Source organism: Albidovulum sediminis, from assembly GCF_025380365.1.
In the GTDB taxonomy this organism is placed as follows: domain Bacteria; phylum Pseudomonadota; class Alphaproteobacteria; order Rhodobacterales; family Rhodobacteraceae; genus Albidovulum; species Albidovulum sediminis.
The window spans coordinates 1,220,567-1,274,555 of the sequence record NZ_JAOCQF010000001.1; the positions used below are offsets into that span (position 1 = coordinate 1,220,567).

General features: G+C 69.2%; 55 protein-coding genes and 2 tRNA genes (2 of these 57 cut by a window edge). 34 read left to right on the forward strand and 23 right to left on the reverse strand.

Going from position 1 to position 53,989, the window contains the following annotated elements; all coding sequences use genetic code 11:
* The 3 genes in view from N5I32_RS06090 to N5I32_RS06100 are tightly spaced (each overlapping or abutting the next) and all read right to left on the reverse strand, a layout consistent with a single transcriptional unit that may run on beyond the window.
* Positions 1-313 carry the 5' portion of an ABC transporter permease gene (locus N5I32_RS06090; protein ID WP_261494500.1) on the reverse strand. Its footprint begins 515 nt before the window's first position, so 313 of the gene's 828 nt are visible here — the first part of the coding sequence; its start codon is at positions 311-313; its stop codon lies off the left edge, out of view.
* Positions 310-1,167, reverse strand: a complete 858-nt coding sequence (locus N5I32_RS06095) for an ABC transporter permease (RefSeq protein ID WP_261494501.1) — start codon at positions 1,165-1,167, stop codon at positions 310-312. Before N5I32_RS06095 ends, N5I32_RS06090 begins: the two co-directional genes overlap by 4 nt.
* Positions 1,167-1,832 (reverse strand): GntR family transcriptional regulator, encoded by a 666-nt coding sequence (locus N5I32_RS06100; RefSeq protein ID WP_261494502.1) that lies wholly within the window; start codon positions 1,830-1,832, stop codon positions 1,167-1,169. The genes N5I32_RS06095 and N5I32_RS06100 overlap by 1 nt, the downstream gene beginning before the upstream one ends.
* A gap of 88 nt (positions 1,833-1,920) precedes the next feature.
* Here N5I32_RS06100 and N5I32_RS06105 point away from each other — a divergent pair, with 88 nt between their 5' ends.
* The gene (locus N5I32_RS06105) at positions 1,921-3,471 is read left to right on the forward strand and encodes a gamma-glutamyltransferase (RefSeq protein WP_261494503.1); all 1,551 of its coding nucleotides are present in this window, start codon (positions 1,921-1,923) and stop codon (positions 3,469-3,471) included.
* 219 nt (positions 3,472-3,690) lie between these two features.
* Here the strand turns inward: N5I32_RS06105 and N5I32_RS06110 are convergent, their stop codons facing one another.
* Positions 3,691-5,172: a LuxR C-terminal-related transcriptional regulator gene (locus tag N5I32_RS06110; RefSeq protein WP_261494504.1), complete on the reverse strand. Its 1,482-nt coding sequence runs from the start codon at positions 5,170-5,172 to the stop codon at positions 3,691-3,693.
* A gap of 118 nt (positions 5,173-5,290) precedes the next feature.
* Between N5I32_RS06110 and N5I32_RS06115 the strand changes: the two genes are divergently transcribed.
* The 3 genes from N5I32_RS06115 to N5I32_RS06125 all read left to right on the forward strand — a co-directional run bounded on the left by N5I32_RS06115 (position 5,291) and on the right by N5I32_RS06125 (position 7,289).
* Complete coding sequence (locus N5I32_RS06115) at positions 5,291-5,704, forward strand: nuclear transport factor 2 family protein (RefSeq protein ID WP_261494505.1); 414 nt, start codon at positions 5,291-5,293, stop codon at positions 5,702-5,704.
* Positions 5,704-6,879 carry an MFS transporter gene (locus N5I32_RS06120; RefSeq protein WP_261494506.1) on the forward strand — a complete coding sequence of 392 codons (1,176 nt, stop codon included), beginning with the start codon at positions 5,704-5,706 and terminating at the stop codon, positions 6,877-6,879. The genes N5I32_RS06115 and N5I32_RS06120 overlap by 1 nt, the downstream gene beginning before the upstream one ends.
* A 68-nt stretch (positions 6,880-6,947) precedes the next feature.
* The gene (locus N5I32_RS06125) at positions 6,948-7,289 is read left to right on the forward strand and encodes a zinc ribbon domain-containing protein YjdM (RefSeq protein ID WP_261494507.1); all 342 of its coding nucleotides are present in this window, start codon (positions 6,948-6,950) and stop codon (positions 7,287-7,289) included.
* Positions 7,290-7,541: 252 nt separating this feature from the next.
* On the opposite strand, the gene N5I32_RS06130 is transcribed toward N5I32_RS06125, so the two are convergent.
* The 4 genes from N5I32_RS06130 to N5I32_RS06145 all read right to left on the reverse strand — a co-directional run bounded on the left by N5I32_RS06130 (position 7,542) and on the right by N5I32_RS06145 (position 13,966).
* Entirely contained in the window at positions 7,542-9,341 is a 1,800-nt protein-coding gene (locus tag N5I32_RS06130; protein ID WP_261494508.1) for an NAD(P)/FAD-dependent oxidoreductase, read from the reverse strand.
* Positions 9,342-9,481: 140 nt separating this feature from the next.
* Positions 9,482-11,257, reverse strand: coding sequence for a sigma-54-dependent Fis family transcriptional regulator (locus N5I32_RS06135; protein ID WP_261494509.1), 1,776 nt, complete (start codon positions 11,255-11,257; stop codon positions 9,482-9,484).
* A gap of 139 nt (positions 11,258-11,396) precedes the next feature.
* Complete coding sequence (locus tag N5I32_RS06140; protein ID WP_261494510.1) at positions 11,397-11,999, reverse strand: response regulator transcription factor; 603 nt, start codon at positions 11,997-11,999, stop codon at positions 11,397-11,399.
* Entirely contained in the window at positions 11,996-13,966 is a 1,971-nt protein-coding gene (locus tag N5I32_RS06145) for a two-component system sensor histidine kinase NtrB (protein ID WP_261494511.1), read from the reverse strand. Before N5I32_RS06145 ends, N5I32_RS06140 begins: the two co-directional genes overlap by 4 nt.
* A gap of 244 nt (positions 13,967-14,210) precedes the next feature.
* Between N5I32_RS06145 and N5I32_RS06150 the strand changes: the two genes are divergently transcribed.
* The 3 genes from N5I32_RS06150 to N5I32_RS06160 all read left to right on the forward strand — a co-directional run bounded on the left by N5I32_RS06150 (position 14,211) and on the right by N5I32_RS06160 (position 17,235).
* On the forward strand, positions 14,211-15,215 hold the full coding sequence (locus N5I32_RS06150; protein ID WP_261494512.1) for a TRAP transporter substrate-binding protein: 1,005 nt from the start codon (positions 14,211-14,213) through the stop codon (positions 15,213-15,215).
* 71 nt (positions 15,216-15,286) lie between these two features.
* Positions 15,287-15,916, forward strand: a complete 630-nt coding sequence (locus tag N5I32_RS06155) for a TRAP transporter small permease (protein WP_261494513.1) — start codon at positions 15,287-15,289, stop codon at positions 15,914-15,916.
* On the forward strand, positions 15,913-17,235 hold the full coding sequence (locus N5I32_RS06160; protein ID WP_261494514.1) for a TRAP transporter large permease: 1,323 nt from the start codon (positions 15,913-15,915) through the stop codon (positions 17,233-17,235). The genes N5I32_RS06155 and N5I32_RS06160 overlap by 4 nt, the downstream gene beginning before the upstream one ends.
* 35 nt (positions 17,236-17,270) lie before the next feature.
* Here the strand turns inward: N5I32_RS06160 and N5I32_RS06165 are convergent, their stop codons facing one another.
* A complete protein-coding gene (locus N5I32_RS06165) occupies positions 17,271-17,666 on the reverse strand; it encodes a diacylglycerol kinase (protein ID WP_261494515.1) in 396 nt (131 codons plus the stop codon).
* Positions 17,666-19,309, reverse strand: coding sequence for a phosphoethanolamine transferase (locus tag N5I32_RS06170; RefSeq protein WP_261494516.1), 1,644 nt, complete (start codon positions 19,307-19,309; stop codon positions 17,666-17,668). Before N5I32_RS06170 ends, N5I32_RS06165 begins: the two co-directional genes overlap by 1 nt.
* Before the next feature lie 136 nt (positions 19,310-19,445).
* Between N5I32_RS06170 and N5I32_RS06175 the strand changes: the two genes are divergently transcribed.
* Together N5I32_RS06175 and N5I32_RS06180 are read left to right on the forward strand one after the other, a co-directional pair.
* Positions 19,446-20,099, forward strand: a complete 654-nt coding sequence (locus tag N5I32_RS06175; protein WP_261494517.1) for a response regulator — start codon at positions 19,446-19,448, stop codon at positions 20,097-20,099.
* Positions 20,096-21,346, forward strand: coding sequence for a sensor histidine kinase (locus N5I32_RS06180; RefSeq protein ID WP_261494518.1), 1,251 nt, complete (start codon positions 20,096-20,098; stop codon positions 21,344-21,346). Before N5I32_RS06175 ends, N5I32_RS06180 begins: the two co-directional genes overlap by 4 nt.
* A gap of 4 nt (positions 21,347-21,350) precedes the next feature.
* On the opposite strand, the gene N5I32_RS06185 is transcribed toward N5I32_RS06180, so the two are convergent.
* Positions 21,351-22,703, reverse strand: coding sequence for an ATP-binding protein (locus N5I32_RS06185; protein ID WP_261494519.1), 1,353 nt, complete (start codon positions 22,701-22,703; stop codon positions 21,351-21,353).
* Positions 22,704-22,745: 42 nt separating this feature from the next.
* Between N5I32_RS06185 and N5I32_RS06190 the strand changes: the two genes are divergently transcribed.
* The 3 genes from N5I32_RS06190 to N5I32_RS06200 all read left to right on the forward strand — a co-directional run bounded on the left by N5I32_RS06190 (position 22,746) and on the right by N5I32_RS06200 (position 25,333).
* Positions 22,746-23,639, forward strand: coding sequence for an MBL fold metallo-hydrolase (locus N5I32_RS06190; RefSeq protein WP_261494520.1), 894 nt, complete (start codon positions 22,746-22,748; stop codon positions 23,637-23,639).
* Positions 23,640-23,708: 69 nt separating this feature from the next.
* Positions 23,709-23,783 (forward strand) — tRNA-Asn (locus tag N5I32_RS06195).
* 1,040 nt (positions 23,784-24,823) lie between these two features.
* Positions 24,824-25,333, forward strand: a complete 510-nt coding sequence (locus N5I32_RS06200; RefSeq protein ID WP_261494521.1) for a Hint domain-containing protein — start codon at positions 24,824-24,826, stop codon at positions 25,331-25,333.
* Positions 25,334-25,336: 3 nt separating this feature from the next.
* On the opposite strand, the gene N5I32_RS06205 is transcribed toward N5I32_RS06200, so the two are convergent.
* Both N5I32_RS06205 and N5I32_RS06210 read right to left on the reverse strand, forming a co-directional pair.
* Positions 25,337-26,098: an RlmE family RNA methyltransferase gene (locus tag N5I32_RS06205; protein WP_261494522.1), complete on the reverse strand. Its 762-nt coding sequence runs from the start codon at positions 26,096-26,098 to the stop codon at positions 25,337-25,339.
* A gap of 78 nt (positions 26,099-26,176) precedes the next feature.
* Positions 26,177-27,289 (reverse strand): Ppx/GppA phosphatase family protein, encoded by a 1,113-nt coding sequence (locus N5I32_RS06210; RefSeq protein ID WP_261494523.1) that lies wholly within the window; start codon positions 27,287-27,289, stop codon positions 26,177-26,179.
* A gap of 288 nt (positions 27,290-27,577) precedes the next feature.
* Between N5I32_RS06210 and N5I32_RS06215 the strand changes: the two genes are divergently transcribed.
* The 4 genes from N5I32_RS06215 (at position 27,578) to N5I32_RS06230 (ending at position 30,706) form a co-directional block, all read left to right on the forward strand.
* Positions 27,578-28,261 (forward strand): outer membrane protein, encoded by a 684-nt coding sequence (locus tag N5I32_RS06215; RefSeq protein WP_261494524.1) that lies wholly within the window; start codon positions 27,578-27,580, stop codon positions 28,259-28,261.
* 218 nt (positions 28,262-28,479) lie between these two features.
* The gene (locus N5I32_RS06220) at positions 28,480-28,776 is read left to right on the forward strand and encodes a virulence factor (RefSeq protein WP_261494525.1); all 297 of its coding nucleotides are present in this window, start codon (positions 28,480-28,482) and stop codon (positions 28,774-28,776) included.
* Between the two features lie 31 nt (positions 28,777-28,807).
* The gene (locus N5I32_RS06225; protein ID WP_261494526.1) at positions 28,808-29,731 is read left to right on the forward strand and encodes a methylenetetrahydrofolate reductase; all 924 of its coding nucleotides are present in this window, start codon (positions 28,808-28,810) and stop codon (positions 29,729-29,731) included.
* Positions 29,732-29,746: 15 nt separating this feature from the next.
* Positions 29,747-30,706: a methyltetrahydrofolate cobalamin methyltransferase gene (locus tag N5I32_RS06230; RefSeq protein ID WP_261494527.1), complete on the forward strand. Its 960-nt coding sequence runs from the start codon at positions 29,747-29,749 to the stop codon at positions 30,704-30,706.
* Between the two features lie 79 nt (positions 30,707-30,785).
* Here the strand turns inward: N5I32_RS06230 and N5I32_RS06235 are convergent, their stop codons facing one another.
* On the reverse strand, positions 30,786-31,523 hold the full coding sequence (locus N5I32_RS06235; protein ID WP_261494528.1) for a GNAT family N-acetyltransferase: 738 nt from the start codon (positions 31,521-31,523) through the stop codon (positions 30,786-30,788).
* A gap of 96 nt (positions 31,524-31,619) precedes the next feature.
* On the opposite strand from N5I32_RS06235, the gene msrB reads away from it, so the two are divergent.
* Positions 31,620-32,012, forward strand: a complete 393-nt coding sequence (msrB, locus tag N5I32_RS06240; protein ID WP_261494529.1) for a peptide-methionine (R)-S-oxide reductase MsrB — start codon at positions 31,620-31,622, stop codon at positions 32,010-32,012.
* 45 nt (positions 32,013-32,057) lie between these two features.
* Here msrB and N5I32_RS06245 read toward each other — a convergent pair whose 3' ends face one another.
* Entirely contained in the window at positions 32,058-32,516 is a 459-nt protein-coding gene (locus N5I32_RS06245) for an outer membrane protein assembly factor BamE (protein ID WP_261494530.1), read from the reverse strand.
* Positions 32,517-32,663: 147 nt separating this feature from the next.
* On the opposite strand from N5I32_RS06245, the gene N5I32_RS06250 reads away from it, so the two are divergent.
* The 8 genes from N5I32_RS06250 to N5I32_RS06285 all read left to right on the forward strand — a co-directional run bounded on the left by N5I32_RS06250 (position 32,664) and on the right by N5I32_RS06285 (position 38,174).
* Positions 32,664-33,212: a YceD family protein gene (locus N5I32_RS06250; protein WP_261494531.1), complete on the forward strand. Its 549-nt coding sequence runs from the start codon at positions 32,664-32,666 to the stop codon at positions 33,210-33,212.
* A gap of 175 nt (positions 33,213-33,387) precedes the next feature.
* Positions 33,388-33,594: a 50S ribosomal protein L32 gene (rpmF, locus tag N5I32_RS06255; RefSeq protein WP_261494532.1), complete on the forward strand. Its 207-nt coding sequence runs from the start codon at positions 33,388-33,390 to the stop codon at positions 33,592-33,594.
* Between the two features lie 22 nt (positions 33,595-33,616).
* Positions 33,617-34,744, forward strand: a complete 1,128-nt coding sequence (gene plsX, locus N5I32_RS06260; protein ID WP_261494533.1) for a phosphate acyltransferase PlsX — start codon at positions 33,617-33,619, stop codon at positions 34,742-34,744.
* Positions 34,741-35,715, forward strand: a complete 975-nt coding sequence (locus N5I32_RS06265; RefSeq protein ID WP_261494534.1) for a beta-ketoacyl-ACP synthase III — start codon at positions 34,741-34,743, stop codon at positions 35,713-35,715. The genes plsX and N5I32_RS06265 overlap by 4 nt, the downstream gene beginning before the upstream one ends.
* A gap of 94 nt (positions 35,716-35,809) precedes the next feature.
* On the forward strand, positions 35,810-36,112 hold the full coding sequence (ihfA, locus tag N5I32_RS06270) for an integration host factor subunit alpha (RefSeq protein ID WP_261494535.1): 303 nt from the start codon (positions 35,810-35,812) through the stop codon (positions 36,110-36,112).
* Positions 36,113-36,123: 11 nt separating this feature from the next.
* Positions 36,124-36,882 (forward strand): MerR family transcriptional regulator, encoded by a 759-nt coding sequence (locus N5I32_RS06275; RefSeq protein WP_261494536.1) that lies wholly within the window; start codon positions 36,124-36,126, stop codon positions 36,880-36,882.
* A gap of 74 nt (positions 36,883-36,956) precedes the next feature.
* Positions 36,957-37,034 (forward strand) — tRNA-Pro (locus tag N5I32_RS06280).
* A gap of 57 nt (positions 37,035-37,091) precedes the next feature.
* Entirely contained in the window at positions 37,092-38,174 is a 1,083-nt protein-coding gene (locus tag N5I32_RS06285; RefSeq protein WP_261494537.1) for a 2'-deoxycytidine 5'-triphosphate deaminase, read from the forward strand.
* 28 nt (positions 38,175-38,202) lie between these two features.
* On the opposite strand, the gene scpB is transcribed toward N5I32_RS06285, so the two are convergent.
* The 6 genes from scpB to N5I32_RS06315 form a co-directional block, all read right to left on the reverse strand.
* The gene (gene scpB, locus N5I32_RS06290) at positions 38,203-38,778 is read right to left on the reverse strand and encodes an SMC-Scp complex subunit ScpB (protein ID WP_261495946.1); all 576 of its coding nucleotides are present in this window, start codon (positions 38,776-38,778) and stop codon (positions 38,203-38,205) included.
* A gap of 77 nt (positions 38,779-38,855) precedes the next feature.
* Entirely contained in the window at positions 38,856-39,644 is a 789-nt protein-coding gene (locus N5I32_RS06295) for a segregation and condensation protein A (RefSeq protein WP_261494538.1), read from the reverse strand.
* A gap of 3 nt (positions 39,645-39,647) precedes the next feature.
* Positions 39,648-40,679, reverse strand: a complete 1,032-nt coding sequence (gene nagZ, locus N5I32_RS06300; protein WP_261494539.1) for a beta-N-acetylhexosaminidase — start codon at positions 40,677-40,679, stop codon at positions 39,648-39,650.
* A complete protein-coding gene (locus N5I32_RS06305) occupies positions 40,655-41,641 on the reverse strand; it encodes an SPOR domain-containing protein (protein WP_261494540.1) in 987 nt (328 codons plus the stop codon). Before N5I32_RS06305 ends, nagZ begins: the two co-directional genes overlap by 25 nt.
* A 66-nt stretch (positions 41,642-41,707) precedes the next feature.
* Entirely contained in the window at positions 41,708-43,453 is a 1,746-nt protein-coding gene (argS, locus tag N5I32_RS06310) for an arginine--tRNA ligase (RefSeq protein ID WP_261494541.1), read from the reverse strand.
* A 161-nt stretch (positions 43,454-43,614) separates the two neighbouring features.
* A complete protein-coding gene (locus N5I32_RS06315) occupies positions 43,615-44,817 on the reverse strand; it encodes a deoxyguanosinetriphosphate triphosphohydrolase (RefSeq protein ID WP_261494542.1) in 1,203 nt (400 codons plus the stop codon).
* Positions 44,818-44,900: 83 nt separating this feature from the next.
* On the opposite strand from N5I32_RS06315, the gene N5I32_RS06320 reads away from it, so the two are divergent.
* From N5I32_RS06320 to N5I32_RS06330, 3 genes are all read left to right on the forward strand, one after another.
* Positions 44,901-45,233 (forward strand): HesB/IscA family protein, encoded by a 333-nt coding sequence (locus N5I32_RS06320; RefSeq protein ID WP_261494543.1) that lies wholly within the window; start codon positions 44,901-44,903, stop codon positions 45,231-45,233.
* A gap of 195 nt (positions 45,234-45,428) precedes the next feature.
* Complete coding sequence (xth, locus tag N5I32_RS06325) at positions 45,429-46,208, forward strand: exodeoxyribonuclease III (protein ID WP_261494544.1); 780 nt, start codon at positions 45,429-45,431, stop codon at positions 46,206-46,208.
* Positions 46,209-46,212: 4 nt separating this feature from the next.
* Positions 46,213-47,505 carry an NAD(P)/FAD-dependent oxidoreductase gene (locus N5I32_RS06330; protein WP_261494545.1) on the forward strand — a complete coding sequence of 431 codons (1,293 nt, stop codon included), beginning with the start codon at positions 46,213-46,215 and terminating at the stop codon, positions 47,503-47,505.
* Positions 47,506-47,522: 17 nt separating this feature from the next.
* Here N5I32_RS06330 and N5I32_RS06335 read toward each other — a convergent pair whose 3' ends face one another.
* Both N5I32_RS06335 and dksA read right to left on the reverse strand, forming a co-directional pair.
* Complete coding sequence (locus tag N5I32_RS06335; RefSeq protein ID WP_261494546.1) at positions 47,523-48,692, reverse strand: FAD-dependent oxidoreductase; 1,170 nt, start codon at positions 48,690-48,692, stop codon at positions 47,523-47,525.
* Between the two features lie 75 nt (positions 48,693-48,767).
* Positions 48,768-49,190, reverse strand: coding sequence for an RNA polymerase-binding protein DksA (gene dksA / locus N5I32_RS06340; RefSeq protein WP_261495948.1), 423 nt, complete (start codon positions 49,188-49,190; stop codon positions 48,768-48,770).
* 182 nt (positions 49,191-49,372) lie between these two features.
* On the opposite strand from dksA, the gene N5I32_RS06345 reads away from it, so the two are divergent.
* The 6 genes from N5I32_RS06345 to N5I32_RS06370 form a co-directional block, all read left to right on the forward strand.
* Complete coding sequence (locus tag N5I32_RS06345) at positions 49,373-50,209, forward strand: AAA family ATPase (protein WP_261494547.1); 837 nt, start codon at positions 49,373-49,375, stop codon at positions 50,207-50,209.
* Positions 50,210-50,304: 95 nt separating this feature from the next.
* Complete coding sequence (locus N5I32_RS06350; RefSeq protein WP_261494548.1) at positions 50,305-50,754, forward strand: GNAT family N-acetyltransferase; 450 nt, start codon at positions 50,305-50,307, stop codon at positions 50,752-50,754.
* Positions 50,754-52,127: a DUF2927 domain-containing protein gene (locus N5I32_RS06355; protein ID WP_261494549.1), complete on the forward strand. Its 1,374-nt coding sequence runs from the start codon at positions 50,754-50,756 to the stop codon at positions 52,125-52,127. Before N5I32_RS06350 ends, N5I32_RS06355 begins: the two co-directional genes overlap by 1 nt.
* Positions 52,124-52,288: a hypothetical protein gene (locus N5I32_RS06360; RefSeq protein WP_261494550.1), complete on the forward strand. Its 165-nt coding sequence runs from the start codon at positions 52,124-52,126 to the stop codon at positions 52,286-52,288. Before N5I32_RS06355 ends, N5I32_RS06360 begins: the two co-directional genes overlap by 4 nt.
* A 3-nt stretch (positions 52,289-52,291) precedes the next feature.
* Positions 52,292-53,473: a vWA domain-containing protein gene (locus tag N5I32_RS06365; protein ID WP_261494551.1), complete on the forward strand. Its 1,182-nt coding sequence runs from the start codon at positions 52,292-52,294 to the stop codon at positions 53,471-53,473.
* 71 nt (positions 53,474-53,544) lie between these two features.
* Positions 53,545-53,989, forward strand: partial view of a M48 family metallopeptidase gene (locus tag N5I32_RS06370; protein ID WP_261494552.1) — the 5' portion only. Its footprint extends 260 nt past the window's final position; the window shows 445 of its 705 coding nt (coding positions 1-445); the start codon lies at positions 53,545-53,547; its stop codon lies beyond the right edge, outside the window.

Genomic DNA, 53,989 nt, shown 5'->3' on the forward strand with positions numbered 1-53,989 from the left:
CGGGGAACGACCGGCGGGTGATCGCCACGGCCGCGACCGAACCGATGGCGGTCGATACCGCGGCGCTGGCCAGGGCGACGATCAGGCTGACCTGAAGCGCGTCAAGGATGTTGCGGTTGCTGACCACCTTCTCGAACCACTTGAACGAGAAGCCGGTCCAGACCACCGTCGACTTGCCCGCGTTGAAGGCAAAGGCGATCAGCACCACGATGGGCAGCAGCATGAAGAGGTAGGTCAGAAGCGTGACCCAGCCCGAGATGCCATGGACGACGCGACGGACAAACCAGCCCTGTCTCCCGGAGTGCGGGGTCATTTCATCGCCTCCACCCGCCGAAGGGCGCGCATGTAAAGCAGGATCCCAAGACCCGAGAAGCCGAGCAGCAGGATCGAGACGGCCGCACCGACCGGGATGTTGCGGAACTCGAGGAACAGCTGGACGATGAGGTTGCCGAGGATGATGTCCTTGCCGCCGCCCAGAAGCACCGGGATGGCGAAGACCCCCATGGACGGCACGAAGACGAAGAGCGCCGCCGCAAGGACGCCCGGCAGGGAAAGCGGCAGGGTGACGCGGGCGAAGGTTTCCGCCGGCCCCGCGCCCAGATCGGCGCCGGCCTCCATCAGCCTGCGGTCGATCGGCGTCAGCGCGGCGTAGATCGGGAAGACCGCCATCGGCAGGAAGGCATAGACCATGCCGACCAGCGTCGCGCCGACCGTGCCCAGCATCCCGATCGGCTCGTCGATCACCCCCGAGAAGACCAGGGCCTTGTTGATCAGGCCGCCGCGCCCCAGAAGGACCACCCAGGCCGAAATGCGGATCAGGAAGTTTATCCAGAACGGGATCAGCAGCAGCAGGAGCAGCGCCGGCGCCGCGCGCCCGGCCTTGAAGGCGATGAAATAGGCGACCGGATAGCCGATCAGCAGGCAAAGCCCCGTCGTCCAGGCGGCCAGCGAGAAGGAATTCATCAGCACCCTTAGGTAGACGCCCTGCACGAGCTCCCTGTAGTTGTCCAGCGTGAAGCCCGGCAGAACCGCTCCGTAGGGGTCGCGCAGGGCAAAGCTGTAGGCGAACACGACACAAAGCGGCAGCAGGATGAACAGCGCCAGCAGAAGCACCGAAGGGGCCAGCATCAGGCCCGTCTGAAGCTGCTCGCGCCGCTCTCTGCGCATCACGACACCCTGGCCTTGTCGCGAAGCCCCTTCTGCGCAATCGCCTTGATCGGGCTGACGGTCAGGTGCGCCGTCATCGCCGCGCGCGCGGCCGCGGAATCGCGCCTGCGGACGGCATCGATCAGCAGGCGGTAGGTATCGAATTCCTCGCGCACGAAGGTGATCGGCACCTGCGAGACGTAAAGGCTGCGCACCGACAGGCCGTAGAGGGAATCGAGATAGCGCTGGGCAAACTGGTTGCCCGAGGCGCGCGCGATCAGGCTGTGAAATTCCTCGTCGATGGCGAGTTCCCAGGCGACGTTGCCCTCGCACGATTCCATCTCGGCCTCGATCTTGGCCAGGAAGGCGTCGAGGCGATCCATGTCTTGCGGGGTGCGGCGTTCGGCGGCAAGGCCCGCGATGAAGCATTCCAGTTCGCGGCGCAGTTCGTAGCCGCGCTGAAGATCTTCGGGCGTCGCGCCGGCGACGGCATAGCCCCGCCGCCCCATGGACGTCACCAGGCCCTCCTGCGCCAGCCGCAGGATCGCCTCGCGCAGGGGCGTGCGGCCGCAATCGAGCGACTGTTGCAGCGTCTTTTCGTCGAGAAGGCTGTTGGGCGGCAGTTCGGCCAGCATGATCCGCCGGCGCAGTTCGCCATAGGCCTCGTCGCTCTTGCGCTTGCTCATCCGGGAGGATCCCTTTGCCGGCTTCAATATATTGTGAAATATACTGAGTAGGCACTGTCAGGCAACCGATTCGTGAAAGGGCAAGGAAATGGCGACAGCGGCAGATCAATGGTCGACAGCGAAACGGCCGGTCCGGGGCAGTGGCGGCGTGGTCGCGGCCCAGCACATCCGGGCCGCCGAGGCCGGGGCCGAGTTGCTGGCGCAGGGGGGCAATGCCGTCGATGCCGCCGTCGCCGCCGCCCTTGCCCTTGGCGCCGTCGAGCCCTGGATGTGCGGCATCGGCGGCAGCGGCTTCATGGTCGTCTGGCTTGCCGCGGAGAAGCGCGCGGTTGCGCTGGACTTTCAGGGCGTCCTGCCCCAGGCCCTGACGCCCGACGACTATCCGATCGATCCTGGCCTGCCCGCGACCTCGATGGGGTTCCCGGCGGTCGTGAACTTCGCCAACACGCAAGGCGCGCGCGCCGTCACCATTCCCGGCGCCGTGGCGGGATTTGACCACGCCCTGCGCCGCTTTGGCCGCAAGAGCCTGGCCGAGACGCTGCAACCCGCGATCCGTCTGGCCGAGACCGGCATCCCCGCAAGCTGGTTCTGCACGCTGATGATCGCCTCCGAAATGGCGATCCTCGCCAAGGACGCGACCGCCGCCGCGATCTATCTGCCCGGCGGCGCGCCGCTGCAGCCGGGCGCGCCTCTGAAGATCCCCGGCCTCGCCCGCACCCTGCGCCGCCTGGCCGAGACCGGCGCCGAAGGCTTCTATCGCGGCGATCTGGGCCGCGACCTCGTGCGCGAACTGCAGGCGCAGGGTAACCGCATGACCCTGGACGACCTCGCCGCCTATCAGGTGCAGGAATATGCCCCGATGGAGGCGCGGCATCGCGGCGCCACCCTCTACACGCCGGGCGAGCAGAGCGGCGGCCTGCGGCAGCGCGACTTCCTGGCCCAGGTTGCCGCCAGCCTGCCGGTCCCGCCGAAGGCGCCGGATGCCGCAAGCTGGTGCGTCTATGCCGAGGCGCTGGAAGTGGCCTGGCGCGCGCATCGCGCCCGCAACGGCACCCTGGCCGAGGTCGGCAGTTCGACCTCGTCGCTGTCTGCAGCCGATGCCGAGGGCAACATGGTCGCCCTGACCTACACGCTGCTGGATCATTTCGGCGCCGGGATCACGCTGCCGGAAACCGGCCTCGCGCTGAACAACGGCGTCAGCTACTTCGACCCGCGCCCCGGCCTGCGCACCTCGATGGCGGGCGGCAAGCGGATCAATTCGTCCAACATGGTGCCCACCGTCGCGGTCTGCGACGGGCAGGCCCGGTTCGCCATCGGGGCCTCGGGCGGGGATCTCATCATGCCTTGCGTGTCGCAGATCGCGGCGCTGATGCTGGACTTCGGCCTGTCGCTGGAGGCGGCGTTCCATTCGCCAAGGCTGGACGCGTCACACCGCGGCAGCCTGCGCGCCGACCCCCGGCTGGGGGCTGCCATCCTGGACGAACTGGCGCGCCACTACACTCTGGAAGTCTCCGGCAATGTCGTGATGCCCAAGCTCTATGCCTGCCCATCCGGGGTTGCCCGCGACGGCGAGGGGCTGATCGGCATCAACGATCCTGCCCTGCCCGATGGGGGCGCCGCCGGCACGGATCGCGATTGACCGAAGATGCGCGTCAGGAGCTTGCGAATGTGAGCACCCGGCAGGCGCGCAGGGCGGATGGCGCGAACACCCAGTGGCCATCGCCAGGCAGCTTCAGGCGGAAGCCAATCGAACCGCTCGACGGAGCGCGCCGCATTGCTGCGCGCCTCCCTGCATCCTCGCGCCCGATCCGCGTCCATCCGCATCGCATCTTGCCGCTCCATCCACTCTCGACGAGCGTCAGCCATACCCCGCGACTTCAAGCCGATCCCGGAATTCCTGCATCCTGGCCGCGTCCCGGATCGGTATCCGCTCGACATCCGCAAGAGAGAGGTCCGGCAAGACCTCCCGGCTGGCATCGGCCGCGGCACGGGCCCGATCGCCGCGTCCAAGGGCGACATGGCTTGCCGCGAGCAGGAAATGCGCCAGATACCAGCGCGGCATCCGGTGGATCGCGCGTTCGGCCCAACTGATCGCCATCTCGAAATCGCCGGCCATGTAATGGGCCAGCGCAAGGCCGGAGAAGCGGAAGAAGATGCTCGGGTCGCGCGGATTCATGCGGATGGCGATTTCCTGGTTCCTGATCGCTTCATCGGTCCGCCCGGCAATGGCCAGCGCGGTACCGAGGCTGCCGTAGGCGAGCGAGCAGTTCGGGTTCAGTTCGACCGCGCGCTCCAGCGCGGCGATCCCCTCGTCCAGCCGTTGCAGGCCCCAGCAACTGATGCCGAGCGCCCAGTGCGCATATTCGTTGCGGTCGTCCAGCTGGGTGGCGCGGCGGCCCAGGGCATAGGCGGCCTCCATCGCCGGCCGCGGATCCGGCGCGAAGCCCAGGATGGCGATGTGGTGATTGATGAGCGAGAGGACCATGTTCGCCTCGGCGCTTTCCGGGTCGATCGCCAGCGCCCGCTCCAGCAGCGTCTTGGCCGAGGCATAGGCCTCGGGGGCGAAATCGTAGAGCAGGTGCCAGGACCGCATCGTCAGTTCCCAGACGGTCAGGTCGGGGCGGCTCTGCCGTTCGACCGGCTGATCGATGGTGCTGCGGTGCACGATGGTCTGGATCGAGGCGACAACCTGCCGCGTGATCGCGTCCTGCAGGTCGAAGACGTCCCGCGTCTCGCCGTCGTAGCGGTCGGACCAGACATGCCCGCCGGTCAACCCGTCGATCAGTTCTGCGGTAACCCGGACCCGGTCGCCGGCCCGCCGCACGCTTCCCTCCAGGACGAAGCGCACGCCAAGCTCGGCGGCGACTCGGCGGACGTCGACGTTCTGTCCCTTGTAGGTGAAGGTCGTGTTGCGGGCGATGATGAACAGCCAGGGCGACCGCGACAGGGCCGTGATGATTTCGGTGGTGATCGCGTCCGAAAAGAACTCCTGCCCCGGATCGTCCGACATGTTCTCGAAGGCGAGAACGGCGATCGAGGGCTTGTCGGGCCGGGGCGGCAGGTCTGTCGCGGCCTCGGCGGAGGCGTCCGCACCGATCCGCCGGCGCAGGTCCAGCTTCGTGGATACCTCGAGCTTGCGGTAGATCGTCGCCAGATGCGTGCGCACCGTCGAGGGCGCGATGCCAAGCCGCGTGGCAATGCCCTGGTAGGTGTCGCCCTGCGCGTAGGCGCGGGCGATCTCGATCTCGCGCGGGCTGAGGATTTCGTCGGGCGACACCGGGGCAAGGTTTCCGTGGCTGGGTTGCCCGATGATCGTGTTGCACCGGAGTAGATCAGGCAATCCCCCAAATGCTGTAGCGGAATACTGCAGGCGCCGGGTGTGAATTACCGCAGTTGCCGGATACCCCGATGTTCGGCCGGCGCGCATCCTCGGGTCATCTGAAAACGGAGGATGGCAGATGAACATCGAACAGACGGCACGCGACTTTTTCGAGGCTTGCGAGACCGGCGGCGGCTGGGAGGCCTGCAAGGGCTATTGCCATGACGGCGCGAGCTTCGCCTGCCAGGCGGATGCGCTGGCCGGCGTCACGACTCTGGCCGGTTACGCCGAGTGGATGAAGGGCCTTCTGGGTCCGATCCCGGACGGTCGCTACGACCTGACAGCGTTCGCCACGGATGCAGGCCGGGGCACGGTGGTCGCCTCGGCGGTATTTCACGGCACCCAGACCGGCACGGGCGGGCCGGGCGCGCCGACAGGCAAGTCCGTTGCCTCGGACTATGTATATGTGATGCGGTTCGACGGCGGCCGCATCGCGCACATGACCAAGATCTGGAACGATTCTCAGGCACTTCGACAGCTCGGTTGGGCATGATGCGCTGGCGGATGCTGGCACTTCTCTTCGCCGCCCGCGTCAGTCTGGGATTCCAGTTCCAGACCATGGGCGCGGTCGGCGAAGACCTGTCGCGGGTCTTCGGCCTCGACAATGCCCGGATCGGCCTGATGATCGGCCTGTTCATGGCGCCGGGGCTGTTCCTGGCGCTGCCTGCGGGCGTCGCGGGGCGGTTCGCACCGGACCGGGTGCTGGCCGGGCTGGGGCTCATGGTGATGGCGCTTGGCGGCGCCCTCTCCGCGATTGCGGCAGAGCCGGGCGGCATCGGCATCGGCCGGCTGCTGGCCGGCGCGGGCTTCCTGTTCGCCACGCTCTATTTCACCAAGATGGTCGCGGACTGGTTCGAGGGCCGCGAGATCGCCACGGCGATGAGCGTTCTGGTGATGAGCTGGCCGTTTGGCATCGCCATGGGACAGGTCGGCCACACCTGGGCCGCCGGGGCGTTCGGCTGGCGGGTGCCCTTCGCCGTGGCGGCAGCCTGTTGCGCCCTGTCGGCGCTTGCGGTCCTGACGCTTTACCGGGCGCCGCACGACCTGCCGCCGGCATCGGCCGAGCCGATCCGGGGTCTGCTGCCGCGGGAATGGGCGCTGATCGGCTGTGCCGGGATCGCCTGGGGCGTATTCAACGCCGGCTATGTCGTCTACCTGAGCTTCGGCCCCGGCGTGCTGGTGGCTCAGGGGGTTGGCACGCTGGCCGCGGCTTCGGTCGTCAGCGCGGGCAGCTGGCTGATGATCCTGTCGGGTGCGGCCTGCGGACTGATCGCCGACCGCTTCGGGCGCCGCGAGGCGATCCTCGTCGTGTGCATGGCGGGCGCGGTCCTGGCAATGCTGCTCCTGGGCCGGCCCGGCGCGGGCCTTGCGGCCAGCCTGATCTTCGGCCTGGTCGGGATGGCACCGGCCGGGGTCATCGTCGCGCTCGCCGGCCAGGCGGTCGCCCCCGAGCGGCGGGCCTTCGGCATGGGCGTGTTCCTGACCATCTATTACGCGGTGGCGACGGCAAGCCCGCCGGCAGCCGGCTGGATCCTCGACCGCAGTGGGACGCCGGAAAGCGCCCTCCTCTTCGGCGCGGCGCTCTTCGCCCTCGTCGCGCCGGTAGCGATCCTGTTCCGGATGCTCAAGACCAGGGCCGCCGTTAGCCCGCTGCGGGAGGCGGCGTGAGCGAGGGCGCGGCGCCCTGCCGTCACGCGCCCTATCCGTCCCGCGATCTTCCCGGTATACGGGCGCGCATGACCGAGTCCCTGCCGCCGTGCCCCGAATGTCGCTCTGCCTACACCTACGAGGCGGATTCCCTGCTCGCCTGCCCGGAATGCGGGCACGAATGGTCACCCGATGCCGTGCTGGAGGCTGGTGCCGAGGTGCGCGACAGCCTGGGCAGTCTGATCGCAGACGGTGACACCGTCACCGTGATCAAGGATCTGAAGGTCAAGGGCTCGTCCAGCGTGATCAAAGTGGGGACAAAGGTGCGCGGGATCCGCCTTGTCGCCGGCGACCACGACATCGACTGCAAGATCCCCGGTTTCGGGCAGATCAGCCTCAAGTCGCAGTTCGTGAAGAAGGTCACGGACTGACGGACGGGCTGCACCGGGCGGACTTCCGTCATTCGCTTCGGCCGCCGGGTTCCAGCCTTATTGACCGTCAATGCCGGATCATGAGGGTGGCCGCGCGGGCGACGGCGGAGAGGAACGTCCTGGCGCACCTGTCATGGCGGTTGCGCCCCTGCGCCGGTCTTTCAGCCGGCCCTACATGACTGCAGCGCCGACCAAGGCGCGATGCACCCCGGCGCGGCCGGGGGCCGCACCGGGGTCGGGGGTCGGGGGCGCTCAGCCCAGATGCCAGGTCTCGGGCACGCCGTAGACGGGCGTGTCGATCCCTTCCATCCGCGCCTTGAGTTGCAGCGACAGGAACTGGCTGTAGTGGCGCGACTGGTGCAGGTTGCCGCCGTGGAACCAGAGCGCCGCCTGCCGCGTGGGCTTCCACATGTTGCGCTGTTCGCCGACCCAGGGGCCGGGGTCCTTGGGCGTGTCGGAGCCAAGCCCCCAGCATTTGCCCACCTTGTCGGCCACGTCGCGGCCGATCAGGTCCGCCGCCCAGCCGTTCATCGAGCCGTAGCCGGTCGCATAGACGATGAGGTCGGCCGCAAGCTTCGTGCCGTCCTCCAGCACCACGCCGTCGGGCACGATTTCCTTCACGTTGCCATGGGCCAGCTTGATCTGGCCGTCGATGATCAGCTGGCTGGCGCCGACGTCGATATAGTAGCCCGATCCGCGGCGCAGGTACTTCATGAACAGGCCCGACCCGTCGGCGCCCCAGTCGAGCCAGAACCCCGCCTTTTCCAGCCCGGCGTAGAAGTCGGCGTCGATCTCCTTCATCTTCTCGTAAAGCGGGATCTGGAAGGTGTGGAGGATCCTGTAGGGCAGGCTCGCGAAGATCAGGTCGGCCTTCTCGGTCGTCATCCCCGACCGCACCGCCTGTTCGGAGTAAAGCCCGCCCAGCCCCACGTCCATCAGCGTGTCGGAGCGCACGATATGGGTCGAGGACCGCTGCACCATGGTCACGTCGACGTCGTTTTCCCACAGCGCCGCGCAGATGTCGTGGGCCGAGTTGTTGGAGCCGATCACCACCGCCTTCCTGTCCTTGTAGGCATCCGGGCCGGTGTGTTGCGAGGAATGGTGCTGGTCGCCCCGGAACGTCTCCATCCCCGGATAGGACGGCATGTTCGCCTTGCCCGACATGCCGGTGGCGAGCACAAGCTGCTTCGGCCGCAGCACCACCTCCTCCCCGTCGCGGTCGACGACGACGGTCCATTCAGCGGTCTTCTCGTCGTATTTCGCAGACTTGCAGGTGGTCTTCGCCCAGTAGTTCAGCTCCATCACCTTCGTGTACATCTCAAGCCAGTCGCCGATCTTGTCCTTGGGCGCGAACACCGGCCAGTTCTCGGGGAACTTGATGTAGGGCAGATGGTCGTACCAGACCGGGTCATGCAGGCAGAGCGACTTGTAGCGCCGGCGCCAGCTGTCGCCGGGGCGATCGTTCTTCTCGACGATGATCGTCGGCACGCCCAGTTGCCTCAACCGCGCGCCCAGCGCGATGCCGCCCTGGCCGCCGCCGATGATGAGGACATAGGGCTGCCTTGTATAGCCAAGCTCGCGCGCCTCGGCCTCGCGTTCCTCCTTCCAGGTCGGGCGATGCTTGCCCGCGCCGTGCCGGGCGCCGAGGGGGCGGGTGAAGCCCTTGTGCTCCTCGTGGCCCTTGAGTTCGGCCATGGTGGTCAGCAGCGTCCAGATCCGGCCTCCGATCAGGCGGAGAAGGCCGTAGCCGCGCGCCACCCCCGTCTCGAACTCGATCCAGGCGGTGGTCACGCCGCCATCCGCCGCCGCCGTCTCTCCCGCGGCGATCTTCCAGCCCGCGGGCCGTGTGGCGGCAAGCTGCGCCGTCAGCATGTCGGCGATCTGGCCCTTTCCTTCCGCCGTGTGGATGTTCCAGGTAAAGGTGACGAGGTCGCGCCAGTAGCAGTCGTCCTGAAAGCAGTCGGTCGCAGCGGCGATGTCGCCGGCCTCCAGCGCCGCCCCGAACCTGTCGAGCAGCGCCTGCACTTCGGCATTCGCGGTTGTGTCGAGCATTGATGGTCCTCCCTGATCTGCTCCTCCTTCCGCAAGGGTGCCGACCGGGCGGCGCCTGTCACCGCAATCCCGCGCCGGGAAGGCGCGGCGGGCCACTTTCCCGCCCCCGTCGTTGCAGGCGCAACGCAAGGCGCAACGGATCAGGCCGGCCAAAGCCCTTCGCGCCGGGCGCGGCGCAGGATGGTGGAGCGGTTGACGCCAAGGCGGCGTGCGGCCAGCGCCATGTTCCCGCCGCAGGCCGCCAGGATGTCGGCAAGCGAGTCTTCCGCCGCGGCCCCGGCCCCGGCCTCGGCCAGCGGCGCGGGCGGCAGGTCCGGCAGGTCGATGACCGACCCCTCGGCCAGCGCGATCGCCACTTCGAGCGTGTTGGCCAGTTCGCGCAGGTTGCCCGGCCAGTCCCGCGCCTTCAGGTCTGCCCGCGCGGCGGGCGAAAGGCGCAGCGACTGCGGGCGCAGATGGCCGAACTGGCGCATCATCCGGTCGAGAAGCCAGTCGAAATCCTGCCTCAGGCGCAGCGGCGGCAGGGCCAGCCGCGCCGCCGCCAGGCGGAAGAAGAGATCGGCCCGGAACGTGCCCGCCCGGACCATCTGGGCCAGATCGGCGCTGCTGGCCGTGATCAGCCGTGGCCGGCGCCGCGCCGGCAGCGCGTCGAGCCCCGCGAGAACCTGCAAGAGCCGCGCCTGACCCTCGGGCCCGAGATCGCCGGGCGCGTCCACAAGCAGCGTCCCGCCTTCCGCCGTCTCGGCCAGCGCCGCCCAGTCGGACGCGGGCGCGGCCGCCGAGAGCACGACAAGGGGCCGGTTGCCCGGCTGGCTGGTGTGGATGGCGCGCGCCAGCCGTTCCTTCCCGGTCCCGGTCTCGCCCGACAGCAGCAGGGCAATCGCGGTGGGCGCCAGCCGCGCTGCCTCGGCCACCAGGCGCCGGATCGCCGGATCGGCGCCGCCGATGCTCTGGAACGCCGCCCCGGCCCCATCGCGCACCGCGGCCGGAAGCTTTTCCGACTGTGGCGCGATCGCGTGGCCGAACATCGCCTGCCCGTCGCGCAGCGTGATCAGCCGGTCCTCGGTCGGGCGCCCGCGCATCAGGTCGGGCAGGCTGTCGACGCCAAGGTGGAAGAAGCGGTCGATCCGTTGCCCCAGCACCGGCCCGTCCGCCTGCCGCGCCAGCACGGTTTCGGCGCCATGGGTCATGCCGATGATCCGCCCCGATCCGTCCAGCGCCACCGCCGCCTCGGGGTCCACGTCCAGGAACTCGGGGCTGGTGGAGAACCGCAGCACCCAGTCGCCCCGGTTCATCGCCATCAGGTTCGCCATTTCCACCCGCCGCACGCTGGCCCTGACGAGGTTGAGCGCGAGGCTCTGGCTGATCTTGGGCTGGGGCGAGCGCAGGAGCGAGATGTCGAGCACCGCCGACAGCGTGCCGCCGGTGTCGAAGATCGGCGCCGCGGTGCAGGACAACGGCGTGTGGGTCAGGTCGAAATGGTCGGACTGGTGGATCGTGACCGCCTCCTGCGTCACGATGCAGGAGCCGACGCCACAGGTGCCGGCGAGGTCCTCGGACCAGTCGGACCCGAGGTAGAGACCCGCCCGGCGCAGTTCATCCTCGAACTTCGGGTCGCCGAAGTAATCCACCGTCACGCCCTTGGCGTCGGCCAGCAGGAGGACGTAATTCTGCCCGGCGATCTGGCGAAACAGCGCCTCAAGCCCGCTGCGGGCGATGGCGATCAGCCGCTCCGACTGCTCTCGATGTTCGCGCAGGCGTGCGTCGGTGACGATGTGGGCAGGGCTCGGCTTGGCCGGGTCCATGCCGTACTGCTCGACGCAGCGCCGCCAGGACTGGGCCACGAGGGCATCGCGCCCGACCGCGCGGCCGGACAGGACCTGGTCGATTTCGCGCAGGTGCGACAGATCTGACACGGCGGCCTCCCTCGCCTCGCCCTTCCCCCCTCGTCGGAACGTCAGCGTGAAGCAGATCGTGGCGCGGGGCAATCCTCCCAAGGTCGCAGACCGGCATCCGGTTCCCGGCCGGGATGGCGGGCGCGGCGTGGCTGCCGGATCAGGCAAGCCCCGCGACGATCTGCGCGAGTTCGGCCACATTGCGCGCGCCCATCTTCTGCAGGACGCGCGCGCGGTGCACCTCGACCGTGCGGGTGGCGATGCCCAGCCGGTCGGCGATCTGCTTGTTCAGCTGCCCCTCGAGCATCAGTTGCATGACCTGGTGTTCACGTGCCGACAGGCTTTCGACCCGGTCCGCCCGCGCCGCCCGATCCTGGCGGATCGAGATCGCCTTCATCGCCAGATCGACGATCTGGTTGTCGTTGAAGGGTTTTTCGAGAAAGTCGAAGGCCCCGGCCTTGAGGCTCTGCACCGCCAGCGGCACGTCGGCATGGCCGGTCAGGAAGATCACCGGCGGCAACCCGGCCGGGCGCGGGTCCAGCGCGTTCAGCGCGTCGAGCACCTGCGGCCCCGACATCCCCTCCATCCGCACGTCAAGGATGATGCAGCCGCAATCGCCCTGCGGCCAGGCAGCCAGGAACGCCTCGCCTGAGGGCCAGGTCCGCGCCGCGATCCCGCGCGAGGCGAACAGGAACGCCAGCGCGTCGCGCAGCGCCTCCTCGTCGTCGACGATATGCACGGCAAGGCCGGCGGGCGCGCTCATCTGTCCTCTCCGGCTTCTGCGGCCAGTTCGGCGGAGTGCCGGGCATCCGCGGCGGCGCCAGCCACCGGCAGGAGGATGCGGAAGACCGTGCCCCCGCCGGGGTTCGGCGCATGGGCGAGCGTGCCGTGATGCAGTTCCACGATCGACCGGCAGATGTTCAGCCCCATACCCATGCCCTGGCTCTTGGTGCTGGTGAAGGGGTCGAACAGCCGCTCCGCCAGCGCCTCGGGGATGCCCGCGCCGCGGTCCGCGACCTCGACGCGCACCGCTTCGCCCTCGCACGCGAGCCGCACGACAAGCGCCCCGCCCTCCCGGCGCGGCTCCTCGGCCATGGCCTCCATGCCGTTGCGGACCAGGTTGACCAGCACCTGCTCGATCAGGATGCGGTCGGCCAGGACCGGGGGTAGCGGCGCCTCGGGCGGGTCGAGCACCAGCCGCACCCGCATCTCGCGCGCGTCGGCGGCCAGAAGGCCGATGGCATCCGCCGCGACCTCGGCAAGGTCGAGCGGGAAGAAATGCGGCGCGCGCTTCTTCACGAAGTCCTGGATGCGGCGGATGATCAGGCCGGCGCGGCGGGACTGCGCCGCCATCTTCTCGAACGCGGTGCGCAGAAGCGCGGGGTCGGCGCGGCCGGCGTCCATCAGGTTCAGCCCCCCCGCCGCGTAGGAGGCGATCGCGCCGAGCGGCTGGTTCAGCTCATGCGCCAGCGTCGAGGCCATTTCGCCCAAGGTGACCAGCCGGCCGGTCCGCGCCAGGCTTTCGTCCTGCGCGCGGGCAAGCCGTGCCGCGCGCTTGGCCTCGGTGATGTCGATCACCGATCCCATCCAGCCCTGGTGGCGGCCCTGCGCGTCGATCAGCGGCGCCTCGTAGACCTGCACGTCGATGAGGGTGCCGTCGGCGCGGCGGAACCGGCTTTCGAAGCTTTGCGGCACCGCCGGCCCCTCGGCCAGGCGGCGCTGGCGGGCCAGCGTGTCCTCCATCCCCTCGGGCGACCAGTAGGGCATCGGCGGTGTGCGCCCGACCAGGTCCGCGGCGGGCAGATCGACGAGCTTGCAGAAGGCCGCGTTGACGTAAAGGATACGCCCGGCGTGGTCCTTGGCGCGCAGCCCCACGGTCAGGCTTTCCTCCATCGATCGGCGAAAGGCCATCTCGGCGCGCAGCCTCTCCTCGGCCCGGCGCCGGCTCAGCGCGTTGCGCTGCACGACAAGAAGCGCGAGGATCGCGAAGGCCGCCAGCGCCACGATCGCCCCCATCAGCGCAGTATTGCCGACGATGGGAGAGCCGTCGTAGGCGGTGATTTCCAGCACGCTGCCCGCCAGCGGCGGGTCGAAGCTGATGCGGTGCTGCGGCGCGCCCTCGGCCACCGGGCGGCGCGCGCGTTCGGCCAGGGTCTGGCGCGTGTCCGCCAGCCGGACGCCGTATTGCTCGGCGATCCACCAGGGAATGTGGCGGTCCAGCATGATCGGCAGCGAGACCGAGGCGACGACCACCCCGCCCTCGACCGTGGCCAGCCGCTGCGCCATCGCGACCACGCCCGCTTCCACCTGTCCGTAGATCGGGCGCGCGGTCGCGGTCCCGGTCCGCAGGACCTGCGCGACCAGCGCCATCTCGGCCTCGCCCGCGCGCTGTTCGGCCACGGCCGAGACGAGCCGGCCCTCGGCGTCGAACCAGTGCACCGCCAGCATCTCGGGATTGGCCGCGATGTGAAGCCGCGCCCGCGCCTTCAGCACCTCGTGCGCGACCCCGCTCGCGGCATCAAGGGCCAGGCGCACCAGCATGTCCTCGTCCACCGACATCTGGAAGCGCAGCGTCTGCTCGACCCAAAGGGCGTCGGTCGCGATCTTGGCCTTGGCGCGTTCGCCGTCCGAACGGTCGACGACCCAGACAAGGGCGCCGACCAGCGCGACCAGGGCCACGATGGCGGCCAGCGGGACCAGCGACAGCACGTCCCATCGCCGCGAGGGCAACAGGCTCCCGGCCGCCCAGGGCTCGGGTCCGCCATGCCCCTGAAGGCTCGGGGCGGCATCGGTGCTTCGGTCCTTCGGCGTGCCGCATCCTCCCCATCGACACGGGCCCATCGAAACAGGGACAGGTTGTGCCGCCCCCACCCGGACCTGTCTATTGCGGAAAGCCACAATAGCGCGGCGCGCCTTCTTGCGGCAATGCAGTTGTCATGCCGCCGAGGAGGGCGGAGTTGAGGAGGAGAATCACATGCTGACCCGTCGCACGCTTGCAGCACTTGCCGGCGCCACCGCCCTTGCCCTGTCGCTGGCCGCTCCGGCCTTCGCCCAGGACAAGATCGTCATCAAGTTCAGCCACGTCGTCGCCCCGGACACGCCCAAGGGCAAGGGTGCAGCCAAGTTCGAGGAACTGGCCGAGGCCTATACCAACGGCGCTGTGGACGTCGAGGTCTATCCCAACAGCCAGCTCTACAAGGACAAGGAAGAGCTTGAGGCGCTGCAGCTGGGCGCGGTGCAGATGCTCGCCCCCTCGCTGGCCAAGTTCGGCCCGCTCGGCGTGCAGGACTTCGAGGTTTTCGACCTGCCCTTCATCTTCCCCAGCTACGACGCGCTGCGCAAGGTCACCCAGGGCGAGGTCGGCAAGTCGCTGCTGGCCAAGCTGGAGGACAAGGGGATCACGGGCCTTGCCTACTGGGACAACGGCTTCAAGATCATGTCGGCCAACAGCCCGCTGAAGACGCCCGACGACTTCCTCGGCCTGAAGATGCGCATCCAGTCGTCGAAGGTGCTTGAGGCGGAGATGAACGCGCTTGGCGCGGTGCCGCAGGTCATGGCCTTCTCCGAGGTCTACCAGGCGCTGCAGACCGGCGTCGTCGACGGCACCGAAAACCCGCCCTCGAACATGTTCACCCAGAAGATGAACGAGGTGCAGACCAACGCCACGCTGTCGAACCACGGCTATCTCGGCTATGCGGTCATCGTGAACAAGCAGTTCTGGGACGGCCTGCCCGAGGACGTGCGCGCGGGTCTTGAAAAGGCCATGGCCGAGGCGACCGACTACGCCAACTCCATCGCCAAGGAAGAAAACGACAAGGCGCTTGCGGCGATGCAGGCGGCCGGCACGACCGAGTTCCACGAACTGACCGAGGAAGAGCGCGCGGCCTGGGTCGCAGCACTTGAGCCGGTGCACGAGGAAATGGCCGAGCGCATCGGCGCCGAGACCATCGCGGCCGTGAAGGCCGCGGTCGGCGAATAGCGCCAGACCCCCGGGGGCGGCCGCAAGGGCCGCCCTTTCTTCGTTTCAGCCCCTGCCCCGCGAGGTGTGCCATGCTGCGCCTTCTCGACCGGCTGGAAGAAGTGCTGATCGCCACGCTGATCGCGGTGGCGACGATCCTCATCTTCCTGTCCGTTTCCCACCGCTTCGCCATCGGCTTCGCCGCCGACCTGGTGGGCTATGCCCGCTCCAACGACCTCGAGACGCTGGGCAACATGGCCCGGTCGACCTTCAAGGCCATCAACGCGCTCAAGATGACCTGGGCGCAGGAGGCGACGATCTACCTGTTCGTCTGGATGGCCAAGTTCGGCGCCGCCTACGGGGTGCGTACCGGCATCCATGTCGGCGTCGACATCCTGGCCGAACGCCTGCACGGGACCGCGCGGCGCACGATCACCATCGTCGCCATGTCGGGCGGCATCCTCTTTACCGCCATCATCGTCTGGATCGGCGCCGACTTCGTCTGGCATGTTCGGGCGGGCGGGCAGACCACGCCCGACCTCGAGATCCCGTCCTGGATCGTCTACCTCGCCGTGCCGCTCGGCTCGGCGCTGATGTGCTTCCGCTTCGTGCAGGCGCTGCACCTCTACCTGACCACGGGTGATGTCGCGCATCACGACCATGGTGCCGTCGACGGGATCGACGACGAGGCCGACGACCTGGCCAAGGGGGGCCACGCATGACCGCGCTCATCATCTTCCTGATCCTCGCGCTGCTGCTCGTCACCGGGATGCCGGTCTCGATCGCGCTCGGGCTCACGGTCTTCACCTTCCTCTTCGGCTTCTCCGACGTGCCGATGGACGCGATCGCGCTGAAGCTTTTCACCGGGATCGAGAAGTTCGAGATCATGGCGATCCCGTTCTTCATCCTCGCCGGCAACTTCCTGACCCACGGCGGCGTGGCGCGGCGGATGATCCGCTTCGCCTCCTCGATGGTCGGGCACTGGTACGGCGGCATGGGCCTTGCCGCGGTGATGGCCTGCGCCCTTTTCGCCGCGATCTCGGGCTCCAGCCCCGCGACGGTCATGGCGGTGGGCTCGATCCTGATCCCGGCGATGGTCAAGCAGGGCTATCCGCCGCAGTTCGGCGTCGGCACCGTGGCGACGGCGGGCGGCCTCGGCATCCTGATCCCGCCCTCGATCGTCATGGTCATGTACGCGGTCGCGACCTCGGGCATGGTCGTGACCGGGCCGGACGGCCAGCCGGTGATGTCGGCCTCGATCGGCGACCTGTTCATCGCCGGGGTCGTGCCTGGGCTGATGCTGGCCACCATGCTGGGCGGCACCACGATGTACCGGGCCTGGAAGAACGGCTATCCGCGGATGGACCGCTCCCCCCTGCCCGAACGCTGGACCGCGTTCCGCGAAAGCGTCTGGGGGCTTCTGCTGATCGTCATCATCATGGGCGGCATCTACGGCGGCATCTTCACGCCGACCGAGGCGGCGGCGGTCAGCGCGGTCTACGCCTTCGTCATCGCGGTCTGGGTCTACAAGGACATCAAGCTGCGCGATGTGCCGCGGGTGCTGCTGAACTCGGCCGCGATGTCGGCGATGCTGCTTTACATCATCACCAACGCGGTCATGTTCGCCTTCATCCTGACCTCCGAGCAGATCCCGCAGGCGCTGTCCGAATGGATCGTCTCGCTCGGCCTCGGCAAGATCGGCTTCCTGATGGTCGTCAACGTGCTTCTCCTGATGATCGGCATGGTGATGGAGCCTTCCGCCATCGTCCTGATCATGGCGCCAATCCTCTACCCCGTCGCGGTGGCGCTGGGGGTCGATCCGGTGCACTTCGGGATCATGCTGGTGGTGAACATGGAGATCGGGCTTTGCACCCCGCCGGTCGGGCTGAACCTCTACGTCGCCTCGTCGATCTCCAGGCTGGGGCTGACCGAGGTGACGCGGGCAAGCTGGCCCTGGCTCCTGACCGCGCTCGCCTTCCTGATGGTGGTCACCTACATCCCGATGGTGACGCTGTTCCTGCCCGGCCTGCTGGGCATGTAAACCACGGCGCGCCCGGTGAACCCCGGGCGCGCCCTTCAGATCAGGTGCGCCAGCACCAGCGCGGCATAGGCCCCCGTCGCCGTCAGCATCAGCCCCACGGCGAGCGAGCCGAGGTCCTTCGCGTCCCGCGCCATCTCGGACCATTCCGGCGAGATGCGGTCGGTCAGCACCTCGATGGCGGTGTTCAGCGTCTCGACCACAAGGACGAGGACCATCAGCAACACCAGCCCCGCCCAGTGCCAGGGTGCCGCGCCGCGCCACAGGAAGGCCGCGATCAGGGCCACAGCACCCAGAAGTTCCAGCCGCGCCGCGGTTTCCCGCATCAGGCGCCGGAACCCGGCCAGCGAATAGCCGGCGGCATCGACCACATGCATAAGGCCGCCGCGCGGGGGAACCACGACCCGGTCGTTCTGCCCGGATTGATCCTTCATCAGCTTGCGATCCTGATCCGGCAGGCGGCGGTCAGGTCCAGCGCGCCGTCGCGCGCCTCGGTCGCCACGTCGACAAGGCCGAGCACGGTGTGAAAGAGGTTGTCGTGGCTGGCCGGGGCGCGGGCAGCATCGCGCAGACAGCCCTCGTCGAACTTCATCGCGTCCCGGAACCCTTCGCCCATCCACATCACCATCGGCACCTTCGTCTGCACCTCGGGCGCCATGAACATCGGCGCGGCATGCAGGAAAAGCCCGTTTTCCCCCAGCGATTCCCCGTGGTCGGACAGGAACAGCATGGCCGGCAGCACGCGGTCCGCGGCGGCCAGCATGTCGATGGTCGCGGACAGGACGCGGTCGGTTTCCAGCATTGCGTTGTCATAGGCGTTCACGATGCTTTCCACCTCGCATTCGGCGAACTCCGCCGTGCGGCAGTCGGGGGTGAAGACCGCGCGCTCCTCGGGATAGCGCAGGTAATAGGCAGGCCCGTGGTTGCCGATCATGTGCAGGACAAGCACGGTGTTGCGCGTCATCGTCGCCGCCGTCCGCTCGATCAGCGGCAGGAAGGCCTCGTCGGTGCACTCGCCCACGCAAACCGCGGGCGTCTGCTCCGGATCGACGCGTTCCCAGCCGATACGGTCGGCGATGCGCTGGTCGCCGGTGTTGTTGTCGACCCATTTCACGTCGAAACCCGCGCGCGCCAGCACGTCGAGCAGGTTTTCCCGCGACAGGAACTCGGTGCGCGAGTAATCCGCCTGCGCCAGCGGCGAGAACATGCAGGGCAGCGACACGGCGGTGGAGGTTCCGCAGGACGACACGTCGGGGAAGTTGATGACCTCGCGCTGGGCAAGGCCCGGCGTGGTGTCGCGTCCGTAGCCGTTCAGGCCGAAGTTCTGCGCCCGCGCGGTTTCCCCCGCGAAGAGGACCAGAAGCACCGGCTTTGCGGCCGCCGCCAGATGCGGCCCCGGCGCGGCGTCCGGCGCGATCGGCCGTGCCACCGGATCGCCGCCGGCGAACTGTTCCTTGCCGAACTTCACCAGCGCGGCGATCGTCGCGCCGGGCTGGTAGGAGGCCATCACCTCCTTGCGTTCGCGCAGGACCGCCGAGAATGCCTTGTAATCGGTGAAAAGCCCGCCGACGATCACCGCCAGCGACAGGCCGACGCCGACCGGCCAGCGCCAGACATGGTGCCAGCGCCGCACCCGGCGCACCCGCGGCCAGAAGACAAGCGCAGCGGGCAGCACACCGGTCAGCCCGATCCGAAAGACCGCCGACAGCGTGACCAGGTGGCGCGATTCCGTCACCGTCGTCTCGAACACGTTGCGGATCATCTCGCGGTCGATCAGCACGCCGAAGGTGCGCTCATAGTAGCTCGCCCCCGACGCCATCAGGATCAGGAGCGCCGCGACCGGCCGCTGCAGCCGCCCGGGGCCGAGAAGTTCGAGCGTGAAGAGCGTCAGGCCGAAGATGGCCAGGCCGAAGATCCCGATCTGGACGGGCTTGCCATGGAAGGCCGCGACCATCCGGCCCCAGAAGCCGAGGTTCAGCGCCGCGACGATGTAAGCCGCGACGATCAGGTTGAGCGTCAGGTGGGAGAGGAGAGGCCGGGCCAGCCTGGCCCGTTGCGTCCTGGGGGTATCGGTCATGGGGTGCCTGTGGCGCAGGGGCGCGCCTGTCCTTTGTGATGTCGTTGACGCGGCCTATGCCCGCCCCACCTTTCGCCAACCTTACAGTCGCCGTTTCCCCCCTCGCCCTCTGGTCGCGGGCGGGCTAGAAGGGGCCATGCGCCTTCTTCTGGTCGAAGACACCCCCGAGCTTGCCCATTCGGTCCTGCAGTTCCTCAGGGCCGAGGGGCATGCCGTGGACCACGCGCCGGACGCCGCCACCGCGGCCACGGCGATGGCGGTCGCGGACTATGCCTGCGTCATCCTCGACCTCGGCCTGCCGGACGGGTCGGGGCTCGACGTGCTCAGGGCGCGGCGCCGGGCGGGCGATCGCACGCCGGTCCTGATCGCCACCGCGCGCGACCAGATCAGCGACCGGATCGCCGGTCTCGACGCCGGGGCCGACGACTATGTGGTCAAGCCCTTCGACCTGCACGAACTGTCGGCCCGCATCCGCGCCCATGCCCGCCGCGCGCAGGGCGTGCCGGAAACGCGCCTCGCGGTCGGCGCGCTGGAAGTGGACCGCGCCGCCGCCCGGGTCTGGCGCCAAGGGGCAGAGGTGCGCCTGACCGCGCGGGAATGGGCGCTCTTCGACGCGCTTCTGGGCGCGCGCGGGCGCGTCCTGCCGAAGACGGCGCTTGAAGACGCGCTTTACGCCTTCGACGACGCGGTCGAGGGCAACGCGGTCGAGGTCTACGTCTCGCGCCTGCGTCAGAAACTCGGCGCCGGGGTGATCGAGACGCGGCGCGGGCTGGGATACGTGCTGCCATGAGCGCGCCGACGAAGCCCTGGTCGCTACGCCGGCGCCTGACCTCGCGCGTGCTCCTCCTCGTGGTCGGCGGCTGGCTTGCCACCATCGTGGTCTCGGCCCGTGTCCTCGAGCACGAGATGAACGAGATGTTCGACGAGGAACTGCGCGCCCTTGTCGAAACCACCGTCCTCTACCTCGACGCCTCCGGCACGGCCGCGATCCCGCGCAACATCGGCGTGGCCACGGGCGACGGCGAACGGGTGCTGCGGATCGTGCCCGAGTCCTTGCCGGGCGGTGCGCAGATACCGCCCGCGCCCTGGAGCGCGCTTGACGGCGACGGGTTCCACGATGCCGAAGGCTGGCGCATCCTGCGGTCCACGGCCGAGGGCGCGGTGATCGAGGCCGCGCATGCCGTGGTCTGGCGGCGCGAGGAAATGATCGAGGCGGCGTCGGCCTTCCTCATGCTGGTGCTGCCGCTTGTCGCGCTCCTGCTCTGGGGCCTGCGCCGCATCACCGCCGAGGCGGCCGCCCCGGTCAGCGCGCTCGCCTCGGCCGTCGCCGCGCGCCGGCCCGATGACCTCTCGCCAGTCTCCGCCGATGGCCTTCCGAGGGAACTCCTGCCGCTTGCACAGGCCTTCGGCGGTTACCTGACGCGGATCGAGGCGCTGAGGCGGGCCGAACGCGACTTCGTCGCCAACGCCGCGCACGAGCTGCGCACCCCCCTGGCCGCGATCCGCGGGCGGCTGCAGCTGTCCGCCGACCCGGACACCGCCGCGGCGGTGCCGATGATCGACGCGCTGACGCGGCGGGTCGAGCGGTTGTTGCAGCTTGCCCGGCTCGAGGCCGGGGTAGGGCTGGGAAGCGGCCCGGCCGACGCCCTTCGCGTGCTCAGGCTCCTGATCGACGACCTCCGCCCGACCGCGCGCCACCCCATCCGCTTCGACGACAGCGACCTCGAAACCCTGATGGTCGCGACCGATCCCGATGCACTCGCCATCCTCCTGCGCAACATCCTGGAAAACGCGGTGGAGCACGGAAGCGGCCCGGTGCTGGTGCGGCTGACGCCCGCCGGTGTGCTCAGCGTCGAGAACCCGACACAGGCGACCGCCCTGCCCGCCGGCCGTTTCGACAAGAGCCGGGATTCGGCAGGCCAGGGCCTTGGCCTCGCCATCGTTGCCGACCTCGCCCGCGCCATGGGCGCCCCGCTCGAACAGGGCATCGCGGAGGGGCGGGCGCGGGTGACGCTGCGCCTGCCGCTCGCGGGCTGACGCCTCAGCCCTCGGTGGTGCCGCCCCGGCGTGCCGGGACCGTGATTTCGGCCATCAAGCCGCCCAGCGCCTCGCTCTGGCCCAGACGCAGGGTGCCGCCGTGGCTTTGGGCGATATCGGCGGCAATCGCCAGGCCCAGACCCGCGCCCGACCCGCGATCCTGGTTGCGCGCGGCATCAAGCCGGGTAAAGGGCCGCAGCGCCTCCGCCCGCCGCTCGGGCGGGATGCCGGGGCCGTCATCCTCGACCCGGAAGACGACCGAAGTCCCGTCGAGCGCGACCGAAACCTCGGCCCGGCGGCCATAGCGCACGGCGTTGCCGATCAGGTTGTCGAGCGCGCGGCGCATCGCGTGCCGCCTGAGCGGCGCGCTGAGGCCCGCGGGCGCCCCGACAAGCGCGACCTGAGCCCCGGTGCGGCGGAAATCCTCGACCGCGGCCGCGGCGATCTCGACCGGATCCGCGGTCTCGGCCGCCTCGTCGGCGTGGCCGCCGCGGGCATAGGCGAGGAAGGCGTCAGTCAGGATCTGCATATCGTTCACGTCGCGCAGCATGGCGGCGGTGTCGGCGTCCTCGGGCAACAACGACAGGCCCAGCTTCAGCCGCGTCAGGGGCGTGCGCAGGTCGTGGCTCACCCCGCTCAGCATCAGCGTGCGCTGCTCGCGCTGGCGCTCGATCCGGTCGCGCATGTGCAGGAAGGCATGGCCTGCCGCGCGCACCTCGGTCGCGCCCGAGGGACGGTAAGTCAGCACCCTGCCCTGCCCGAAGGCCTCGGCCGCGATCGCAAGCCGGCGGATCGGCCGCAACTGGTTGCGCAGGAAGACGAAGGCGATCACCGTCATCAGCAGCCCCGTCGCCACCATCAGCACCAGAAGCTGGTGCGGGTTCGACGCCGAGACCCGCCGCCGGTCGAAGCCGACCGTCACCGGGCCGGCCGGGCTTTCCAGGCCCACCCGTACCCGGCCAAGGTCTGACAGGTCCACCGGCCCGACCTCGGCGATGTTCTCGCGCAGCGTGGCGATGACGACGCGGCCGGAGAGGTCGTAGAAGACCCGGAGATCGGCGTCGGGCACCCGGTCCCACTCCAGATCGAGCGCGAGCGGCCCCGCGACGGCCTCGGCCGCCGCCCGGCGCGTCTCCGGCGAACCCGGATCGGCCATCGCGTCCATCAGCAGGCGGATCTCCAGCACGATGTTGCGCGTCATCTGCAAGGTCACGCCCTCGAAATGGCGCTGCAGGAAGGCGACCGACACCACCAGCTGCACGACCAGCACCGGCAGGACCAGGATCAGCAGCGCGCGCCCGTAAAGCCCGCGCGGCAGGACGCGTTTCACACTTGCGGAGATCGGCGCATTCGGCATGGTCGGACCCTAGCGGCAGGGCAAGGCGGAAGGAAGCGGAAGATGAGCACGCAGAACTCCGGGGCGGAGTGGCAGGAACCCGGCCTGCGCGTGCTCAGGGCGCCGAACCCGGGGCCGATGACCCACAGCGGCACCAATACCTACATCCTCGGCGAGGGCCGCGTGGCGGTGATCGACCCCGGCCCTGCGCTCGCCCCCCATCTCGCCGCGATCCTCGCCGCCCTTGCCCCCGGCGAGAAGGTCAGCCACATCCTCGTCACCCACAGCCACGCCGACCACTCGCCGCTGGCCCGGCCGCTGGCCGAGGCGACAGGCGCGCCGGTCCTTGCCTTCGGCGACGCGGCGGCCGGACGCAGCCCCCGCATGGCGGACCTGGCACTCGAGGGGGCGCTCGGCGGCGGCGAGGGGGTCGACGCGGCCTTCCGCCCCGACGTGGCGATCGGCGACGGTGCGGTCATAGACGGCGACGGCTGGACGCTCCGCGCGATCCACACGCCCGGCCACATCGGCAACCACCTGTGCCTGGCCTGGGGCGACCGGGTCTTTTCCGGCGACCACGTCATGGGCTGGGCGACCTCGCTCGTCTCGCCGCCGGACGGCGACATGGGCGCCTACATGCAAAGCCTCGACCGCCTCGCCGCCGAGGGTGCGGCGCGGCTTTTCCCCGGCCACGGCGATCCCGTCGACGACCCCGCCGCCCGCATCGCCGCCCTTGCCGCCCACCGCCGAGAGCGCGAGGCGCAGATCCTCGCCGCGCTGGCCGGAGGGGCGGCCGATGTCCCTGCCCTCGCCGCCCGCATCTACACCGACACGCCCGCCGCCCTCCTGCCTGCGGCAACGCGCAACGTGCTCGCCCATCTCGTTGATCTGATGGACAGAAATCTGGTGGAATGCGACGGCACACCGGGCACGGCCAGCCGCTTTCACGCGCGCTGAAAGTTTGCGCCCTTTCTCGCGAAACCCTCTGGACGCCCCCCCGATGGCTTGCTATATGCCCCCCCGTGTTCCGGCGTAGCTCAGCGGTAGAGCAGTTGACTGTTAATCAATTGGTCGTAGGTTCGATCCCTACCGCCGGAGCCATAAATCCCTGAAAACCGCGCGACGAGCGACCCTGTGTCGGCGGCGTTCGCGTTGCGCCGCGCCTTGCCTCGGTCGCGCGATGGCGGGTGGCGTCTATCCGGAGCCGCGGCGCCGGGCAATCCCGGCCGATGCCCGCCCCCTCCCTCGCCTTGGTGCAGCGCTCCGCCGGGGGCGTCGCCCGGGCACCGGGGCCGTGGTTGGGGCGGATCGGGGATCATCTGGAAACACTGCCTGCCTTGGCCGCGGCGCGTCCTTGCCGCGCGCGCAGGGGACGGAAGTGGGGGACTGCCGCCCTGGCATCCCCCCTTTCACAGCGCCGAAAAGGGCCGATTTGTCGACAAACGCGCGCCGCGGGGCACTTTCCACCGGCTGAAACCCTTCCTGGCAAGGGTTTTCCGGCCAGGTTCCAGGCCTTTCGAGGCCCCGGAAACGCTCCGAAACGCGTTCTTGACGATAAAATTTGTTTCCCGGGCATCAAGTTCTCTGAGTCGCCACATTTCCGCCCGGATCAGCCCGGCGAATCGTCAGACTCGCTACCCAGGGTTGAAAAGCCACGCTTTGACGCGAATTCTAGGGAGTTCGGGGCCATTGTTTCGCGCCCGGTCCTCCCGAAAAGTGCTGAATCGGGAAGACTTTAGCTTTTTTCTCCCCCCGGGGATTGGAAGCCTTCCCGCAACAATCGGCGCGAAGCCGGACGGCAAAACTAACCAAAGGACAACAACCCTGCGACCTTTGTTTCAGGGAACCTCCCTCGCCTTCGGGCCGGGGCCAGGGGATGCGGCGCGGATCGGGCGAACGTCGTAAAAAACGCCTTAACGTGGCCTGATTTTTCGTGTTTTTTCTAAGCATGGCCAAACCGGAACGCTCCACCTACGGCAAGGCCACGTAACCAGTAACGAAGTACCAGTGCTGTTTTGTTAACGAGTATCGCCGACCGGGGTCGGCACGTTGATACCACGGTGAGGTGTGCCGGGGCCGAAATCTGCTCCGCCCCGGCATGCCTCGTGGGTAACGGCACTGCAACAGATCGGATGATCGCGATGCAGAGCCACGCCGAATACCTGACCACCGACCTGACCCGCGACTTTCCCCGCACCCGATGGGCGCGCGAGCGCACGACGCAATGGACGCTGCCGGGGCTGTGCTGGAACATGCGCGTCTCCACCTCGTTCGGAGAGATGCCGGTCCAGGGCCTGCGCGCCAACGATCCGCTGCGCTCCGCGACGGGCAGCTATGTCCGCGTCGCCGCCACCGACAAGCTGCACCTGGACGAGGATTTTCTGACCTCCTGCCCCGATGCCGCACCGATCGTCATCCCGGCGGGCTGCTTCGGGCCCGGCCGGCCGCGCAACGATCTCGTCGTCTCGCCGCACCAGATGGTCTCGACCTCGCCCAACCCGGCAGCACCCGAATTCCGCCGCGCGCGCGATCTGCTGGGGCGTCCGGGCGTCCTGCGCCGGCCGACCTATGAGCTGACCTACTACCTATTCCACTGCGGCGCGCCGGCCGCGATCAGCGTCGAGGGGCTGTTGATCCCGACCGCGCCCTGAGCGTCAGTCGTCCCCGTCGCCGTCCCTGTCGCGGTCCCCGCCTTGCCCGTCGCGCCCCTTGAACCCGGTCGCGACGACGAACTTTTCCGAACTGTCCGCCCGGCTTGCGGGCGGTTTCACGTTCGCGACCTTGGCGAAACTCCGCTTCAGCATCGCCTGAAGCTCCGCCTCCGCGCCCCCTGCCAGCACCTTGGCGACGAAGGTCCCGCCCGGTTCCAGTACGTCGAAGGCCAGTTCCGCCGCCGCCTCGCAAAGCGCCACGATGCGCAGGTGGTCGGTGCCCTTGTGCCCCGAGGCCGAGGCGGCCATGTCGCTCATCACCACATCGGCGCGCCCGCCGAGCCAGGCCTTGACCTTGTCGTCCGCACCTTCCGACAGGAAGTCGAGCTGGTGGATCTCCGCCCCGGCGATCGGCTCCACCTCCTGCAGGTCGACGCCAAGGACGCGCCCAACCTTCTTGCCCGACTTCTCGCCCAGCGCATTGGCGCGCTCGACCGCGACCTGGCACCAGCCGCCCGGCGCGCAGCCAAGGTCGACGACACGGGCGCCGGGGACGAGGAAGCGGTACTTGTCGTCAAGCTCCAGGATCTTGTAGGCGGCGCGGCCGCGATAGCCTTCCTTCCTGGCGCGCTGCACGTAGGGGTCGTTCAGCTGCCGCTCAAGCCAGAGGGTCGAGGACAGCTTGCGCCCCTTGGCGGTCTTGACCCGCACGCGCAGTTCGCGCTGCCCGCGGCCCGATGATTTGCCGGAAGGAGTGTTGGCCATGTGATCTCGCCCGCCTTTCGTTGCGCCCCCGATACAGGCCCCGATACAGGGATGCCGTCGCGCCCGCAACCGCAGGGGCTAGCAGGCCTCCTCCTCCAGCACGCCGTCGGCCGACATCTGCGCGTAAAGCAGCCCCTCGCGCAGGCCGCGGTCGGCGACGGACAGCCGGTCGGTTGGCCAGATCCGCATCAGCGCCTGCAGGATCGCCGCCCCCGACATGATCAGCGTGTGCCGGTCGCGGCCGATGCGCGGGTCGTTGCGCCGCCCCTCGGGGCCAAGCGACAGGTATTCGCGGATCACCCCGTCGATCTGGTCCGAGGTCATGCGCAGGCCGTCGACCTTGGTCCGGTCGTAGCGCTTGAGCCCGAGATAGCTCGCCGCGACCGTGGTCACGGTGCCCGAGGTGCCGATGATCTGGAACCCCTCGCGCGGCTGGCTGGCGTTGTAGGGCGAGAAATCGGCCAGCTTCTCCTCGAAGAACCAGCTCATCAGCGCGAAACGCGCCGCGTCGTCCTCGACGTCCTGGAACTGGTCGTTCAGCGTGGCCACGCCCAGCGGCACCGAGATCCAGTCCACCACCTTCGCGGGTTCTTCCGCGCCCCCGGTCGGATGGAACCCCGCGTGCAGGCGCATGATCGCGCGGGCGCGGTCGGAACAGGGGACGCCCGACAGGTCGATCCAGACCAGTTCGGTCGATCCGCCGCCGATGTCGACGACCAGAAGCTGTTCGGTACGCGCCGTCACCAGCGGCGCGCAGGACACGACCGCCAGCCGCGCCTCCTCCTCCGGTTCGATGATCTCGAGCGCAAGGCCGGTCTCGCGCCGGATCAGGCGCAGGAAGTCGCGCGCATTGCGGGCGCGCCGGCAGGCTTCGGTCGCGACAAGCCGCATGCGGCGGACGTCAAGCTGATCGAGCTTCCTGCGGCAAATCTGGAGCGCCTGCACGGTACGCGCCATCGAGGCGCGGCTGAGCCGCCCCGACGCCTCCAGGCCATGGCCCAGCTGCACCGACTTGGAGAAGCTGTCCACGACATGAAACTGGCTGCCCCTGGGCTGGGCAACCAGCATCCGACAACTGTTTGTCCCGAGATCCAGCGCCGCGTAAAGCTGCGCCGGCTCGGGGGATGCGGCCATGGGCGGCTCGACCGGGACCGGGAACGCGCCCTGGCCGCCAGGACGCCTGGGCGCCATCTTTCGCGCCCTCCGAACTTGAGTTGAACCCAACTTAGACCCGCCACCGGGATCAATCAAGCGGGCCGGGCACGCCAGCACGCGTCCGCGCCTTCAAATCGCGGGGACGTTACTCTGTGTCGACCCGGCAACGCGCCGAAAGACATTCCGAATCAGGCATGGTTTACCGTGCGTAAACCTGCGCGAATTGCTACAATTACAATGTCTGACGGGGGTCGGGCATCGGGTGGGTTGGCAGCGCGCGGCAACGGACCGGCGCGCCGCCGAGAACGAAAAAGGGGAACGGTTATGAAAAGTGCAGTGGTAGGGCTGGTCGCGCTTTGCGCCGCATCGGGGGCCTGGGCAGGAGGCTTGGGCGGAACCACCGAATCGGCGCCTGTCGCCGCTTCAGCGCCGGTGCTCCATGACTGGAGCGGGCCCTATGCGGGACTGAGCCTGGGTGTCGCGACCGGCGACAACAACTGGGCCGAACGCGGCGTCGGCGCCGAAAGCGACTCCGATTCATGGAGTGGCGCGCTGGTCGGCCTGAACGCCGGCATGAACTGGCAGTCCGGCACGCTGGTCTACGGCGCCTCGCTCAATCTCTCGGCGGGCTCGATCGACGCCTCCTCCGCGACCAGCGCTTCCTTTGGCTGCGGCGGTGCGACCTGCGACACCGAGGTCAGCAATGTCTATTCGCTGCGCGGCCGCATCGGCAAAGCGTCGGGCGCCAACCTCTTCTACGCGACCGCGGGCTTTGCCAGCGGCGAAGCGGAAGGCTCCACGACGGTGGCGTTGCACGGGTCCGACCGCCTGAGCGGCTGGGTTGCCGGCGTCGGCATGGAACATGTCCTGAACGACCGCATGTCGATCGGGATCGAATATACCTACACCGATCTCGGCCGGCTCGAACTGCCGGTCTCCTGCGGCACCCAGTGCTACACCGACGTGACCTTCGGCCTTCTGACCATCGGCGCGAACTACCACTGGTAACACCGCCTCCGCGCTTGCAAGGGCCGCCCTTCCGGGGCGGTCCTTCGCTTTGGCGCAGGATCATCCTGAAAAACTTTCATCCCGCCGCGACTGGCCAGCCGTGCCGGTGGCGGGTATCACCGGAAGCGAGGTCGCTCCGGTCGCGCGCCATGTCGAAAAACGTCATCGGCTGTCGCGAAATGCGGCGTATTCAGGGGCCGGACAAACGAGGATTCGGCATGGCAGAGGTCACCATCGTCTACTGGCGCGACATCCCGGCCCAGATCATCGTGGGCAAGGGGCGGCGCGGCGTGAAGAAACCGTTGCCGGAACGGTTCGAACAGGCGATCGACCGTTGCGCGATGAAGATCGGCGCGCGCGACACCGACGCCTACCTGGCCGAATGGCGCAAGGCCGCGCCGGTGGAAGTCGAGGGCGAGGACGAGGCGGTGGCCGCCGCGGAACTGGCCCGGATCGTGACCGAATACGACAACGAGCGCATCAAGGCGCTGATCGCGAATGACGGCTGGGCCTGAAAAACCCCGCCAGAACCTGTGGAGAGCCGCCATGGCACTTTTGAATTTCCGCCGCAAGGAAGCCCCCGCGCCCGCCGGTTCGCCCGAAGCGGTCGAAGCCTTCCTCAAGGGCTACTCGATCGAGGTGATGCCGCGCACCGCCGAGAAGGTCGAGGATTTCCGCGCCCTCCTGCCCGCCGGCACCCGCGTCTACATCGCCCATATCGACGGCACGCCCATCGAGGAGATGGTGGCGACCGCGAAGCGGCTTCACGCCGAGGGCTTCCCGGTGATGCCGCACTTCCCCGCCCGCATCATCAAGGACAAGGCCACGCTGGCCGACTGGATCGCCCGCTACAAGGGCGAGGCGGACGTTAAGCAGGCGCTGCTGCTCGGCGGCGGCATCTCGACCCCGCACGGCGATTTCGACAACTCGATGCAACTGATCGAGACCGGGCTTTTCGACGGGTTCGAGCGGCTTCATGTCGCCGGCCACCCCGAGGGCAACAAGGACATCGACCCGGACGGGTCCGACCGCAACGTGATGGCCGCGCTGCGCTGGAAGCAGGCCTTCCGCGAGCGCACCGACGCGAAGATGGCGATGGCCACGCAGTTCTGCTTCGAGGCCAAGCCCGTGATCGAATGGGTGAACCGCCTCAACGCCGAGGGGATCGACATTCCGGTCCATATCGGCGTCGCCGGGCCGGCGAAGCTCCAGACGCTCATCAAATTCGCCATCGCCTGCGGTGTCGGCCCCTCGCTCAAGGTATTGCAGAAGCGCGCGATGGATGTGACCAAGCTGCTCCTGCCCTACGAGCCCAACGAGTTCGTCGCCGAACTGGCCGCCCACAAGGCCGCCAACCCCGCCTTTGGCATCGACTCCGTTCATTTCTTCCCGCTGGGCGGGATCAAGACCAACGCCACCTGGGCCATCGAGCATGGCGGCAAATCCGCCGTCCCGGTCGCGCAAAGCTGAGAGATTAGGTGAGACATGACCCGTACCGTCCTTGAATCCAAAACGAAAACCGTCGTCATCGGCTTTGACGAACCCTTCTGCGTGATCGGTGAGCGCATCAACCCGACCGGGCGCAAGAAACTGGCGGCCGAGCTTGAGGCGGGCGATTTCTCCACCGTCGAGAAGGACGCGCTGGAACAGGTCGCCTGCGGGGCGATGGTGCTCGATGTCAACGCGGGCGTGGTCTACAACTCCAACCCCAACCCGAACGAAACCGAACCGCCGCTGATGACGAAGATGATCAACATCGTCCAGGGGCTGGTCGATGTGCCGCTGTGCATCGACAGCTCGGTTCCCGGCGCACTCGAGGCCGGCCTTGCCGCCGCCGAGGGCCGCCCGCTCCTCAACTCCGTCACCGGCGAGGAGGAGCGGCTGGAGCTCGTCCTGCCGCTGGTGAAGAAATACAACGTCCCGGTCGTCGCGATCTCGAACGACGACACCGGCATCTCCGAAGACCCCGACGTGCGTTTCGAAGTCGCCAAGAAGATCGTCCAGCGTGCCGCCGATTTCGGCATCCCGGCCCATGACATCGTGGTCGATCCGCTGGTCATGCCGGTCGGTGCGATGGCGACGGCCGGGCGCCAGGTCTTCACGCTGGTCCAGCGCCTGCGCGAGGAACTGGGCTGCAACACCACCTGCGGCGCCTCCAACATCTCCTTCGGGCTGCCGAACCGGCACGGGATCAACGCGGCCTTCCTGCCGATGGCAATCGGCGCGGGCATGACCTCGGCGATCATGAACCCGGTCCGCCAGGTCGAGATGGAAGCGATCCGCGCCGCCAACTTTCTGATGAACCACGACTCGAACGGCGGCGAATGGATCCGTTTCGCCAAGGTTCTGGAAGCGGTCTCGGGTGGCATGAGCTTCTCGGAAGCCTCGGCCGCGCAAAGCCAGGCCGCGTCGGGTCGCCGTGGCGGCCGCCGCGCCCGCGGCTGATCTTCCGGCATATCGGGCCAACGCTCCGGCCCACCCCGTCCTCATGCCCCGGCACCGTCCGGGGCATGTGCGTTTCCGCCTACCCCGCGAGCGCGCGGAGCGCCGCCAGCCGGGCCGGCGGGATCGCCGCCACTTCGAGCAGCGTGAAGACGTGGATCGTGTCGAGGTCGCGGTCGATCACCGCCTCGGCCCCCACGCGCGCGCCCATCGCCAGATAGCTCCTCAGCAGCGGCGGCAGACCGGCGCGGGCCGCGTCCTCATCCCCGGGCAGCAGGGTGCCCAGCGGCACGGACATTCCGGTGGCAGCCTCGACGCGCCAGCGTTCCGGCAGCGTGTGGCGCGCGCCCAGAAGGGCCAGCGCCGGCCGGTGGCGCGCCACATCCGCCCCCGCAAAGGAGGCGCAGCCGAAAAGCCACGCCACCCCCGCCCCGTCCTGTCCGGACCCGCCAAGCCGCAGCGTCAGCGCCGCCCAGAGAAGCCGGATCACGTCGGGGTCCTCGACCCCCGGCGCCACGCAGAACCGGCCGATCTCGGCCATCGGGCGGGTGACGCCCGCTATCCCCGCAACCCGGTAGAAGCGCGCGGCATAGCTGCGGCCGAAGTCCGCGCCGGAGCCGAGGATCAGTATCCTGCAGGCCGCGACCGGCGCGCCGCCCGCGCGCGGGGCAACCATCAGGTGCAGGCAGTCCGCGTCCTGCGCGTCGGCATCATTCTCTCCCGCACGGAACGCCCGCGCCCTGAGCGCAAGGACGGCGGCGGTCTCTTCCGGCGTCTCGGCCACGCGCGCGGCGTAGCGTCCGCGTTCAAGGAGTGTCATCCTGTGCGTCTCCGCGCTTGGCCGGGCGGTCCCTACGCCCTACATTCTTCAGAGGGAAGACATTCCGCAAGACCGAGTTCCACCCGACAGGACCCCATGACCGCGAAGATCGAGAAGACCGACGACGAATGGCGCGCGCAGCTGTCCGACCTGGCCTACAGGGTCACGCGCAAGCACGCGACCGAACGCGCCTTCACCCATGACGACTTTCCCAAGGGCCCCGGCACCTTCCACTGCGTCTGCTGCGGGGCGCCGCTGTTCGACGCGGCGACCAAGTTCGACTCCGGCACCGGCTGGCCCAGCTTCTGGCAACCGATGACGCCCGAGGCGGTGGGCGAGACCGAGGACCGCAGCTGGTTCATGCGCCGGACCGAGGTGCACTGCGCCGCCTGCGACGCGCATCTGGGCCATGTCTTTCCCGACGGGCCGGCGCCCACCGGCCTGCGCTACTGCATCAACGGCGTCGCGCTGACCAAGACGGCGGGTTGAGGCGGGGCACGTCCCCGCCCCGGCGGCGATCAGGCGATCAGACGATCAGTTGTCGAGGATCTGCGCCGCGCTGATGTTGCCGACGTTGCCCAGAAGCTGGCGCAGGAAGCTCAGCCCCTTGATGTTGCTGTCGGTCACGCGGCGCGACAGCACGACGACCTGGCCGCCTTCGAGGCCGAATCGCTCGACGTTCTCGACCACGCCGTCGCCGTCGAAGCTGATCGCGACGACCTGGCGGTCGATCTCCTCGGGTGCCTTCCAGGCGAAATGGCGGAACCGGCTGCCCACGTAGTACCAGCCGGAATCGGCCAGAACGCCGATCGAGGACGGTCGGCCGACCGCGCGGGCGACATCCTGGCGCGTCGATTCGCCCACCACGATCGCCTCGAGGTCGGTGTCGGCGGGGGTGTAGCCATGGTTGCGATAGATCGCGGTGCAGGCCGTCAGCGCCAGGAGCGTCAGACCGATCGCGCCCAGACGCACTGCTTTCGCCAACCTCACCATCACGCCCTCTTGCCTCGCCGCCCCTTGCCTTCTATCGGCTTATAGCACGCAAGGAAGCCCCTTCAAGGCGGCAATCCCTTCCGCGCCCCATCCACGCCCGCGTCGCGCGCCCCCCGCGTCGCACCCTTTGTGTCACAGGTGGTCCAGATGTCCGATACGCTGCCCTTCACGCATCCCCTCCGCCTCGCCGACCTCGCCGGGCGCAAGCCGACGCGATTCCGACTTGAGCCCGACGCCGCGGCGCGGGGCCGGATCGCCGCCGCCGTCGGCGCGACCGCGATCGCGGCGCTGCGCTTCGAGGGAGAGCTGAGCCCGCAGGGGCGGCGCGACTGGCAGCTTCGGGCGCGGCTGTCCGCGCGGGTGGAACAGCCCTGCATCGTCACCCTTGCCCCGGTCACGACCGAGATCGCCGAAACGGTGGCGCGCAGTTACCTTGCCGACATGCCCGAACCCGAGGCCGAGGAGATCGAGATGCCCGAGGATGACAGCGTCGAGCCCCTGCCCGCCGTCCTTGACCTTGGCGCGGTGCTGATCGAGGCGCTGACGCTTGCCCTGCCGCTTTACCCGCGCGCGGAAGGCGCGGAACTGGGCACCGCGCGCTTTGCCGAGCCAGGCACGGAGCCTCTCGACGAGGAGGCCACGCGCCCCTTCGCGGGCCTTGCCGACATGCTGAAGAAGCCCGGCAAGGACGGCTAGGAACCGCCGTGCGGGCATCGCCCCGCAAGGCCAAGAAAACACTTGCGCCCGGCAGCAAACACAGTATGTTCCCGGCCTCGCTTGAAGATGGGTTCGCACCCGGTCGCAGTCCGGCAACCAGTGATGAAAACCCAAGGAAATCCGGGGCTTGCCCCCAATAACCCGAGGTTGAGACATGGCTGTCCCTCAGAACCGAGTCACGCGGTCCCGCCGCAACATGCGCCGTGCGCACGACGCGCTGGTCGCCGCGAACCCCAATGAATGCCCCAACTGCGGCGAGCTGAAGCGCCCGCACCACGTTTGCGGCGCCTGCGGCCATTATGATGGCCGCGAGGTCGTGGCGCAGACGGCCGAGGTCGATCTGGACGAAGACGCGGCGTAAGCCGCGCCAACCGGCGCGCGTCATGGCGTCAGAGCTAGATCCGGCTTTCGAGACCCTGACGCAGGCGCCTGCGGGGCGCACCGTCATTTCCGTCGATGCCATGGGTGGCGATCGTGGACCGGCAGCTGTTGTTGCCGGTCTTGCGCTGTCCGTGGCCGACCTGCCCGACATCGACTTCATCCTGCACGGCAAGGAAGAGGAACTGACCCCGCTTCTGGCGCGGCGCCCGACGCTGCGCGGGCGGGTGACGGTCGTTCCCACCGAAGGCGTGGTGCGGATGGAGGACAAGCCGAGCCAGGTGCTGCGCACCGGTTCCAACACCTCGATGTGGTCGACGATCGAGGCGGTGCGCGAGGGCAAGGCCAAGGCGGCGGTCAGCTGCGGCAACACCGGCGCGCTGATGGCCGTGTCGATGATCCGGCTCAGGAAGCTGCCCGGCGTGAACCGGCCCGCGATCGCCTGCCTCTGGCCGTCGCGTGGGCCGAAACCGTTCAATGTCATGCTCGACGTCGGCGCCGACATCAAGGCGGACGCGCCCGACCTTCTGCAATACGCGCTTATGGGCGCGTCCTATGCGCGCAACGGCCTGGGCTACGCCCGCCCGCGCGTGGGCCTGCTGAACGTGGGCACCGAGGATCACAAGGGCCGCGCCGAACTCAAGCAGGCGCTGGACCTGATCGCCGGGGCGACCGAGGCCGGCAATTTCGATTTCGTCGGCTTTGTCGAGGGCGGCGATCTGCCCTCGGCCAAGGTGGACGTGATCGTCACCGACGGCTTCACCGGCAACATCGCGCTGAAGACCGGCGAGGGCACCGCCAAGCTGGTGGGGGAACTGCTGCGCGAGGCGCTGGGCGGGTCTTTCCTGTCGAAGATCGGCGCCCTTTTCGCGATCGGCCCGCTGCGCCGCCTGCAACAGCGCATCGACCCCCGCCGCGTCAACGGCGGCGTCTTTCTGGGGCTGAACGGAACGGTGGTGAAATCGCACGGGTCGGCCGACGCGACCGGCGTCGCCGCCGCGATCATGCTGGCCTACAAACTTGCCCGGTCGGGCTTTCAGGAACGTCTTGCGCAGCGGGTTGCCTCTCTGGCCGAGGCGGCGCAGGATGCGGACCGGGGTGAGACGATCAACAACAACGGGAACGCCGAATGACGATCCGTGCCGTGGTCAGGGGTGTGGGGCATTATCTGCCCGAACGCGTGGTCCCGAACAGCGAATTCGAGTCGAAGGTCGATACCTCGGACGAATGGATCCGCACCCGCACCGGGATCGAGCGGCGCCACTTCGCCGCCGCTGGCGAAACCACATCCGACATGGGCGCGAAGGCGGCCCTGGCCGCGCTGGCCGATGCGGGCATGACGCCCGACCGGATCGACGCGCTGATCGTCGCCACCTCCACCCCCGACCTGACCTTTCCCTCCGCCGCATCGATGGTGCAGGACAAGATCGGCATGCGGCGGGGCTTTGCCTTCGACGTGCAGGCGGTCTGCGCGGGCTTCGTCTTCGCGCTGGCCAATGCGAACGCGCTGATCCTGTCGGGACAGGCGGAGCGCGTGCTGGTGATCGGCGCGGAGACCTTCAGCCGCATCCTCGACTGGGAGGACCGGTCAACCTGCGTGCTGTTCGGCGACGGCGCCGGCGCGCTGGTGCTGGAGGCCGCGGAAGGCACCGGCACCACCGCGGATCGCGGCATCCTCGCCACCGACCTGAACAGCGACGGCTCCTACCGCGATCTGCTCTATGTCGACGGCGGGGTGTCGACCACCGGCACCGCGGGGCATCTCCGGATGCAGGGCAACCAGGTTTTCCGCCATGCGGTCGAGAAACTGGCCGCCACCGCGCATGCCGCGCTCGACAAGGTCGGACTCAGCGGGGCGGATGTGGACTGGATCGTTCCGCACCAGGCCAACCTGCGCATCATCACCGCCACCGCCCAGCGGATGCAGGTACCGATGGAGCGGGTCGTCGTCACCGTGCAGGACCACGGCAACACCTCGGCCGCCTCGATTCCCCTCGCGCTGTCGGTGGGCAAGGCGCGCGGACAGCTCAAAACCGGCGATCTGGTCGTGACCGAGGCCATCGGCGGGGGTCTCGCCTGGGGTTCAGTCGTCCTCAGGTGGTGAATCTTCGCCTGAATTGACCGCTTCAAGTCATTGATATTGACTTGGGTTTGCCAAGCCCGCATCCTTCGCTGCACGCAACCTTGGGGGGGACGTGATGAGCGAGAAGACCCTGACACGCATGGACCTGACCGAGGCCGTCTTCCGCGAGGTCGGCCTGTCCCGCAATGAATCGGCGCAACTGGTGGAAAGCGTGCTTCAGCACATGTCCGACGCGCTGGTTTCGGGCGAAACCGTCAAGATCTCGTCCTTCGGCACCTTCTCGGTCCGCGACAAGGCCGCCCGCATGGGGCGCAACCCCAAGACCGGCGACGAGGTGCCGATCCATCCCCGCCGCGTGCTGACGTTCCGGCCATCCCACCTGATGAAGGACCGAGTCGCGGCCGGGAACCGGGGCTGAGGCGCATCCCGATGGCGAAGTCCGCCGAGGCGTTCCGGACGATCAGCGAAGTCGCCGAGATTCTCGACACGCCCGCGCATGTGCTCCGGTTCTGGGAAAGCCAGTTTCCGCAGATCCGCCCGATGAAGCGGGCGGGCGGGCGCCGCTACTACCGCCCGCAGGACGTGGCGCTGATTGCGGGCATCCGCAAGCTTCTGCATGAGGACGGGATCACCATCCGCGGGGTCAGGAAGATCCTGCGCGAACAGGGTGTGCGCCACGTCTCGGGTCTTGCCGAGGATCTGCCCGCCGACCTGCCCGCCGACCTGCCTGCCGAGACCACGGCACAGGCAGGAACGGGCGCGGCGGCGCAGGAGGCGGTGGCCAGCACGGCAAAGGCCGATGCCCCGGCCGCGGACATCGCCGCTGCGGCCCCGACGGCCGAGCCGGAAGCCCCTGCCCCCGCGCCTGCCCCTTCCGGGGCGCGCGCCACGACTGCCCCTTCCGGGGCGGAGCGCGAGCCGCGCCTGCCCTTCGACACAAGCCCGCGCGCGATGCCCGTGCAGGAAGCGCCGATGCAGGTCGACGTTCCGACCGAACCACGGACGGAGACCGCGCGCGTCCACGCCTTCCCCGCGCCTTCGGCGCCCGACGCCACGCTCGCCGCGCGGCTCCGTGCCGCCGATCCGGTCGCGGCATCGCGCAACCGCGAGGCGCTGGCCGCCCTTTACCGCCGCCTTGCCGCGCTGCGCGACCGCCGGCGCGCGGCCGGGCAGCCCCCGCAGGGATAATCCGGCAAGGACCTGTCCGGGATGCGTTTTGTCGCTTGCCCCTGCCCCGCCAATCGTCCTATACACCGCCGCGTCGGGCCGTGGCGCAGCCTGGTTAGCGCGTCCGTCTGGGGGGCGGAAGGTCGTGAGTTCGAATCTCACCGGCCCGACCATCACCGAAACGCCCACCTCGGTGTCGAGGTGGGCGTTCGTCTGTGCGGGGGAAGGCGATGAGCGTCAGCGGCGTCCTGGCAGACAGCGGCATCCGGGCGCTGGTCGCCTCCGGCGCGATTACCGCCGCCGCGCCCGTGGCCGAGGGCCAGATACAGCCCGCGAGCCTTGATCTCCGCCTCGGCACCGTCGCCTACCGGGTGCGCGCCTCGTTCCTTCCGGGCGCGGGCCGCACCGTGGCCGAGCGCATCGCCGAGTTCGAGATGCACCGCATCGACCTGACGCAGGGCGCGGTGCTGGAAAAGGGCTGCGTCTATGTCGTGCCGCTGCTCGAATCGGTGCGCCTGCCGCGCGGCACGTCCGGTGCGGCCTCGGCGAAATCCTCGATCGGCCGGCTTGACCTGCTGACCCGCGTCATCACCGACAACGGGACCGAGTTCGACCGCGTGCCCGACGGCCACCAGGGGCCGCTTTACGTCGAGATCTGCCCGCGCTCCTTCTCCGTCCTCGCCCGGACCGGGCAGATGCTGAGCCAGGTCATCTTCCGCCAGGGACAGACCCGGATCGACGACGCGGAACTTGCCGCGATCCACGCCCGCACCCCCATCGTCTCGGGCGCGGCGGTGATTTCCGACGGGCTTGCCTTTTCGGTGGGGCTCAGGCCCGAACGCGGCGACCTTGTCGGCTACCGCGCCAAGCCGCACGCGGGCGTCATCGACCTCGACAAGGTGGGTCACTACGCCCCCGCCGACTTCTGGGAGGAGGTGCGCACGCGCGAAGGCCGCATCATCCTCGACCCCGGCGCCTTCTACATCCTCGTCAGCCGCGAGGCGATCGCGATCCCGCCCGACTGCGCTGCGGAAATGGCCCCCTATCTTGCCATGGTGGGCGAGTTCCGGGTGCATTACGCGGGCTTCTTCGACCCCGGTTTCGGCTATGACGCGGCCGGCGGCGCGGGGTCGCGCGGCGTGCTTGAGGTGCGCTGCCACGAGGCGCCCTTTGTCCTCGAACACGGTCAGGTCGTCGGGCGGCTGATCTATGAGCGCATGGTCTCGGTGCCTGAACGGCTTTACGGCGCGGGCATCCAGTCGAACTACCAGGGCCAGGGGCTGAAGCTGTCGAAGCACTTCCGGGCCGGTTGAAGGCGCGCTCGCGCCCCGGCCCCGTGCCTCAGTCCTCGAACAACTCGCTCTGCCCGGTCTGATCCTCGCCCTCGTCCTCGCCCTGCCCGAAGCCCGGCATTGGCCGGTTGTCGAGAAGGCCCGCCGCGCGCAGTTCCTTCAACCCCGGCAGGTCGCGCGCGCTTTCCAGCCCGAAGTGGTCAAGGAAGCCCTGCGTGACGACGAAGGTCACCGGCCGCCCCGGCGTCATCCGGCGGCGGCCGAAGCGGATCCAGTCCAGTTCCAGAAGCTGGTCGACGGTGCCGCGGCTGACCGCGACGCCGCGGATCTCCTCGATCTCGGCGCGCGTGACGGGCTGGTGATAGGCGATGATCGCCAGCGTCTCGATGGCCGCGCGGCTGAGCTTGCGCGTCTCCACCACTTCCTTCTGCATCAGGAACCCGAGGTCGGGTGCGGTGCGGATCGCCCAGGCATCGCCGACCTTCACCACGCGCACCCCGCGCCCCTCGTAGCGGCGGCGCAGGTAGACCAGCGCCTCCGCCGGGTCGGCGCCGTGCGGCATCCGCGCCGCCATCTCCGCCACCGTCACCGGATCGGCCGAGGCGAACAGGATCGCCTCGACCATCCGCTCCTGCTCGGCCAGGGGCGGGGCGTCGAACAGGCTTTTCTCGGCCTCGCGCGGATCGGGGGCGGCTGTGTCGGTCAAGGCGTCTTCCGTCTGATCGCGATGGGGGCGAAGGTCTCACTCTGTCTTAACTCGATCTGCCCCTGCTTGGCGAGTTCGAGGGATGCGGCGAAGGTCGCCGCCGTCGCCGACCGCCGCCGGACGGGATCGGCACCCCAGCCCTCGGGCAGGTAGCTGGCGAGGTCCGTCCAGTCGCCGGCATAGCCGATCAGGCCCCGCATCCGCTCCAGCGCCTGTTCCATGGTGAAGACGTGGTTGCGGTCGAAGGCGTAGGGGCGGAATTCGTCATGCGTGCGGATGCGCGCATAGGCCTGCATCAGGTCGAGAAGCGTGGCGGTGAACTGGATCTTGCGGCTGCGCTGCACGTCCTCGGGGATGCCGCGCACGAAGAAGTCGCGCCCCTTCTGGTCGCGCGCCATCAGCCGGGCCGCCACCTCGCGCATGGCCTGGAGGCGTTCCAGCTGAAAGGCAAGGTGCGCGGCCAGGTCCTCACCCGTCGGCCCCTCCTCGCTCGGGTCGGGCGGCAGGAGGAGGCGCGATTTCAGGAACGCAAGCCAGGCCGCCATCACCAGGTAGTCGGCCGCAAGCTCGATCCTGAGCTTCTTCGCCTTCTCGACGAAACCGAGGTACTGTTCGGCCAGCTGCAGCACCGAGATGCGCCGCAAGTCCACCTTCTGGGTGCGCGACAGCGTCAGCAGCAGGTCGAGCGGCCCCTCGAACCCGTCGACATCGACGATCAGCGCCTCGGCCTGAAGCCGGTCGCCGACGGACTGGACGTCTTCCTCGAACAGGCTCGGGTCGGCCATGCGCTATCCCTTCAGAAGCGCCTCAAGTTCGGCCTCCAGAAGGGCGGTGTCAATGGGCTCGGCCATTTCCCGCAGGGCGAGCGCCGCAGCGGCCCGCCGCAGGGCCGCATCCGTCATCGGCCCGGCGGCGGCAATGGTGCCGGCCATTTCTTCCATCGTGCCGTTGCAGTGCAGGACGATGTCGCAGCCCGCCGCGATGGCGGCGCGGGCGCGTTCGGGGATGGTGCCCGACAGCGCCTGCATCGAGATGTCGTCGGTCAGCAGCAGACCCTGAAAGCCGATCCGCCGGCGGATCAGGTCGATCACCACGGGCGAGGCGGTCGCCGGACGGTCGGGGTCGATGGCGGTGAAACGGATATGCGCGGTCATGCCGGCAGGCAGGTCGTTGAGCGCGGAAAAGGGGGCGAAGTCGGTGGCGATCAGGTCCGCCTCGGTCGCGGTGACGGCGGGCAGTTCCAGGTGGCTGTCCGCGACCGCGCGGCCGTGGCCGGGCATGTGCTTCATCACCGGGATCACGCCCCCGGCCAGCAGCCCCTCGGCGGCCGCGCGCGCCGCCCGCGTCACCGTCGCCGCGTCGCTTCCGAAGCAGCGGTTGCGCAGGAACGGATGGGTGTCCGCGCCCGCGATGTCGGCCGAGGGCGCGCAGTCGGCGTCGATGCCGACGCGGCGCAGTTCCTCTGCGATCAGCCGGTAGCGCAGCCAGATGCCGCGCGCCATCGCCTCGGGCGGGGTGGCCGCGACCTGGTCGAGCGGCGGCAGCCATTCGCGCCAGTGCGGCGCGCGCAGGCGCTGCACCCGCCCGCCTTCCTGGTCCACCAGCACCGGCGCGTCGCGCCCCACCGCCTCGCGCAACTCTCCGGTCAGGCGGCGCAACTGCTCGGGGTTTTCGACGTTGCGGGCGAACAGGATGAAGCCAAGCGGGTTGGCGTCGCGGAAGAACGCGGCCTCCTCCGGTGTCAGGACGGTCCCCGCGTTGCCCAGGATGGCGGCCGCGGGCCGGGCGCCGGCCGTCACTTCGTCTGGGTCGGAACGCATTGGGTGTTTTCCGCCAGCAGGACCGAGCAGAAGCGCCGCGCGTCGTCCATCCCCTCAAAGCCCGCGGCCCTGAGGCGGACAAAGCTGTTGCCACCCGATTCCGCGGGTTCGATCACGCGCTGGCGCCCTTCCATCAGCGCGCCGTAGCGGGCGGCGATGCGGTCCCATTCCAGCCGCGCCTCGGCCTCGGTGTCGAAGGAGCCCAGCTGCGCAAGGCTGGTCCCGGCAGGCAGGAGCGCGGGATTGGCCTCGACCGCGGGCGGGGCCATGGCGGCGGCCACGGCGGCGGCGATGGCGTCCGCCTCGGGGTCGTAGCCGCCGGTGGCCTCGGCGCCCGCGCCGGAAGATGCCGCGGCAAGGCGCGCAGGCCGCGCCACCGGGCGCGGCGCGGCGGCATCGCCCTCAAGCGCCCCCTCGGCTTCCAGAAGCGGTTCCGGCGCCTCGTCGGGCAGCGGATCGGCCAGCACGGTTTCGGTGACGGGCGCGGCGGCCACGACCTCGCCCGCGGTGGCGGGCGGCGTCGCGGAAGGGTCCGCGGCCGGGGCATCGGCCAGCGGAACCTCCGGCAGCGCCCCTTCGGGTACCGCGGGCAGGCTGGCAAGTTCGCCGCCCGCCACATCCTCGGGCGCAAGACCGGTGGCCCCCGGTGCGAGCGTCAGCGTCTCGGCCGGGGCCTCGGCGATGCCGTCCGCGGCGATGGCGTTGACCGCAAGGCCGGTGTGTTCGGCCAGTTCGCCGCCAGGGTTGTCGGGCGCCACGCGCGCGGGCCCTTCCAGCGCGCGGATGACCGGAATTCCCGTCACGTCGCGCACCGCAAGCTTGTAGCCCCAGACCAGGAGCCCGGCGACCAGCGCGGCCGAGGTGATCGCCCCGGCAGCGCCGAAAAGCTTCTGCACCCGTTCCGAGCGCGGGGCCGCATAGCCCCCCTCGACCGGGAAATCGTCGAAGTCGATATCCGCCATGCTCCGCCTCGCTCCGGACGGCGTGCCGCCCGCTTGCCTGTCAGAACCCCGGCGTGGCGCCTGTTGTCAGCGCATTTCTTCCGCCGGGGTCACGCCAAGGATACCAAGACCTGCGGAAATGACAACGGCCGTGGCCCGGGCGAGCGCGATTTTCGCCTGCGAAGCCGGGATATTACCGTCCTGGACGAAGCGCAGGCCGGTTTCCTCGTTGCCGCGGTTCCAGAGCCCGTGCAGTTCGGAGGCCAGTTCGTAGAGGTAGAAGGCGATGCGGTGCGGCTCCTGCCCGCGCGCGGCGATCTCGACCAGACGCGGCCATTCGGCGATCTTGCGGGCCAGCGCCAGTTCCGCCTCGTGCGAAAGGCGCGCGAAATCGGCCCGCGCCAGCGTCGTGTCATCGGCGGCAATCCCCGCCTCGGCGGCCTTGCGGATGACCGAGCAGACGCGCGCATGGGCGTATTGCACATAGAAGACCGGGTTGTCCTTCGACTGTTCCAGCACCTTGTCGAAGTCAAAGTCGAGCGCCGCGTCGTTCTTCCGCGTCAGCATGACAAAGCGCGTCACGTCGGCGCCCGCCTGTTCGACCACGTCGCGCAGCGTCACGAAGGTGCCCGCGCGCTTCGACATCTTGAACGGCTCGCCGTTCTTGTAGAGCTTGACCATCTGGATCAGCTTGACCTCGAGCGGTACGCGACCCGCCGACAGCGCCGAGACGACCGCCTTCAGCCGCTTGACATAGCCGCCATGGTCGGCGCCGAGGATGTCGATCAGCTGGTCGTAGCCGCGTTTCACCTTGTCCCAGTGATAGGCGATGTCGGGGGCAAAATAGGTCCAAGACCCGTCCGATTTCTTCACCGGCCGGTCCACGTCGTCGCCATGCGCGGTCGAGCGGAACAGCGTCTGCTCGCGTTCCTCCCAGTCGTCGGGCAGCTTGCCCTTCGGCGCCTCCAGCATCCCCTCGTAGATCAGGTCCATGCCGCGCAGTGTCGCGATCGCCTCCTCGACCCGGCCCGAGGCGGTGATCGCGCGTTCGGAGGAGAAGACATCCATCTTCACGCCGAGAAGCGCGAGGTCGGCGCGGATCATCGCCATCATCTCGGCGGTGGCAAACTCGCGCACTTCGGCCAGCCAGTCCCCCTCGTGCCGGTCGAGAAGGCTGGTGCCGTATTTCGCCTTCAAGGCCTCGCCGACCGGGATCAGGTAGTCGCCGGGATAGAGCCCTTCGCGGATCTCGGGGGAAAGGCCGTTGGCCTCGCGGTAGCGTTCATAGGCCGAGCGCGCCAGCACGTCGACCTGCGCGCCGGCGTCGTTGATGTAGTATTCGCGCGTGACCTCGTGGCCGGCGAAATCCAAGAGCGCGGCCAGCGCGTCGCCGAAGACCGCGCCGCGGGTATGGCCGACGTGCATCGGCCCGGTGGGGTTGGCGGAGACGAACTCGACGTTGACCTTCACGCCGCGCCCCATGGCGGAGCGGCCGAAGTCGCGGCCCGCGGCCAGCGCGGCGGCGACCACGCCCTGCCAGGCGGCCGGGGTCAGGCGCAGGTTCAGGAAGCCGGGCCCCGCGACCTCGGCGGTGACGATGCGCGGGTCGGCGGCAAGTTTCGCCGCCAGCGCCTCGGCGATGGCGCGGGGGTTCTGGCCGGCGGGCTTGGCCAGCACCATCGCGGCGTTCGTCGCCATGTCGCCATGAGCCGCGTCGCGCGGCGGCTCGACCGCGACGTTGGTCATGTCGAGCCCGGCGGGCAGCGCGCCCTCGGCCTGCATCGCGGCGAGGCTGTCGATGACCAGTGCGCGGATGTCGGAAAACAGGTTCATGATCGGTCCCTTTGTTCCGGCCGGGCATGCCAGAGCCACGCCCGCGCGTCAATGGCGCGCGGGGGGGGGCGCGCGGCGGGCCGAAGGGGCGGGCCAGAGCAGCCGGGCCGGGGCTCTGCCCCGGACCCCGGAGTATTTGGGCCAGAATGAAAAGCGCGCGGTCAGGCCCCGCCGTTGCCCCCGCCCCCGCCGCAGAGCCGTTCGTGTTCCTGGATCGCGAAGCGGTCGGTCATGCCCGCGACATAGTCGAGCACGACGCGCGCCAGTTCCGTCTCGTCCCCTGCCGCGGCGACATCGGCGCGCCATTCGCCGGGCAGGAGCGCCGGGTCGCCGAGGAAGAGCGGGAAGAGGTCGCGGATCATCGCCGTCACCCGCTGGCGTTCGACCACGACCGAGGGGGCGCGGTACATGCGGGTGAAGAGGAACGACTTGATCGCCTTGAGGTTCTGGTAGAGCGGCTTCGAGAAGCGGATGATCGGCCCGTCCATCGCCCGGATCTCGGCGGCCGATTGCGGTTGGCTTGCCTCAAGCCGGTTCTGCGCGACGGCGATCACGTCCTCGACCATGGTGCCGAAGACGCGGCGCAGCGCCTCGTGCCGGCGCCGGGTGGGGTCGAGGCCGGGGTGCAGGCGGTCCACCTCCTCGAAGGCGGGGCGGGTTACCGGCAGGTCCATCAGGTCGGCCTCGGTGAAAAGCCCCGCGCGCAGCCCGTCGTGCAGGTCGTGGTGGTTGTAGGCGACATCGTCCGCGACGGCGGCCACCTGCGCCTCGGCCGAGGCGAAGGTGTCAAGCTCCAGATCCCAGGCCGCGTTGCACTCTGCCAGCGCGTAGGGCAACGTGCCGCCCTCGGGGACGGAATGGGAGCCCGAAGCGCGCGGCCCGATCACCGGCCCGTTGTGCTTGGCGATGCCCTCGAGCGTCTCCCAGGTCAGGTTGAGCCCGTCGAAGCCCGCGTAATGGCGTTCGAGCCGGGTCACGATCCGGAGCGCCTGGGCGTTGTGGTCGAAGCCGCCGTAGGGCGCCATCAGGTCGGCCAGCGCATCCTCGCCAGTGTGCCCGAAGGGCGGATGGCCGAGGTCGTGGGCCAGCGCCACCGCCTCGGCGAGGTCGGTGTTGAGGCCGAGGTGCGCGGCGATGGTGCGCGCGACCTGCGCCACCTCGATCGTATGGGTGAGCCGGGTGCGGTAATAGTCGCCCTCGTGCTCCACGAAGACCTGCGTCTTGTGCTTGAGCCGGCGGAAGGCCGAGGAGTGGATGATCCGGTCGCGGTCGCGCTGGAAGGGCGAGCGGAAGGTGGACATGCTTTCGGGATGGAGCCGGCCGCGGCTGTCTTCGGGGCGGCAGGCATAGGGGGCGAGCGTCATTCGGGCGTTCCCGGGGGCCGGTTCTTGTCGTTGCTGTGCCCCTTCATATATGGTGGGGAAGCGAAATTGACACGGGTTTTCCGATGAACCTCACCCTGCCGCCGAAAGTCACCCCCCGCGCCTTCGCCCGGCTGGCCGAGATCAACGCCTCCGCGGGCGAGGAGAAGGCGCTGCGCGTGGCCGTGTCGGGCGGGGGCTGTTCCGGGTTCCAGTACGAGATAACGCTCGACGATCCCGCGCCCGACGATCTGGTGCTGGAAGGCGCCGGCCAGAAGGTGCTGGTCGATGCGGTGTCGCTGCCCTTCCTGACCGATGCGACGATCGATTTTTCCGAGGAACTGATCGGCGCGCGCTTCGTCATCGAGAACCCCAACGCGACCTCCTCCTGCGGCTGCGGGACCAGTTTTTCGATCTGAATCTGGCGGTGCGCGCCGTGCCGGCGCGCAAGACGTCTGTCGCCGCCCCTGCCCCGGCAGGGCCGGCTCCGGCGCCTCGGGCGGGAGTATTTGGCGCCAGAATGAAGGGGGGTGGCTTGCCCTCCGCCCCGATCCCGGCGAGAACGGTGCGACCCGGGGGGTGACCCCGGGTGGGCGACCGGAGGGGGGCCGCGCATGAAGATCGCGACGTTCAACATCAACGGCATCAAGGCCCGGATCGAGGCGCTACTGGCCTGGCTCGACGCGGCGCGGCCCGACGTTGTGCTTCTGCAGGAGATCAAGTCGGTCGACGAGGGGTTCCCGCGCGAGGTTTTCGAGGAACGCGGCTATTTCGTCGAAACCCACGGGCAGAAGGGCTTCAACGGGGTCGCGATCCTGTCGCGGCTGCCGCTTGAGGATGTGGAGCGCGGGCTTCCGGGCGACGACGCGGACGCGCAGGCGCGCTGGATCGAGGCGACCGTGGTGGGCAAGGTGGCGGTGCGGCTGGTCGCGCTTTACCTGCCGAACGGCAACCCCGCGCCGGGGCCGAAGTTCGACTACAAGCTGGCGTGGATGGCGCGGATGAAGGCGCGGGTGGCCGATCTTCTGGCGGAGGAGGTGCCGCTGGTGCTGGGCGGCGACTACAACGTGATCCCCGCGCCGATCGACGCGGCGCGGCCCGAGGCCTGGGTCGAGGATGCGCTCTTTCGCCCAGAAAGCCGCGCGGCGTTCCGGGCGATCGTGAACCTTGGCCTGACCGAGGCGATCCGCACCCGCGATCCGCGTCCTGGGCTTTACACCTTCTGGGATTACCAGGGGGCCGCCTGGCAGAAGAACGACGGCATCCGCATCGATCACCTGCTGCTGGGTCCGCAGGCGGCCGACCTTCTGAGCGACGCGGGCATCGACAAGGCCGTGCGCGACGGCGACAAGCCCTCGGACCATGTGCCGGTCTGGATCGAGTTGGAGGCCTGAGGCGATGGCGTACCCGGATACCTATTACGTGCGCACCGCCGCCGACCGGCGGGAGCGGCCCGGCCTTGCCGGCCGGGAGGAGGCCGACGTGGCCATCGTCGGCGGCGGTCTTGCCGGGCTGACGACGGCGCTGGAACTCGCGCGCGGGGGGCAGCGAGTGGCGCTTCTGGAGGCGGAGCGGGTGGGCTTCGGCGCCTCGGGGCGCAATGGCGGGCTGGTCAGCCCGGCCTTTGCAGGGGGAGATGCGGCGATCCGGGCGCGGGTCGGGCCTGAGGATGCGCGGGCGCTGCACCGGCTGTCGATCGAGGGGGTGGAGCGGCTGCGCGCCACGATCCGCGATCTGGGTATCGAGAGCGCGGGGCTGATGCCGGGCCTCCTGAGCCTGCGCCGTTTCGACCGGGCCGACGACCTCAGGGCCCATGTCGCGGAACTGGCCGAGGTCTACGGCTACGAGATGACCTATCTCGACCGGGCGGCATTGGCCGAGCACGTCACCAGCCCGCGCTATTTCCACGCCATCCACGACCCGAACGCCTTCCACATCCACCCGCTCAACACGCTGCGTGCCATTGCCGCGGAGATCGAGCGGCTGGGCGGGCGCATCTACGAGGGCGCGCCCGCGACCGCGGCCAGCCTCTCCGGCGCGGTGAAGCGGGTGGAGACCGCGGGCGGACGGATCGAGGCGCCGCGCGTGGTCTTCGCCACCGGCGGCTACACCGGCGGGCTGGTGCTGCGGCTGAGGCGCGCGGTCCTGCCGATCGCCACCTACATGATGGCGACGGAAGCGGCGCCCGACCTGATCGCCAGCGCGATCCGTACCCGCGCCTGCATGTACGACGACCGCCGTGCGGGGGACTATTACCGGCTGGTGGAGGGCGGGCGGCGGCTTCTCTGGGGCGGGCGGATCACCACGCGGGCGGCCGACCCGGCGGGCATCGCGCGCGAACTGCGGCACGAGATGCTGACGGCCTATCCCCAGCTTGCGGATCTGCGCACCGAACTGTCGTGGTCGGGCCTGATGGGCTATGCCCGCCACCTGATGCCGCAAGTGGGGGAGATGGCGCCGGGTGTCTGGCACATCACCGCCTTCGGCGGCCACGGGCTGAACACCACCGCCATCGCCGGCAAGGTTCTGGCCGAGGCGATACTGGGAGAGAGCGACCGGATCAGGCTTTTCGCGCCGTTCGGGCTGGACTGGGCGGGCGGGCCGGCGGGGCTTGTCGCAGCGCAACTGACCTACTGGAAGCTTCAGGCACAGGACTGGTGGCGCGAGCGCGGGTCAGCCGCGGCGACGTAGCGGGGGGTGGCGGCGGCTCAGCCGTTGCGGGTCACGTCGGCGCCGTAGAGCCAGTCGAAGCGGTTGAGCATGGTCGCGGGGGCAAAGCGGTCCAGCACACGGAGCAGCCCGTGGGCAAGGTCGCGGCGCAGGCCCGACATGTGATAGTTCTTCGCGTTGGCATTCGCGGCCTCCACGATCCGGCGCACGCGCGCCGCGCGCCGGGCGTGATAGTCGGCGAAGCCATCCTCGGGCGCCTTGAAGGACATCAGGCAATCGGCCAGCACCCATGCATCCTCGAGCGCCATGTTGGCGCCCTGCGCCAGGAATGGCAGCGTCGGATGGGCGGCATCGCCAAGAATCACAGCGCCCCCACCGTGCCAGCGCACGGCCACCGGGTGTCGGAAAAGGCCCCAGAGGTTTGGCCGCTCGATCCGGTCCAGCCAGCCGCGCACCTCGGGCACGAAATCCTCGAACGCGATGCGCAGGGCGAGGGGATCGTCGGTCAAGGACCAGCTTTCCTCGGCCCAGTGGCGCCGCTCCTCCACGGCCACGACATTGCGCAGGTGCCCGCCGCGGAGCGGATAGCTGACCACGTGCCGCCCCGCCCCCATGAAGACCTGCGCCACCGGGCGGATGCCGGGGTCGGCGGGCAGTGTCGCGCGCCAGGCGACCTGATGGGTGAAGAAGGGCGCAACCCTGCCGTTCAGCGCCTCGCGCACCTTCGAATGCAGGCCGTCGGCGCCGATCAGGATGTCCGTCTCGACCTCGTCGCCCAGCGCGGTCCGGATCCGCGGGGGGCCATCGCCCAGGGTGACGCTGTCGATCTTCTGCAAAAGCCGGATCTCGACGCCGGCGGCGCGCGCGCCGTTCGCAAGCATGCCGATCAGGTCGGCGCGGTGGAAAAAGCGGAACGGCGATCCCGGTCGCTGCTGCAACAGATCGAGGCGCAGCACCCTGCCCCCGCTTTCGCCATCGACCAGTTCGACCGCCTCGGCGCGCTGCCCCTCCTGCGCGGCCTCGCCGCCAAGGCCCAGCGCCTCGATCACGCGGTGTCCGTTCGGCGTGATCTGAAGGCCCGCGCCGACCTCGCGAATCTCGGGCGCCTGCTCAAGGACGGTCACCTCCGCCCCGCGCAGCGCCAGCGCCCGCGCGACGGCAAGCCCCGCGATGCCCGCCCCGACGATCGTGATCCTGCGCGCGCTCACGCCACCCTCCGGAAACAGGGACGCCGGAGCCACCAGGGCCCCGGCGCCGAATTCTGCCAGCCCCGGCCGCCGGGGTCAGTCGTCGCGATGCACGCGCTCGCGCCGTTCGTGCCGTTCCTGCGCCTCGAGCGTCATCGTCGCGATCGGGCGGGCATCCAGCCGCTTGAGAGAGATCGGTTCCCCGGTCATCTCGCAGTAGCCGTATTCGCCGTTCTCGATCCGCCTGAGCGCCGCGTCGATCTTGGCCACCAGCTTGCGCTGGCGGTCGCGGGTCCGCAGTTCCAGCGCGCGGTCGGTCTCCTCGCTCGCGCGGTCGGCCAGGTCGGGCACGTTGCGCGCGCTGTCCTGAAGACCTTCGAGCGTCTCGGCCGACTGCTCCAGAAGCTCACCCTTCCAGGCGGTCAGCTTGCGGCGGAAGTATTCGAGTTGCCGCTCGTTCATGAAGGGCTCGTCCTCGGCGGGACGATAGTCTTCGGGAAGAAAGATTTCTGCCTTCATCTCTGCTCCCATCCTGCCTGCGGAGCCGTTTGTCATTGCTGCAATCGTCATCCGGCTCTCCTCGGGCGCTCCATTAGCCTAACCGCGGGGGGTTGTCACTAGCTCTCACCCCGCCTTGCGGCATTTTGATGACGCGCGTATCTCTGCATCTGGGCATCTGCCCGCTGCGGAGACACAAGCTGATGAAATTTCACGGAACGGCGAATTACGTTGCGACCGAGGATCTGACCGTCGCGGTCAACGCCGCCGTCACGCTCGAACGTCCGTTGCTGGTCAAGGGCGAGCCCGGCACCGGCAAGACCGAACTCGCGCGCCAGGTCGCCGGCGCGCTTGGCCTGCCGCTGATCGAATGGCACGTCAAGTCGACGACCAAGGCGCAGCAGGGGCTTTACGAATACGACGCCGTCAGCCGGCTCCGCGACAGCCAGCTGGGAGACGAACGGGTGCACGACGTCCGCAACTACATCCGCAAGGGCAAGCTCTGGCAGGCGTTCGAGGCCGGGGGCAAGGTCGTCCTCCTCATCGACGAGATCGACAAGGCCGACATCGAGTTTCCGAACGACCTTCTGCAGGAACTCGACCGGATGGAGTTCCACGTCTACGAGACGGGCGAGACGATCCGCGCGCGCCACCGCCCGGTCGTCATCATCACCTCGAACAACGAAAAGGAACTGCCGGACGCCTTCCTCAGGCGCTGCTTCTTCCACTACATCCGCTTCCCCGAGGCCGAGACGCTGAGGCGCATCGTCGCGGTGCATTTCCCGCAGATCAAGGAACGGCTTCTGGCCGAGGCGCTGACCCGCTTCTACGAGATCCGCGAGACGCCGGGGCTGAAGAAGAAGCCCTCGACCTCGGAGGTGCTCGACTGGCTCAAGCTGATCCTGGCCGAGGATCTGGCGCCCGAGGACCTGACGCGCGACCCGCGGCATCTGTTGCCGAAGCTGCACGGGGCACTTCTGAAGAACGAGCAGGACGTGGCGCTTTTCGAACGGCTCGCCTTCATGGCGCGGGCGCGCTAGAGGGTGCGCCTTCCCGCCGAAACCCGCCGCACACCCCCCGCGAAGGTTTGCGCCCGCCGCGCCGGCGCGCTAGCGTGGCCCCGCCGGAGGACCCCATGACCGAGCCGCTCATCATTCGCGCCATCGCACCGACGGACGAGCCCGACTGGCGTCGGCTGTGGCGCGACTATCTGGCCTTCTACGAAACCGATCTGCCCGAAGAGGTCTTCGCCACCACCTTCGCGCGCCTCACATCGGGCCTGCCGGGCGAATACCGCGGCCTGCTGGCGCTCCGGAGCGGCCGGGCGGTGGGGCTCGCGCATTACCTCTTCCACCGCAGTTGCTGGTCGGTCGCCGACACCTGCTACCTGCAGGATCTCTACGCCGACCCGGACGTGCGCGGCCTGGGCATCGGGCGCGCCCTGATCGAGGCGGTCTATGCCGCCGCTGACGCGCAGGGCGCCGCCTCGGTCTACTGGCTGACGCAAGACTTCAACCACACCGCCCGCCGGCTTTACGACCGCATCGGCGTGAAGACCCCCTTCATCGAGTACAACCGCCCCTGATGCGCGCCCTTCTCGCCCCCCTTGCCGCCCTGGCGCTCCTGGCCGCCTGCGTGCCGCCGCCGCCCGCGCCCCCCGCGCCCTCGGCGTCCCGCGCGCCGGCCTTCGACCTGCCGCCGATGCGGTTTTTCGGCGAAAGCGTGCCGCAGCGCCCGCTGCGCCCGAACGCCGAGATGGCGCGCAACTTCCTCGACCTCGCCTTCCGGCTCGAGACCGGAGAGGATCTGCCAGTGCTGACCCGGTTCGACGGGCCGATCCCGGTCGCACTGACCGGGGCGGTGCCGCCCACGGCGGGGCCGGACCTCGCGCGGCTCCTCGACCGGCTGCGGTCCGAGGCGGGGATCGACATCTTCCAGACCGCCGGTCCGGCGGCGATCACCGTCGAGTTCCTGCCCCGACGCACCATGCAGGCACAGGTGCCGCAGGCCGCCTGCTTCGTCGAGCCGGGGGTGTCGTCCTGGGCCGAGTACCGCGCGCTCGGGCGCTCGGGCGCGACCGACTGGACGCGCCTGCAGCGCCGCGAACGGGTGGCGGTGTTCATCCCCGCCGACACCGCCCCGCAGGAGATTCGCGACTGCCTGCACGAAGAGATCGCCCAGGCGCTCGGCCCGCTCAACGACCTCTATGAACTGCCCGATTCCGTCTTCAACGACGACAACTTCCACACCGTCCTGACCGGCTTCGACATGCTGATGCTGCGCGCCCACTATGCGCCGGAACTGGCGAATGGCATGACCCGCGGCGCCGTGGCCGCGCGTCTGCCGGCGATCCTCGCGCGGCTGAACCCGGCCGGTGAAAAGTCAGGCCCGGCGGCCCCCCCGCCGACGCCGCGCGCCTTCGTGCGCGCCATGGAATCCGCGCTCGGCCCGCGCGGGTCGCTGGCCGCCCGGCGCAGTGCGGCGGCGCGCGCCGTCGCCATCGTCCAGGCCCGCGGCTGGCGCGACGAGCGCACGGGATTCGCGCTTTACGCCTTCGGCCGGCTGATCCAGTCGCGCGACGCCGCCGCCGCGCAGGCCGCCTTCCTCGGCGCGCGCGCCGCCTTCCAGGCGATCCCGGGGGCCGACATCCAGCGCGCCCAGACCGACCTGCCGCTGGCCACCTTCGCGCTCAGCCGCGGCGATGCCCGTGCGGCGATCGAGATCGCCCGCGCCGCCATGCCCGCGGCGCGGCGGTCGGAGAACGCCGCCCTTCTGGCCGAACTGCTGCGCACCGAAGCCGCCGCGCTCCGCCTTCTCGGCCGTACCGGCGAGGCCGAGGCGCTGCGTCTCGACAGCCTGGGCTGGGCGCGCTATGGCTTCGGCTCCGGGCAGGACATCGCCAACTTCGAGGCGAGTTTCAGCGCCCTGGAAAGACTGGCAAGGGGACCTCAGTCATGATCGTGATCGCGGGCTTTCTCCTCGGCGCCGCCCTCGGCTGGGTCCGGGCCGGCCGCCGCGGCGGAAACAGCTTTGACAAATGGCAGTATGCCATTGTTCACGCTATCATTTTCGCGCTGATCGGCCTGTTCGTCACACTGATCATCGGCCGCATGGGCTAAGCCATGTTCCTGCCCTTCTTCGAAGCCCTGCGCAGGACCGGAATTCCGGTGTCGCTGCGCGAATACCTGGGGTTTCTCGAAGGGATGGCGGCGGGGCTGGCGACCTACGAGGTCGAAACCTTCTACTACCTCGCCCGCACCGCCATGGTGAAGGACGAACGCCACCTCGACCGCTTCGACCGCGCCTTCGCCGAGGCCTTCCGCGGGCTTGAGGCGATCACGCCCGAAGAGGTGCTGGAGGCGGTGGACCTGCCGCGCGACTGGCTGGAAAAACTCCTCGAACGGACCCTGACAGAGGCCGAAAAGGCCGAGGTCGAAGCTTTAGGCGGATTCGACAAGCTAATGGAAACGCTGAAGAAACGCCTTGAGGAACAGAAGGGCCGGCACCAGGGCGGGTCGAAGTGGATCGGCACCGCCGGTACCTCGCCCTTCGGCGCCCAGGGCTACAACCCCGAGGGGGTGCGCATCGGCCAGGAGGAAAGCCGCCACCAGCGCGCCGTCAAGGTCTGGGACAAGCGCGAGTTCCGCAACCTCGACGACACGGTGGAACTGGGCACGCGCAACATCAAGGTGGCGCTGAAGCGCCTGCGCCGCTGGGCGCGCGAGGGCGCGGCGGAGGAGCTGGACCTGCCCGGCACCATCCGCGCCACCGCCGAACACGGCTATCTGGACGTCCAGACCCGGCCCGAGCGGCACAATGCGGTCAAGGTCCTGCTGTTTCTCGACATCGGCGGCTCCATGGACCCTCATGTGCGCCTGGTGGAGGAACTGTTCAGCGCCGCGCGGTCCGAGTTCAAGCACCTCGAACATTTCTACTTCCACAACTGCCTTTACGAAGGCGTCTGGCGCGACAACCGCCGCCGCTGGAACGACCAGACGCCAACGCCCGAGGTGCTGCGCACCTATGGCGCGGACTACAAGGCGATCTTTGTCGGCGATGCCTCGATGTCGCCCTACGAGATCGCCCACCCCGGCGGCGCGAACGAACACTGGAACGCCGAGGCCGGGCAGGTCTGGCTCGGGCGCGCGCGGGCGCAATGGCCGGCGAATGCCTGGCTGAACCCGCTCCCCGAACGCTACTGGGCACATACGCAGTCGGTGGGGATGATCCGCACGATCTTCGAGGGCGCGATGTTCCCCCTCACGCTCGACGGGATCGGCCGGGCGGTGAAGGCGTTGTCCTGATTGCGCGCGCCGGCAGGGCGCGGGCGTGATCGCGGCTTTTCTTCCCGCATGCGCTGCCCCATATCTGGGGCATGTTGCGGCTTGCCCCGATCCTTCTGGCTGTCCTGTACGGCCTTGTGCTCTACCACTTCTCCGCCTGGCGCACGCGGCGGATGCTGGACGCGCAGTCACGCCCGCTGGACGATCCCGCGCTGTTGCGGGTTATCGACCGGCTGGCCGCCCCCCTCGGCCTCAGGCAGGTGCCGGTCCGCGTCTACGAGATCGCGCCGGTGAACGGGCTGGCCGCGCCGGACGGGCGCATCTTCCTGACCCGCGGCTTCGTCGAGAAGTTCCGCGCGGGCGAGGTCACGGGCGAGGAGATGGCCAGCGTCGTCGCGCACGAGATGGGCCACGTGGCGCTTGGCCATGCCCGGCGCCGGATGATCGACTTTTCCGGCCAGAACGCGGTGCGCGTGGTGCTGGCGACGGTTCTCGGCCGGCTTCTGCCGGGGGTCGGGTTCTACGTCGCCAACTTCC

What these genes read in the sequence shown, in the direction of transcription:
- N5I32_RS06245 (WP_261494530.1), bottom strand. Translation starts at nt 32,516, where the DNA reads ATGGTGAGGTTGGCGAAAGCAGTGCGTCTGGGCGCGATCGGTCTGACG.
- N5I32_RS06185 (WP_261494519.1), bottom strand. Translation starts at nt 22,703, where the DNA reads ATGCCGAATGCGCCGATCTCCGCAAGTGTGAAACGCGTCCTGCCGCGC.
- N5I32_RS06140 (WP_261494510.1), bottom strand. Translation starts at nt 11,999, where the DNA reads ATGAGCGCGCCCGCCGGCCTTGCCGTGCATATCGTCGACGACGAGGAG.
- N5I32_RS06365 (WP_261494551.1), top strand. Translation starts at nt 52,292, where the DNA reads ATGTTCCTGCCCTTCTTCGAAGCCCTGCGCAGGACCGGAATTCCGGTG.
- plsX (WP_261494533.1), top strand. Translation starts at nt 33,617, where the DNA reads ATGGCGTCAGAGCTAGATCCGGCTTTCGAGACCCTGACGCAGGCGCCT.
- N5I32_RS06200 (WP_261494521.1), top strand. Translation starts at nt 24,824, where the DNA reads ATGCAGAGCCACGCCGAATACCTGACCACCGACCTGACCCGCGACTTT.
- N5I32_RS06275 (WP_261494536.1), top strand. Translation starts at nt 36,124, where the DNA reads ATGGCGAAGTCCGCCGAGGCGTTCCGGACGATCAGCGAAGTCGCCGAG.
- N5I32_RS06345 (WP_261494547.1), top strand. Translation starts at nt 49,373, where the DNA reads ATGAAATTTCACGGAACGGCGAATTACGTTGCGACCGAGGATCTGACC.
- N5I32_RS06210 (WP_261494523.1), bottom strand. Translation starts at nt 27,289, where the DNA reads ATGGCGCCCAGGCGTCCTGGCGGCCAGGGCGCGTTCCCGGTCCCGGTC.
- N5I32_RS06130 (WP_261494508.1), bottom strand. Translation starts at nt 9,341, where the DNA reads ATGCTCGACACAACCGCGAATGCCGAAGTGCAGGCGCTGCTCGACAGG.
- dksA (WP_261495948.1), bottom strand. Translation starts at nt 49,190, where the DNA reads ATGAAGGCAGAAATCTTTCTTCCCGAAGACTATCGTCCCGCCGAGGAC.
- ihfA (WP_261494535.1), top strand. Translation starts at nt 35,810, where the DNA reads ATGAGCGAGAAGACCCTGACACGCATGGACCTGACCGAGGCCGTCTTC.
- N5I32_RS06235 (WP_261494528.1), bottom strand. Translation starts at nt 31,523, where the DNA reads ATGACACTCCTTGAACGCGGACGCTACGCCGCGCGCGTGGCCGAGACG.
- N5I32_RS06295 (WP_261494538.1), bottom strand. Translation starts at nt 39,644, where the DNA reads ATGGCCGACCCGAGCCTGTTCGAGGAAGACGTCCAGTCCGTCGGCGAC.
- N5I32_RS06320 (WP_261494543.1), top strand. Translation starts at nt 44,901, where the DNA reads ATGAACCTCACCCTGCCGCCGAAAGTCACCCCCCGCGCCTTCGCCCGG.
- N5I32_RS06105 (WP_261494503.1), top strand. Translation starts at nt 1,921, where the DNA reads ATGGCGACAGCGGCAGATCAATGGTCGACAGCGAAACGGCCGGTCCGG.
- N5I32_RS06350 (WP_261494548.1), top strand. Translation starts at nt 50,305, where the DNA reads ATGACCGAGCCGCTCATCATTCGCGCCATCGCACCGACGGACGAGCCC.
- N5I32_RS06115 (WP_261494505.1), top strand. Translation starts at nt 5,291, where the DNA reads ATGAACATCGAACAGACGGCACGCGACTTTTTCGAGGCTTGCGAGACC.
- N5I32_RS06250 (WP_261494531.1), top strand. Translation starts at nt 32,664, where the DNA reads ATGTCCGATACGCTGCCCTTCACGCATCCCCTCCGCCTCGCCGACCTC.
- N5I32_RS06215 (WP_261494524.1), top strand. Translation starts at nt 27,578, where the DNA reads ATGAAAAGTGCAGTGGTAGGGCTGGTCGCGCTTTGCGCCGCATCGGGG.
- N5I32_RS06095 (WP_261494501.1), bottom strand. Translation starts at nt 1,167, where the DNA reads ATGCGCAGAGAGCGGCGCGAGCAGCTTCAGACGGGCCTGATGCTGGCC.
- N5I32_RS06230 (WP_261494527.1), top strand. Translation starts at nt 29,747, where the DNA reads ATGACCCGTACCGTCCTTGAATCCAAAACGAAAACCGTCGTCATCGGC.
- N5I32_RS06165 (WP_261494515.1), bottom strand. Translation starts at nt 17,666, where the DNA reads ATGAAGGATCAATCCGGGCAGAACGACCGGGTCGTGGTTCCCCCGCGC.
- N5I32_RS06205 (WP_261494522.1), bottom strand. Translation starts at nt 26,098, where the DNA reads ATGGCCAACACTCCTTCCGGCAAATCATCGGGCCGCGGGCAGCGCGAA.
- N5I32_RS06330 (WP_261494545.1), top strand. Translation starts at nt 46,213, where the DNA reads ATGGCGTACCCGGATACCTATTACGTGCGCACCGCCGCCGACCGGCGG.
- xth (WP_261494544.1), top strand. Translation starts at nt 45,429, where the DNA reads ATGAAGATCGCGACGTTCAACATCAACGGCATCAAGGCCCGGATCGAG.
- argS (WP_261494541.1), bottom strand. Translation starts at nt 43,453, where the DNA reads ATGAACCTGTTTTCCGACATCCGCGCACTGGTCATCGACAGCCTCGCC.
- N5I32_RS06305 (WP_261494540.1), bottom strand. Translation starts at nt 41,641, where the DNA reads ATGGCGGATATCGACTTCGACGATTTCCCGGTCGAGGGGGGCTATGCG.
- scpB (WP_261495946.1), bottom strand. Translation starts at nt 38,778, where the DNA reads ATGGTCGAGGCGATCCTGTTCGCCTCGGCCGATCCGGTGACGGTGGCG.
- N5I32_RS06175 (WP_261494517.1), top strand. Translation starts at nt 19,446, where the DNA reads ATGCGCCTTCTTCTGGTCGAAGACACCCCCGAGCTTGCCCATTCGGTC.
- N5I32_RS06265 (WP_261494534.1), top strand. Translation starts at nt 34,741, where the DNA reads ATGACGATCCGTGCCGTGGTCAGGGGTGTGGGGCATTATCTGCCCGAA.
- N5I32_RS06100 (WP_261494502.1), bottom strand. Translation starts at nt 1,832, where the DNA reads ATGAGCAAGCGCAAGAGCGACGAGGCCTATGGCGAACTGCGCCGGCGG.
- N5I32_RS06225 (WP_261494526.1), top strand. Translation starts at nt 28,808, where the DNA reads ATGGCACTTTTGAATTTCCGCCGCAAGGAAGCCCCCGCGCCCGCCGGT.
- N5I32_RS06160 (WP_261494514.1), top strand. Translation starts at nt 15,913, where the DNA reads ATGACCGCGCTCATCATCTTCCTGATCCTCGCGCTGCTGCTCGTCACC.
- nagZ (WP_261494539.1), bottom strand. Translation starts at nt 40,679, where the DNA reads ATGCGTTCCGACCCAGACGAAGTGACGGCCGGCGCCCGGCCCGCGGCC.
- N5I32_RS06360 (WP_261494550.1), top strand. Translation starts at nt 52,124, where the DNA reads ATGATCGTGATCGCGGGCTTTCTCCTCGGCGCCGCCCTCGGCTGGGTC.
- rpmF (WP_261494532.1), top strand. Translation starts at nt 33,388, where the DNA reads ATGGCTGTCCCTCAGAACCGAGTCACGCGGTCCCGCCGCAACATGCGC.
- N5I32_RS06315 (WP_261494542.1), bottom strand. Translation starts at nt 44,817, where the DNA reads ATGACGCTCGCCCCCTATGCCTGCCGCCCCGAAGACAGCCGCGGCCGG.
- N5I32_RS06220 (WP_261494525.1), top strand. Translation starts at nt 28,480, where the DNA reads ATGGCAGAGGTCACCATCGTCTACTGGCGCGACATCCCGGCCCAGATC.
- N5I32_RS06120 (WP_261494506.1), top strand. Translation starts at nt 5,704, where the DNA reads ATGCGCTGGCGGATGCTGGCACTTCTCTTCGCCGCCCGCGTCAGTCTG.
- N5I32_RS06150 (WP_261494512.1), top strand. Translation starts at nt 14,211, where the DNA reads ATGCTGACCCGTCGCACGCTTGCAGCACTTGCCGGCGCCACCGCCCTT.
- msrB (WP_261494529.1), top strand. Translation starts at nt 31,620, where the DNA reads ATGACCGCGAAGATCGAGAAGACCGACGACGAATGGCGCGCGCAGCTG.
- N5I32_RS06125 (WP_261494507.1), top strand. Translation starts at nt 6,948, where the DNA reads ATGACCGAGTCCCTGCCGCCGTGCCCCGAATGTCGCTCTGCCTACACC.
- N5I32_RS06155 (WP_261494513.1), top strand. Translation starts at nt 15,287, where the DNA reads ATGCTGCGCCTTCTCGACCGGCTGGAAGAAGTGCTGATCGCCACGCTG.
- N5I32_RS06285 (WP_261494537.1), top strand. Translation starts at nt 37,092, where the DNA reads ATGAGCGTCAGCGGCGTCCTGGCAGACAGCGGCATCCGGGCGCTGGTC.
- N5I32_RS06180 (WP_261494518.1), top strand. Translation starts at nt 20,096, where the DNA reads ATGAGCGCGCCGACGAAGCCCTGGTCGCTACGCCGGCGCCTGACCTCG.
- N5I32_RS06355 (WP_261494549.1), top strand. Translation starts at nt 50,754, where the DNA reads ATGCGCGCCCTTCTCGCCCCCCTTGCCGCCCTGGCGCTCCTGGCCGCC.
- N5I32_RS06170 (WP_261494516.1), bottom strand. Translation starts at nt 19,309, where the DNA reads ATGACCGATACCCCCAGGACGCAACGGGCCAGGCTGGCCCGGCCTCTC.
- N5I32_RS06190 (WP_261494520.1), top strand. Translation starts at nt 22,746, where the DNA reads ATGAGCACGCAGAACTCCGGGGCGGAGTGGCAGGAACCCGGCCTGCGC.